This is a genomic window from Streptomyces sp. NPDC057616, assembly GCF_042800575.1.
Lineage (GTDB): Bacteria > Actinomycetota > Actinomycetes > Streptomycetales > Streptomycetaceae > Streptomyces.
Genome location: NZ_JBHVGU010000022.1, coordinates 115,343 through 169,800, shown reverse-complemented (window position 1 = coordinate 169,800; position 54,458 = coordinate 115,343). Strand labels below are relative to the sequence as shown.

Genomic DNA, 54,458 nt, shown 5'->3' with positions numbered 1-54,458 from the left:
CCCCGTCCCCACGGTGCGGCGCGATCAGGTCCCCGTCCAGTCATCCCGTGGACGGCGACCTGGGTCTCAGGTGAGGCCGAGTGCCGGCAGCACGGCGGCCTCCACGAAGCGGACCAGATAGTCGGGGTCGGCGTACTCCCCCTCCAGGACGGGCCGGGCCCGCATGACGCCGAACATCTGCGCCGGCACGTACGGCAGGGCCGGATGGTCGGCGGCGACCTCGCCGCGGTCCACGCCCCGCTGAAGGATCTCCCGCATCGCCCGGATCTCCGGCTCCACCAGCGCCTCGCGCAGCGCCTGCTGAAGGTCCGGGTCCTGGGTGATGGCATGACCGAGCGCCTGGTGGAGCTTGGTGTCCTTGCGCCCCCACAGCGCGGCGACCCGCGCGGCCTGGCGCAGATCCTCGGCCAGCGACCCGGTGTCGATGCCGCCGAAGCGCATCTGCCGGGCGGACCGCAGCGCCGCCGCCACGAACTGGGGCTTCGTCTTCCACTGCCGGTAGAGCGTGGACTTGCTGCAGCGCGTGCTCGCGGCGACGCCCTCCATGGTCACGGCGTCGTAGCCGCACTCACGGATCTGCTCGAGCACCGCGTCGAAGAACTCCTTCTCACGCGCGGGCGTGATCTTGGAGCGGCGCGAGGAGGCGACCGATTCCGGTCCGTCCGCGGCCTGCGACGTCATGTGCTCTTCCCCTCACTCCCGAACCGGGATTATTCCCGGCTTCCAGTGTGTCGTACCTATCGATACGCCACTGTACCGGAACGCCGACGTATCGGTACACTCCCGTATCGGAACGCATTCGTTTCGGCACGCGTGCGTACCGATGAGTTCCGGCCCCGGCCGGGGTCTCACCACGTACAGCAGGCGCACGCAGCAGCAGGCAGGCACGAGCAGCAGCACGAGCAGCAGGCAGACGTACGGCTGGCACAGGCACGACGCACGACGCACGACGCACGACCGTGAAGCAAGGGAGCCGGGGGATGAACGGACGCACTGAGCCTCCAGACCTGGAGGCGGCCGCCATACCGCGGCCGCCTCTCGTCCGAGAGCTCCTGCTCGTCGCGGGACTCTTCCTCGTCTACAAGTTCGGGCGGCAGCTGGCCACCGGCCACACCGGCGAGGCCCTCCACAACGGCCACCGCGTGTGGGACCTCGAACGCGCGCTGCACCTGCCCGGCGAGGGCTCGGTGCAGTCGTTCCTGCTGCACGGCGACGGCGTCGCGCAGATCGCGAACACCTACTACGCGACCGTCCACTTCCCGGCCACCGCGGCCTTCCTGATCTGGCTCTACCTGCGGCGCCCGGCGCACTACGTCTGGGCCCGCCGCGTGCTGGCCACCGTCACCTCGGCGGCCCTGGTGCTGCCCTTCGTCTATCCGCTGGCCCCGCCGCGGATGCTGGCCGGCACCGGCCTGGTCGACACCGCGCACGTCTACGGCCCCTCGGTGTACGGCCCGCCCTCCTCGGACCACCTCTCCAACCAGTTCGCGGCCATGCCCTCGCTGCACTTCGGCTGGGCCCTGATGGTCGCCGTCGGCCTGATCGTGGCGACGCGCTCGCGGTGGCGCTGGCTGTGGCTGCTGCACCCGCTGGTCACGCTGCTGGTGATCGTGGGCACGGCGAACCACTACTGGGTCGACGCCCTCGTCGCGACCGCCATGCTCGGCGTCGCGCTCGCCCTGGTCCACCGGCCGCACCGCACGGTCAGCACCGCCGGGCGCGGCAGCGGGCGGCTCGCGCCGGCCGCCGGGAAGCGCGACGAAAAGGTCCTGGTCGGAGCGGGCCGATGACCGCCGTCCTCGTCGCCGTCGCCCTCTCCCTGGTTTCCGCCGTCGCCTACGCGGCCGCGGCCGTGGCCCAGGAGCGCCTTGCCGCGCGCAGCTCGGAATCCGGCGTGCTGCGGCTGCTGGGCGCGGGTGCCTGGTGGGCGTCGGTCGGGCTCAACGCCTCCGCGGCCCTGCTGCACGTCGTCGCCCTCAAGTACGGTTCGCTGACCGTCGTGCAGCCGCTCGGCGCGCTCACGCTGGTCGCCGCGGTGCCGATGGGGGCGCGGGCGGCCGGGCGGAAGGTGAGCACGGCCGAGTGGCGCGGCACCGCGCTGACGCTGGCCGGGCTGGCCGCGCTGCTGGTCGCCGCGTCCGGTTCGGCGCCGGAGCAGGTGCTGACCCTGACCGAGGCGCTGGCGGTCGCGGGCACCACGGCCGCGCTGATCGGCATGCTGTCGTGGCCGGGAGCCCGGCCGGGACTGCGGCACGCCACCGCGTCCGGGTTCGCCTCGGGCGTGGCCTCGGCGCTCACGCAGACGGTGACCGTGGCGGCGACCGACCGCTCCGGCCCGGCGCTCAGCCTTCAGGTCGTCCTGGTGGCGGTGCTGGTCGCGGCCTTCGCCGCGGGCGGACTTCTGCTGTCGCAGACGGCGTACAAGGGCGGACTCGGCGCTCCGCTGGCGGTGCTGACGCTGTCCAACCCGGTGGCGGCCTCGGTGATCGGCCTCACCCTGCTCGGCCAGGGCCTGCGCGGTGGCGCGGCGGGCGTGCTCCTCGCCCTCGCGGGTGCGGCCGTCGCCTCCAGCGGCGTCGTCCTGCTGACCCGGCTGACCCCCGCTCCGGCCCCGGCGGCACCGGCCCTGTCCGACGAGGAACACCCGGTGGCCGCGGTCCTGGCCGACGAGGAACACCCGGTGGCCGCGGTCCTGGCCCTCAAGCCGGAGACGGCGACGCCGGAACCGGTGCTGGTGCCCCGGCCGACGTCGGACCCGGGCCACCTCACCCCGCTGTGACCGTCGGCGGCCGGCTAGCCCAGGCCGCGTGAATCCTGCTTGAGCGCCGTGTCCACGGTGAGCGCCGTCGCGACGACGAGGCTCAGCAGCGGCTCGGGCAACTGGTAGTGGATCTGCAGGACGTAGTTGTCCGCGGTCGTGAACATCGTCTTGGCAAGGCCCTCCCAGGTCTTGGTGATCCGGGCGACCTCGTTGTCCGCGTGGTCCACGATGGCGAAGTTCCAGGCCCGCCAGTTCTCCGCCTTGACCGCGCCGACCTGGTGGCCGTTCGCGTTCATCGCGAAGTTGATCTTCCCGATCATGTTCTGCTGGACGATCTCGCCGACCGGCGAGCCGTCCGGACGGCTCACCTCCACCCGCGACTTGAAGAACTTCGCGGGCCGGGTCAGCACCAACTGCGGCTGGCCGTAGGCGTCCCGGATCTCCAGCCGGTGCGTCATGAACTGGTCGAGGCTGGAGACGAAGCGCGCCACCTTCTTCAGCGTGCTCTGCCCGACCTCGGTGACCGAGCCGATCTGGTGGCCGTTCTGATCCATGACCGTGTACTCGTTGGTCAGCTCGATCAGCTTGGCCTTCTGGTTCACCACCAGGACCGGCTCGGTGAACAGGCCGCCGCCACCGGGGCCGCCCGCGGCGACCCCGGCCTGCTGCTGCACCTGGCGCTGCACCCGCGGGTCGGGACCCGCGGCCTGCTGCGGCATCTGCGGCACCTGCATCTGCGGCATGTGCGACTGCTGCATGGGCGACTGCGGCTGACCGGCCGGGACCGGCTGCTGGTCGGCATGCGTGTGCTGGGTCCACTGAGCGCCGTCCCAGTAGCGGAGAGTCTGGGGCGCTCCGTGCGGATCCGGGTACCAGCCTGCAGGTGTGTTCGAATGCGTGGTCACCGGGGCACACTACCCCGGCCCCACCGGCACCTCGCCACCCCTCCCGTCCCGGTATTCATCAGCTTTTACCCGGCACGTCACCTCATCGGTCACGCCGTGATGATCGCCGGGTCGCTGACGCCACAACTCCCGTTCTCCACATGTCCGGCGAATCGCCGCAGGAAGTCCGGGTCGGCCTCGGAGGTGACGGTGAGGTCGTACCAGCGCCTGCTCGCCGCGAGGTCCACGGTGTGCCTGACGGTCGCGCCGGGCCGCACCGAGAACGCCTGCGGCCGGACGCCGTAGCCGCCCGCGAGCTTCAGACGGACCGTGCCGGAGCCCTTGTTGGTGAACGTCAACTCGACGTTCTCACCCGTGTGACGGGCGGTGGCCTCGGGTCCGGCGGTCTTGTTCGGGCCCTTGAAGACGCGCAGGAAGCCGTTGGGACCGTGCACGGCGAGGTCGTACGAGCCGTTCGAGTACGCCGAGTTCCAGGTGTCCGCGACCGTCTTGCCGGCCTCGGTGGTGTAGGTCCACGGACCGTCGGTGCGGTTGCCGGAGGTGACCAGGAAGGCGGCGCCCGCCTTCGCCCCCGAGGCGAAGGTGAGCGTGAACTTCCCGCCCGCCGTGTCGGCCGAACCGTCCACGTACGGGGCGTACTTGAGGGGACGCGTCGGGCGCTGGCCGCGCTCCTGCTTGGGCAGGACGCCCTGGGCCGGCGGGGTCGGCACGTAGTCGGGGTGCCGGTTCTTGTCCGGCGGCCGGTAGCCGTCCGTGTCCGGCAGGGCGACCGGCTTGGTGTCCGTACGGGAGAAGTCGAACGCGGCGGTCAGATCGCCGCAGACGGCGCGCCGCCAGGGCGAGATGTTGGGCTCATGGACACCGAAGCGGGCCTCCATGAACCGGATGATCGAGGTGTGGTCGAGCGTCTCGGAGCAGACGTAACCGCCCTTGCTCCAGGGCGAGACGACGAGCATCGGCACCCGCTGGCCGAGGCCGTAGGGGCCGGCCGGGTTGCTGCCGCTGCCCTTGAACAGGTCGAGGGCGGGGTCGACCGTGGACTTGCCCTGCGCGGCCGACTGCGGCGGGTACGGCGGGACCTGGTGGTCGAAGAAGCCGTCGTTCTCGTCGTAGGTGATGAACAGCGCCGTCTTCGCCCACACCTTCGGGTCTGCGGTGAGCGCGTCGAGGACCTGGGAGACGTACCAGGCGCCGTAGTTCGCGGGCCAGTTGGGGTGCTCGGTGAAGGCCTCGGGGGCGACGACCCAGGAGATCTTCGGCAGCTTGCCGCCCTTGACGTCGGCCTTCAGCTGGTCGAAGAAGCCCTCGCCCTTGGTCGCGTCGGTGCCGGTGCGGGCCTTGTCGTAGAGCGGGTCGCCGGGCTTGGCGTTGCGGTACTGGTTGAAGTAGAGCAGCGAGTTGTCGCCGTAGTTGCCGCGGTAGGCGTCGGAGATCCAGCCCCAGCCGCCGGCCGCGTCCAGGCCGTCGCCGACGTCCTGGTAGATCTTCCAGGAGACGCCCGCCTTCTCCAGGCGCTCGGGGTAGGTCGTCCAGCCGTAGCCCGCCTCGTCGTTGCCGAGCACCGGACCGCCGCCCTGGCCGTCGTTGCCCGTGTAACCGGTCCACATGTAGTAGCGGTTGGGGTCGGTCGAGCCGATGAACGAGCAGTGGTATGCGTCGCAGATGGTGAAGGAGTCGGCGAGCGCGTAGTGGAACGGGATGTCCTCACGGGTCAGGTACGCCATCGTCGTGGAGCCCTTGGAGGGCACCCACTTGTCGTACTTGCCCCCGTTGAAGGCGGCATGTCCGTCGTTCCAGCCGTGCGGCAGGTCCTGGATGAACGCCAGGCCCAGGTCGTCGGCGTCGGGATGGAACGGCAGGATCTCCTTGCCGCCCGCGTCCTTCTGGTGCCACACCGACGTGCCGTTCGGCCAGGTCACCGGGCGCGGATCACCGAACCCGCGAACCCCCTTGAGCGAGCCGAAGTAGTGGTCGAAGGAACGGTTCTCCTGCATCAGCACGACGATGTGCTCGACGTCCTCGAGGGACCCCGTGCGACGGTTCGCGGGCAGCGCGGCAGCACGCTCGATGCTGCTGGAGAGCGCGGTGAACGCGGTGGTAGCGCCCGCGAGTTGCAGGAATCGGCGCCGATTGACTTCGGGCATGGTGTGGGTGCCTCTCATCCTGGTGCGGACGGCCGGAACATGACGGAATGCGCGCGCAGCGAGTGTTCCAAGAGCAACAAACGTCAGGGAAGGGCCGGATGGCGCCAATGTGAAAGTCGTCGGTACGAGCGGTGCGGGGCGACGGGAGAGAGCTGCACCGGGTTCGCCTCCTGGGGAGGGGCGGCTGGGGGTGGCGCATTCTTTTCGTTCTCGGCGCCTTCTCCGTCGCGTGGGCCCCCGGCCGCAGCGGCCCGTGGAGAAGGCTTCCGTCAGACGGAAGCCCCCTTGCCCCCCTGCGTCCCCCGTCACGAATCTGAGTTCAACCACGGCACGCGGGGCGAGGACGCCCCGCTCTCAGGGACGGGATCGCCATGCCTCACATGACCGCCTTCGCCAGGAACCAGTGGTACGTCGCCGCCTACAGCCACGAGGTCGGGCGCGAGGAGCTGCTCGGCCGGACGATCCTCGGTGAGCCGCTCGTGTTCTACCGGACGGAGGAGGACGGGACGCCCGTCGCGCTCGCCGACCGCTGTGTGCACCGGCGCTTCCCGCTGCACGAGAAGCCGAGCCGGCTCGACGGTGACAGGATCGTGTGCGGGTACCACGGGTTCACGTACGACACGACCGGTACGTGCGTGTACGTGCCGGGGCAGAAGCGGATACCGCGCACCGCGCGGGTGGCCTCCTATCCCGTCGTCGAGCAGGACTCGCTGGTGTGGGTGTGGATCGGCGACCCGGCGCTCGCCGACGCGCAGACCATTCCGCGCGCCCGCCACCTCGACGCCCCCGGCTGGGTCACCGTGCGCGGCATGGAGCCCATCGACGCCGACTACGGGCTGCTGGTCGACAACCTCCTCGACCTCTCGCACGAGACGTATCTGCACGGCGGCTACATCGGCACCCCCGAGGTGGCCGAGACGCCGATCACGACCGAGGTCGACGAGGGCGCCGGCATCGTGCGGGTCAGCCGGCACATGGACGACGCCGAGTGCCCGCCGTTCTACGCCAGTTCGACCGGCATCCAGGGCCGGATCACCCGCTGGCAGGACATCGAGTACCACGCGCCGTGCCTGTATCTGCTGCACAGCAGGATCGCCCCGGCCGGCGTCGTGCCGGAGGCCGACGGCAGCGACCCGAACGGCTTCCACACCGAGATCACGTACGCCATCACGCCGTCGGGCGACGGCCACGTGTACGACTTCTGGATGGTCTCGCGCGACTGGGCGATCGAGGACGCGGAGGTCACCGAGTTCCTGCGGGGCAACAACCACACCGTGGTCATGCAGGACGTCGACGCGCTCAACCTGCTGCAGCGGACGCTCGGTTCGGAGCGGACCGGCTACCAGGAGCTGAGCATCAACATCGACACCGGCGGCCTGGCCGCGCGCCGTATCCTCGCCCGGCTGGTCGAGGAGGGCGAGAAGCCCGTGGAGAAGGTCCAGTGAGCAACGGCCCCACCGGCGAGATCTACCGCATCGACTGGCTGCCGGGCACCGACGTCCTGCACGGCACCTGTCACTGCGGCGCCGAGCACACCGCCCAGGACCCGGTCGAGATGTGGGAGTGGATGCTCGGCCATCCCGAAGGACACCGGCCGCAGGAGAGCAGCGCGTCATGACCGTGTACGAAGCCGAACTCGTCGTCGAGCGACGGGAGTCCGCGGCCGACGGGGTGCTCGCCCTCACCCTGCGCCATCCGCTCGGCGAGGATCTGCCGCCCTGGGAGCCGGGCGCCCACGTCGACGTCGTGCTCGGGCCGGAGCTGGAACGGCAGTACTCGCTGTGCGGGGACCCCGCGGACCGCTCGGCGTGGCGGATCGCGGTGCTGCGGGAGCCGGACGGCCGAGGCGGATCGGCGCATGTGCACGAGCAGTTGGGCGCGGGCGACAAGGTGCGGGTGCGCGGTCCGCGCAACCACTTCCGGCTGGAGCCAGCACCCCGCTATCGCTTCGTGGCCGGCGGCATCGGCATCACCCCGATCCTGCCGATGCTGGCCGCGGCCGAGGCGGCGGGCGCGGAGTGGACGCTGCTGTACGGCGGCCGCACCCGCAACTCCATGGCTTTCACCGAGGAGTTGGCGTGTTACGGAGACCGGGTGACCGTCTGCCCGCAGGACGAGTCCGGGTTGCTGGACCTGGACCGGGTGCTGGCCGGCCTGCCCGAGGACACCCTGGTGTACTGCTGCGGTCCGGGGCCGCTGCTGGACGCGGTCGAGGCGCGCTGCCCGGCCGGGCGGCTGCGCGTCGAGCGGTTCGCGCCGAAGGAACAACCAGGCGGCGAGAACGCCGAGTTCGAGGTCGAGCTGGCGCAGAGCGGGCGCAGCGTCACCGTCGCGGCGGACGTCTCCGTGCTGGACGCGGTGCGGGCCGCCGGGGTCGAGGTGCTGTTCTCCTGCACCGAGGGCACCTGCGGCACCTGTGAGACCGAGGTGCTCGAAGGCGCCCCGGACCACCGCGACTCGGTGCTCACCGACGCGGAACGGGAGAGCGGGGAGACGATGATGATCTGCGTGTCCCGCTGCCGTGGGAAGCGGCTCGTGCTGGACCTGTGACCTCGAGGTCGGCGTCGATCCGGGCAACCGCCGCGAGCAGGTGCGGCAGCAGGTCCCGGCGGATCGACTCGACGGAGTTGCGGCCGGCCGGGACGGCGATGTTGACGGCCGCGACCACCTCGCCGCCCCGGTCTCGCACCGGGGCGGCCACCGACCGGAGTCCCTCCTCCAGCTCCTGGTCGACGAGGGCGTACCCCTGCCGCCGTACCCGGTGAAGTTCCGCCCGCAAGGCGGCAGTTGACATCACGCTGTGTTCCGTCAGGGGAAGCAGCTCGATGCGGGCGAGCCGGGCGTCGATCTGCTCGTCCGGCAGATGGGCGATGATCATCCGGCCCACCGAGGTCACATGGGCCGGGAACCGGGTGCCCACGGTGATCGCCGCCGACATGATGCGGCGGGTGGGGACCCGCGCCACGTAGACGATGTCGTCGCCGTCGAGCAGGCACAGCGACGACGACTCCCGTACCTGCTCGACGAGTTGCTCGAGGTGCGGCTCGGCGATCTGCGGCAGCGTGACGCTGGAGAGGTAGGAGTAGCCGAGCTCCAGCACGCGTGGGGTGAGCCGGAAGAGCCGGCCGTCCTGGTGGACGTAGCCGAGGTCGGCCAGGGTCAGCAGCAGCCGGCGGGCGGCGGCCCGGGTCAGGCCACAGGCGTCGGCGACCTCGCTCAGGGTGCGCGCGGGATGCTCGGCGTCGAAGGAGCGGATGACGGCGAGGCCGCGTTCGAAGGACTTCCCGAAATGCGGTGCGCGGGCTCCCCCGGGCATGGGCCCACCCCCAAAAAGTGTCAACAATGTTGTCGGCGAACCCATTGACCGGACCCGTTGCGGCTTCTACCTTCCCGCTGGCAGGGCTGCGCACTACTGTGCGCCCTGCGCACGACCTGTCGGAACATCGCTGCACCCGTTCTCTGCACAGGAGGAGTCATGCGCCGTCTGATCGCCGGTCTGACGACCGGCACGTTCCTGCTCGCCGTGACGGCCTGCGGCTCGTCCGGGGGCTCCGGCTCTTCGGGCGGCAGCACCTCGTCCGACGGCACCACGACCATCAAGGTCAGCACGATCCCGATCGTCGACACGGCGCCGCTCTACGTCGGCCAGGCCAAGGGCTTCTACGCCAAGCACGGGCTGAAGCTCACCATCAGCCTGGCGCAGGGCGGCGCGGCCATCGTGCCCGGAGTGGTCAGCGGCCAGTACCAGTTCGGCTTCTCCAACGTCACCTCGCTGCTGATCGCCCAGTCCAACAACGTGCCGGTCAAGGCCGTGGCCGAGGGCGTGAACTCCACCGGCAAGCAGAACGCCGACTTCTGCGGCCTGGTCGTCCCCAAGAGCAGCAAGATCACCTCGGCCAAGGAGCTGGCCGGCAAGAAGGTCGCCGTCAACAACCTCAACAACATCGGCGACACGACGGTGCGCGAATCGGTCCGCAAGGCGGGCGGCGACCCCTCGAAGATCAAGTTCGTCGAGCTGCCCTTCGACCAGATGCCGGCCGCGCTCGACAAGGGCCAGGTCGACGGCGCGTTCATCGTCGAGCCCGCCTTCACCCAGGCCAGGAGCGAGGGCGCGAAGAACGTCGCGTCCCCCTTCGTCGACGCCGCCGACAACCTGACCGTCGCGATGTTCTTCACCTCGCAGCAGTACGCCCAGAAGAACCCCGACGTGATGAAGAGGTTCCAGGAGGCGACCAAGGAGGCCCTGGCCTACTCCGACAAGAACCCGGACGAGGTCCGCAAGATCGTCGGCACGTACACCAAGATTCCCGCGGCGCTGCTGTCCAAGATGACGCTGCCCCGCTGGCCCGAGGAGCCGAACAAGGCCTCGATCGAGACCCTGGCGAAACTCGGCGAGCAGGACGGCCTGTTCAAGACGTCGCCGGACGTCGACAAGCTGATGCCGTGAAGGGACTGAACACCGCACTCGGTGCGGCCGGGCTCGCCGCCTTCCTCGCGCTGGGCGAGGTGGTGCCGCGGGCCGGCCTCGTCAACGAGAGCTACTTCCCGCCGACCAGCCGCATCGCCTCCGCACTTCGCGACGAACTCGCCGACGGAGCGTTCTGGTCGGCGCTCGGCGACACCCTCACCGGCTGGGCGATCGGCCTCGCGATCGCCGTCGGCGCGGGGGTCGTCGCGGGCGTCGTGCTCTCCGTCGTGCCGTATCTGCGCGAGGCGACGGCCTCGACGGTGGAGTTCCTGCGCCCGATCCCCTCGGTCGCCCTGATCCCGCTGGCGGTGCTGCTCTACGGCACCCAACTGCGGTCCGTGCTCCTGCTGGTGGTCTACGCGTCGTTCTGGCAGGTGCTCATCCAGACGCTCTACGGCGTCCAGGACGTCGACCCGGTCGCCGACGAGACGGCGCGGTCGTACGGGCTCGGCACCTGGGCGCGGGTCCGCCATGTGCTGTGGCCGACCGCGCTGCCGTACGTCATGACGGGGGTGCGGCTGGCCGCGGCGGTCGCGCTGATCCTCGCCATCACCGCCGAACTCGTCATCGGGGCGCCGGGGTTGGGCCAGCAGATCGCTGTCGCGCAGAGCTCGCAGGCGGTGCCGGAGATGTACGCGCTGATCGTCGTCACCGGGCTGCTGGGACTGCTCATCAACGTCGGCGCGCGCACGGTCGAGCGGCGGGCGCTGGCCTGGCACCAGTCGGTGCGCGGGGAGGTGGCGGTGTGATCGGGCGCGTGCTGCTGAAGATGCTGCCGGCCGTGGCGCTGCCCGCGGTGCTGATCGCCGTGTGGTGGGCCGCGTCCAGCGGCAGCGTGAACCCCTACTGGCCGCCCTTGCGGACGATCCTGAAGACCTTCCCGGACGTCTGGACCGGCGAGCGGCTGCGCTCCGACGTGCTGCCGAGTCTGCTCAGGCTGCTCGCGGGCTACGCGATCGCGGCCGTCGCCGGCATCGCGCTCGGCACGGTCATCGGCTCCTACCGGCGGGTGCGCGCGTTCTGCGAGCCGGTCCTGGAGTTCCTGCGGGCCATCCCGCCGCCCGTACTGGTCCCGGTCATCATGCTGTTCGCGGGCATCGGCAACTCGATGAAGGTCCTGGTCATCGCCAGCGGCTGCGTCTGGCCGATCCTGCTCAACACGGTGGAGGGCGTGCGCGCCGTCGACTCCGTGATGCTGGAGACCGCCCGCTCCTACGGCATCACCGGCGCCGCGCGGCTGCGCACGCTGGTGCTGCCCTCGGCCGGCCCGCAGATCTTCGCGGGGCTGCGGCAGTCGCTGTCCATCGGCATCATCCTGATGGTCATCAGCGAGATGTTCGCGGCCAGCAACGGCATCGGCTTCACCGTCGTGCAGTTCCAGCGCAGCTTCGCCATCCCCGGCATGTGGACCGGCATCCTCGTCCTCGGCCTGCTCGGCTTCCTGCTCTCCGTCGTCTTCCAGCTGGTCGAACGGCGGGTGCTCGCCTGGTACCACGGCCTGCGGGCCGCCACCCGGCGGTCCTCGTGAACATCGCGAAAGGGCGGTCCATGGACGCGCTGCTCGACGTATCCGGTCTGCGCAAGGCCTACGAGGGCTCGGGCCGCAGCGTGGAGGCGGTGCGCGACCTGACCTTCTCGGTGGAGACCGGTGAACTCGTCTGCGTCGTCGGCCCCTCCGGGTGCGGCAAGACCACGCTGCTGAAGTGCCTGGGTGGACTGCTCACACCGACGGCCGGCCAGGTGCTGCTCGCGGGCAGGCCGGTGACCGGGCCGCCGCCCGGGATGGCCTTCGTCTTCCAGGAGTACGGGCGCAGCCTCTTCCCCTGGATGCGGGTCGCCGAGAACGTCGAACTCCCGCTGAAGCAGAAGCACTTGACCAAGCACCGGCGCAGGGAGCTGGTCAGGGACGCGCTGGACTCGGTCGGCCTCGCGGACGCCGCCGGGGCCTATCCCTGGCAGTTGTCCGGCGGCATGCAGCAGCGTGTGGCCATCGCCCGCGCGCTCGCCTACGAACCCGACGTCCTGCTGATGGACGAGCCGTTCGCGGCGGTCGACGCGCAGACCCGGGCGGACCTGGAGGATCTCGTACGGGGCCTGTGGCGCGAGCGCGGCATCACGATCCTGTTCGTCACCCACGACATCGACGAGGCGGTGTACCTGGGCGAGCGCGTGATCGTCCTGTCCGCCTCCCCCACCGTGGTGCGGGAGCAGCTGAAGGTCGATCTCCCCTCCGACCGCGACCAGTTGCACACCCGCGTGGCCCCACGCTTCGCCGAACTGCGCACCCACGTCTACGAACAGATCCAGTCGGCGAAGCGCGGCCCCGGCCCTATGCCGCTCACGAAGTCAGATACGCCTCCACCTCGCTGAACTGGCCCGCCGGCCAGCCCGTGTTGGCGGTCACCGTCAGTCTCAGGTAGCGCAGGTTCGTGGTTGCCGGGAGGGCGACCGTGGCCGTGTTGCCGGTGGCCGGGTCGAAGCGGTAGCCGGTGGAGCCGGCGACCGTGGAGTAGGCGGACCCGTCGGTGCTGCCGAGCACGGTGACGGTCTGGGTGCGTGCGCCCCAGGCGGACGACGGCGGCAGCTTCAGGACCAGGCGGCGCACGGCCTGGGTGGAGCCGAGGTCGACCGTCAGGGACTGCGGGAAGGCGTTGTTCGCCGACTCCCAGTAGCTGTTGACGTCGCCGTCGACCGCCTTGCCCGGTGTGTAGACGTCCTGCGAGCCCGTCGCGGTGGCCGGGCGGCCCTTGGCGAGGTTGCGGCCCGGGTCAGGGTCCGTGTTGCCCTGACCGGGCTGCGGCCAGGTCGAGCAGTCGCTCCAGGTGCTGCTCCAGCCGGAGTTGCCGCCGCCGTCGTTGACGGCGAACGGGCCGGAGCCCGCGGGATAGGGGCAGTTGTAGATGCCGGCCGCGCCGACCCCGCTGGCCTGGACGTTGCTGAACTTCGCCGAGCCCTGCGTCTCCGCCTGGACGACGACCGTGCCGGTGTTCCTCACCGTCGCCCCGCTGATGTTGACGCCGCTGACCGGGTAGCCGTGGCCGCCGCCGGAGACGAACTCGAAGGCGCTGTAGGGGCTGTCGGTGATCGTCGTGTCGGTGATGTTCACCGTCGCGTTGATCGCGCTGTCGTAGGAGTCGACGCGCAGCGCGCCCATCGGGTGGTTCCAGTTGGGGTTGATCGCGCCGGTGCGCACGAGGGTGTTGCCGGCGACCGTGATCGTGCCGGACAGCGGGGAGAAGGGGTCGAGGAACTTCTGGTTGGAGATGGCGATGCCGCTGCCGAGGGCGTTGGTGTCGGAGACCAGGTTGTTCCTGACGGCGATGTCGGTGCCGCCGTAGATCGCGATGCCGTTGGCGAGGTTCGGCTGCGAGATGGTGTTGTTCTCGAAGCTGCTGTTGCTGTCCGCCCCGTTGAGGGACCACATGGCGAGCGAGTCGTCGCCCTGGTTGCGCAGGAAGTTGTTGCGGACGCGGACCCCGTGCGCGTTGCCGTTGAGGTTGAGGCCGTCGGCGGTGGTGTCGAGGATGCGGTTGTTCTCGACGACCAGGTTGTCGTTGTTGCCCATCAGCCACAGGCCGACCTTCATGTGCTGGATCCACATGCCGGAGACCGAACTGTTCGGCCCGAGCGAGCCGTTGACGAAGTTGTCCGGGTTGGAGTCGACGCGCTCGGTGACCTCGCCGAGTACCGCGAAGTCCTTGATGTGCACGCTCCCGGAGGAGCTGGACTGGTCGATGAAGCGGGAGGTGTGCACCGTCGAGTACCAGCTGCCCGCGCCCTGGAGCGTGACGTTCTGCACGCCGCCGAGCGAGGACGTCAGCCTGTAGTCGCCCGGCGGGATCCACACCACGCCACCCTGGGCCGCGGCGACGGCGTCCCGGAAGGCCTGCGTGGAGTCGCCGTTGCCGCTGGGGTCGGCGCCCTTGGAGATGACCGACACCGACCCGGCGGGCTGCGTGGCGGCTCCGTCGACCTGCTCGAAGTCGGCGACGTCGACGGTGACCTGGGTGCCGGTCGACTCGAAGGCGACCTTGTCGCCCGGCTGGACGCTCTGCCCGAGCAGCATCCGGGCGTTGTCGAAGAAGTGGTGCGTCTTCGCCCCGGCGATCCACCCGGTGTCGATGTAGGAGTACTTGGAGGTCACCGGAAGCGTCTTGGCGAGCTTGGTGCCGTTGACGTACACGTTCAGCGAGCCGGTCTGACCGTCCGGGACGTTGTAGGAGACGTTCACCGCGTTGCTCGCGCGCGGCACGGTGAACTCCACGCGCTGGCCGGAGTTGAGCCGGACGGCCTGTCGTCCGGACGCCTCGGAGGCGACGGTGCCCTGCGTGTAGTCGGGGCCGATCCTGGTGCCGGTGGTGGTGGCGGACTCGGCCTCCACGGAGGAGAAGGGCAGGCTCGCGCCGGCGGCCGCGTGGGCGGCTGGTGCGACGGCGGTGAGCAGTCCGGCGGAGAGGGCGACCACCATCGCTGCTGGCATGCCTCTGACAGTCCTGTGCATGTGCTGATCCCTTCGTGTGGGGGTGTGGGGATAGCGGTACGGGTCGGGAGAGACGTACGAACGTGGTGCGGCTCAGCCTCGCAGCCAGACCGCGGTGTCCTTCGGCAGCCGCCCGTCGGTGTCCAAGGGGCCGCTGGCGAGCAGGAGTTCGGTGTGGGCGGGCAGGCCGGCGGGGGTGTCCGCGAGGTTCACCGCGCAGACGGCGTCGCCGCGGGTGAAGGCCAGCACGCCCTCCGGCGCGGGCAGCCAGGTGAGCGGGCCGGTGCCGAAGACCGGGCGCAGCCGGATGCCCGCGCGGTAGAGGGCGAGCATCGAGCCGGGGTCGGCGGCCTGGAGGTCGGCGGCGTACGCGGACCAGCCGACGGGCTGCGGCAGCCAGGGCTCCTGCCGCGAGCCGAAGCCCGCGTACGGCGCCTCGGCGGTCCACGGCAACGGGACCCGGCAGCCGTCCCGGCCGGGGTCGGTGCCACCGGAGCGCAGGTACATCGGGTCCTCGATGCGCTCGCGCGGGATGTCGGCCTCGGGCAGGCCGAGCTCCTCGCCCTGGTAGACGTAGACGGCGCCGGGCAGGGCAAGGGAGAGCAGGGCGGCGGCGCGGGCGCGCCGGGTGCCGAGCGCGAGGTCGGTCGGGGTGCCGAAGGCCTTGGCCGCGAAGTCGAAGCCGGTGTCGCCGCGGCCGTAGCGGGTGACCGTCCGGGTGACGTCGTGGTTGCACAGCACCCAGGTGGCCGGCGCGCCCACCGGGGCGTGCTCGGCGAGCGTGGTGTCGATCGAGGTGCGCAGTCCCCGTGCGTCCCAAGGGCAGGACAGGAAGGAGAAGTTGAAGGCCGTGTGCAGCTCGTCGGGGCGCAGGTAGCGGGCGAAGCGCTCGGCGTCGGGCAGCCACACCTCGCCGACGAACACGCCGTCGTAGTCGTCGGCGACCGCACGCCAGGAGCGGTAGATGTCGTGCAGTTCGTCGCGGTCGACGAAGGGGTTGGGGTCGCGGCCCTCGACGTAGTCGGGCAGGGCCGGGTCCTTGGCGAGCAGGGCCGCCGAGTCGATGCGGACGCCCGCCACGCCGCGCTCGAACCAGAACCGCAGGATGTCCTCGTGTTCCTGGCGGACGGCCGGGTGGGCCCAGTTGAGGTCGGGCTGCTCGGGTGTGAACAGGTGCAGGTACCACTCCCCGTCGGGCAGCCGGGTCCACACCGGCTCGGTGGAGCCGACGAACTGCGACGGCCATTCGTTGGGCGGGAGTTGGCCGTGGGCGCCGCGGCCGGGCCGGAAGTGGAACAGCTCGCGCTCCGGGCTGCCGGGGCCCGCGGCGAGCGCGGCCCGGAACCAGGGGTGCTGGTCGGAGACATGGTTGGGCACGATGTCGACGATGGTCCGGATGCCCAGTTCGCGCGCCTCGGCGATCAGCTTCTCCGCCTCGGCGAGGGTGCCGAAGGCCGGGTCGATCGCGCGGTAGTCGGCGACGTCGTAGCCGCCGTCCTTCATCGGCGAGAGGTACCAGGGGGTGAACCACAGGGCGTCGACGCCGAGTTCGGCCAGGTACGGCAGTCTGGAGCGGACGCCCGCGAGGTCGCCGGTGCCGTCGCCGTCGCCGTCGGCGAAGCTGCGGACGTACACCTGGTAGATGACGGCGGAGCGCCACCAGTCCCGCACGTCGCTCGGGTCCGTCGAGTCCTTCTGGGCAGGGGTGGGCTGTCCCACTGTGCATGCCTTTCTGTCGAAGGGAGGGCGTCAGCCCTTCGTGCTGCCCGCGCTGATCCCGGCGATGATGTGCCGCTGGAAGATGAGGAACAGCGCGACCATGGGGATGCTGGCGATGACCATGGCGGCGATGAGCACGGTGAGCTGGATGTTCTGCGACAGCTGGACGAGTGCCACGCTGATCGGCTGTTTGTCGGTGTCGGAGAAGACCATCAGCGGCCACAGGAAGTCCTGCCACACGGCGACCAGCGCGAAGATCGACACGACGCCGAGAACCGGCCGCGACATGGGCAGCACGATCGACCAGAGGGTGCGCAGCTTTCCGGCGCCGTCCATCTCGGCGGCCTCCAGCACGTCGCGGGGAAGCTGGTCGAAGAACCGCTTGAGCAGATAGAGGTTGAAGGCGTTGGCGACGGCCGGCAGCCAGATGGCCAGCGGGTCGTTGAGCAGGCTGGTGTGGAGCAAGGGCAGGTCGGCGACGGTCAGGTACTTCGGTACGACGAGTGCCTGCGCCGGGACCATCAGCGTGGCCAGGATGCCGCCGAGGACGACCTTCCCGAAGGCGGGCCTGAGCTTGGACAGGGAGTAGGCCGCGGCCGTGCAGAAGACGATCTGGAACGCCCAGGCGCCGGCCGCCTGGACCACCGTGTTCCACAGGTGCTCCGGCAGCTGCATCAGGTCCCAGGCGTCGGTGTAGCCGCCGAGGTGCCAGCGCTTCGGTACGAGGGTGGGCGGGGTCTGCGCGATCTCGTCCGGCGACTTCAGGGCGCCGGTCACCATCCAGTACACGGGGAAGAGGAAGGCGAGGGCGAAGAGCAGGACGACGCCCGTGAAGACGGTCCAGTAGACGGCCTTGCCGCGCGGCCGGGCGAGGGTCGCCGGCGAGACGAGGGTGCGGATGGCGCTCATGCGTCGTCCTCCCCGGAGCGGGTGAGCCGCAGGTAGACGGCGGCGAAGGCGCCGAGCAGCACCAGGAGCATCACGCTGAGCGCGCAGGCGCCGCCGAAGTCGTTGTAGAGGAAGGCGTACTTGTAGATCAGGTACAGGACGGTGACCGTGGCGTTCTCCGGTCCGCCGCCCGTGATCACGAACGGTTCGGTGAAGACCTGCATCGTCGCGATGACCTGAAGGAGCATCAGCATCAGGATGACGAACCGGGTCTGAGGGATCGTCACGTGCCGGATGCGCTGCAGCAGGTTGGCGCCGTCGAGTTCGGCGGCCTCGTACAGCTCGCCCGGGATGGACTGCAGGGCGGCCAGGTAGATCAGGACGGTGCCGCCCATGTTGGCCCAGGTGGCCACGATCACCAGGGAGACGAGTGCGGTGTCGGCGCCGTTGGACCAGTTCGAGGTCGGCAGGTGCAGAAAGCGCAGCGCCTCGTTGGCGAGGCCGGCCCCGGGGTCGTAGAACCACTTCCACAGCAGGGCGCTGACCACCGGCGGGATCATCACCGGGAGGTAGACCACGACCCTGAAGAAGGCCTTGGCGTGCCGGAGTTCGTTGAGGACGAGGGCCATCACGAAGGGGATCGCGAAACCGATCAGCAGCGCCAGCAGCGTGAAGGTGAAGGTGTTGCGCCAGGCTGCGGTGAACTCCGGGTCGTGCCAGACGCGGGTGAAGTTGGCGGTGCCGACCCACTCGGGCGAGGAACCCGGCGTGTACTTCTGGAAGGCGATCACGACCGCGCGGATCGCCGGGTACCAGGAGAACAGGGCGAAGCAGAGCAGGCCGCCGAGGAGGAAGGCGTAGGCGCGGGCCTGGTCGGCGAGGCGGCGCCGCCTCCGGTCCCCTGCCGGGGGCGGCGCCTGCACCGGGCGTACGGCGACCTTGCCGATCGGTCGCCGCTCGGCCGTCTTGGTCATGCTCAGCCCCGCGCCAGGATGCTGTCGATCTTGCCGGAGGCTTCCTTGAGCAGCTGGTCGATGTTCGCGTCCTTCTTGGTGAGGACCGCGGAGACGGCGCCGTCGAGGACGGAGTAGATCTGCTGCGCGTTCGGCGGCTCGATCTTCATCTGGAGCTGCTGGTTGCCGTCGAGGAAGGACTGGTAGTTCTCCACCGGCACATTGGCGTTGGCCTTCTTGACCTGCTGGTCCTTGGCGTCGGCGGCGCCGGTGAACAGGCGCGGCTCGGGCAGGCCGACGGGTGCGTCCGCCTTCTTGGCGCGGGCGTAGTCGCCGAGGAAGCCCGATCCGGGGGTGAGGAACATGTGGTCGAGCCACTTCAGGCCGGCACGGATCTGGGCGGGCGTGTCGTGCTTGTTGAACATGTAGCCGTCGCCGCCGATGAGCGTGCCCTTGCCGCCGGGCATCGGGGCGAGCGCCAGGTCCTTGTAGTTGCCGCCCTTCTCCTTGACCAGGATCGGGATGTTGTCGGGCGCGGAGAGGTACATGCCGAGCTTGCCCGAACCCATCATCTGCTGCACGTCGTTGATGACGAGGAGCTGCTTGCTGCCCATCGAGTTGTCGCTCCAGCGCATGTCGTGCAGGTTCTGCAGGACGGCGTGGCCCTCGGGGGTGTCGATGGAGGCCTTCTTGCCGTCGGCGCTCACGACGTCGCCGCCCTGGGAGTACATCTCGGCGGTGAAGTGCCAACCGCCCTGGTTCTGGGCGCTGTAGTCGGCGTACCCGACGGTGCCGCCGCCGAGCGCGGCGATCTTCTTGGCGTCGGCGCGGACCTCGTCCCAGGTGGCCGGGGGCTTGTCGGGGTCGAGTCCGGCCTTCTGGAAGAGCTGACGGTTGTAGATCAGGCCCATCGAGTAGCCGGTGCGCGGGACGCCGTAGATCTTCCCGTCGACGGCGTAGATGTCCCGCAGCTGCTTCTGGAGGGTGCTGTAGCTCTTCAACTCCTTGATGTACGGCGTGAGATCGGCCGCCTGGTTGATGTCGACCACGTGCTTGGCGTCGGTGAAGTACGTGTAGAAGACGTCCTCCATCTGGCCACCGGCGAGCTTGGCGTCGAACGTCTTCGGGTCCTGGCAGGGGAACGCGTCGTGCGCGACGACGTCGATGTCCGGGTTCTGCTTCTCGAAGGCGGCGACGTCCTGCTCGAAGAACCCCCGGTCGACCTTGGCGCTCTTGGGCGGCTCGCAGTTGACCGTGATGCGCGTTTTGCCGCTGGAGGAGTCGTCGTCGCTCGATCCGCAGGCGGACGCGGTCAGAGCGAGCGAACAGACGCCGAGTGCGGCGAAGGTACGGCGGAACCCGGTGCTTCTCATCGGTGGACCCCTCTGGGCAGGAGCGGTGGGCGACGCACACTCAAGCACCGCCGACATCTGGACGCAAGATGTCGCGCGCAATTTGAAATTATTCGACAGGCGAGTGGATCTCAGGGACGGGGCGCCTGCGCGGTCGACCCCCTGACCACCAGCTCGGGCTCGAACAGCAGCTCCTCGGCGGCTACGGAACTGCCGTTGATCTGCGCGTTCAGCAGCTCCACGGCCGCCCGGCCCATGGCCTCGATGGGCTGGCGGACGGTGGTCAGCGCGGGCTCGGTGCAGTTCATCAGCGCGGAGTCGTCGTAGCCGACGACCGACACCTGCGCGGGGACGCCGAGTCCCTTGCGGCGCGCGGCCCGGATCACCCCGAGGGCGAGAGGGTCGCTGGCGCAGATGAAGCCGGTGACGCCCCGCTCGATGAGCCGGGAGGCCGCCGCGTGCCCGCCCTCGATGGAGAACATGGCCCGCGCGACGCACTCGTCCGGGAGTTCGCCCATGGCCCGGGCGGCGGCGAGCTTGCGCTCCGAGGGCATGTGGTCCGACGGGCCCAGCACCAGCCCGATCCGCTCGTGCCCGAGGGAGGCCAGGTGCCGCCAGGCCTGTTCCATCGCCACCGCGTCGTCGCAGGAGACGCCGGGGAAGCCGAGGTCGCCGATGGAGGCGTTGACCAGCACGACCGGGATGTTGCGTTCGGCGAGCCGGCGGTAGTGGTCGTGCGGGGCGTCCGCCTGGGCGTACAGCCCGCCCGCGAAGACGACACCGGAGACCTGCTGCTGCAGCAGCAGCTCCACGTAGTCGGCCTCCGAGACACCGCCCTTGGTCTGGGTGCACAGCACGGGGGTCAGGCCGAGCTGGGCCAGGGCGCCGCCGATCACCTCGGCGAACGCCGGGAAGATCGGGTTCTGCAGCTCGGGCAGCACGAGGCCCACGAGCCGGGCGCGCTCCCCGCGCAGCTGTGTGGGCCGTTCGTAGCCGAGGACGTCCAGGGCGGAGAGCACCGCCTGCCGGGTGGACTCGGAGACCCCTGGTTTGCCGTTGAGCACCCGGCTGACCGTGGCCTCGCTGACCCCGACCTTCTTCGCCACCTCAGCAAGTCGTCGCGTCATGAGCGCAAGAATAGCGCAAGAAATGCAAACAGCTTGCGTAATGGCGTCAGTGAGCCGCCCACAGACCGCGGACGTGCCCGAGGTGCCTGGTCATGACCTCGCGCACGCCCTCCGGGTCCCGCGCGAGGAGGGCGTCGAGCAGTTCGAGGTGCTCCTCCGCGGAGGCCTGCAGCCGCCCCGCCTCCACCAGGGCGGTCAGCCCGTACAGCCGCGAACGACGCCGCAGATCCCGTACGACCTCCACGAGGTGGTCGTTGCCCGCCAGCGCCAGCAGGCCCAGATGGAAGTCCAGGTCGGCCTCGATGTACGCGATGAGGTCGCCCTTCGCGGCCGAGTCGACGATCTCCACGGCGAGCGGGCGCAGCGTCTCCAGGTCGGCGGCGGCCGCGGTGGTCGCGAGGCCCACCGTCGTCGGGATCTCGATCAGCGAGCGGATGTGCTTGTACTCGTCGAGCTGCCGGTCGGACACGGCGGTGACCCGGAAGCCCTTGTTCGGGACGATGTCGACCATGCCCTCCTTCACCAGCTCGAGCATCGCCTCGCGCACCGGGGTCGCGGAGACGCCCAGGCGCGGGGCGAGGGCCGGCGCCGAGTAGACCTGGCCCGGGAGGAGTTCGCCGGCGATCAGGGCGGCCCGCAGCACATCCACGACGCGTTCGCGGAAGTTGGGCGTCCGGCCGCCGAGCGGCGGCAGTGCCGGGCGTTTCTGCGGGGCCATGGTGATCGTCCTCCTCGGGTCACCCGACATTATCGAAGCCGCCTACAGCACGAACCCCGCGGGGAAGGGGTCCTCGGGGTCCAGCAGGTACTGGGCGGTCCCCGTGATCCAGGCGCGCCCGGTGAAGCTGGGCAGCACGGCGGGACGGCCCGCCACCTCGGTCGTGCCGAGGAGCCGGCCGGTGAACCGGGTGCCGATGAACGACTCGTTCACGAACTCGGTGTGCAGCGGGAGTTCGCCGCGCGCGTGCAGCTGGGCCATGCGCGCGCTGGTGCCGGTGCCGCACGGCGAGCGGTCGAACCAACCGGGGTGGATCGCCATCGCGTGCTGTGAGTGGCGCGCCGTCGAGCCCGGGGCGAGCAGGTGGACGTGGTGGCAGCCGCGGATGGACGGGTCCTCCGGGTGGACCGGCTCCTCCTCGGCGTTGACGGCGTCCATCAGGGACAGGCCCGCCGAGAGGATGTCGTCCTTGCGGGAGCGGTCGAAGGGCAGGCCGAACTGCTCCAGCGACAGGATGGCGTAGAAATTGCCGCCGTAGGCCAGGTCGTAGGTCACCGAACGCCCGTCGGCCAACGTCGCCTTGCGGTCGAGTGCGACGGCGAACGACGGTACGTTCCGGAGCGTCACCGCCTTGGCCGCGCCGCCCTCCACCGCGACCTCGGCGATCACGAGTCCGGCCGGGGTGTCCAGCCGGATGGTGGTGACCGGTTCGACGACCTCGACCATGCCGGTCTCCACCAGCACCGTCGCGACGCCGATCGTGCCGTGCCCGCACATGGGCAGATAGCCGGAGACCTCGATGTAGACGACGCCCCAGTCGCAGTCGTCCCGGGTCGGCGGCTGGAGGATCGCGCCGCTCATCGCCGAGTGCCCGCGCGGCTCGTTCATCAGCAACTGCTTGATGTCGTCGCGGTGTTCGCGGAAGTACAGCCGCCGCTCGTTCATCGTCGCGCCGGGGATGGTGCCGATCCCGCCGGTGATCACCCGGGTCGGCATGCCCTCGGTGTGCGAGTCGACGGCGTGCAGGACGAGTCTGCTGCGCATGGCCCTACGCCAGTCCGGCCGCGACGGCCTGCTCGGTGGCGGCCCGCACCACGGCCTCCTGCTCCGGCAGCAGCGGCACGCGCGGCGGTCGGCAGCCGCCGCCGTGGCGCCCCACGATGTCCATGGACAACTTGATGGCCTGCACGAACTCCACCTTCGAGTCCCAGCGCAGCAGCGGGTGCAGCTGCTCGTAGAGCTTCCTGGCCGTGCCCAGGTCTCCCCCGACGGCGGCGCGGTACAGCTCGACGCTCGACCTCGGCAGTGCGTTCGGGTAGCCCGCCACCCAGCCCTTCGCACCCGCGATCGCCAGCTCCAGCAGCACGTCGTCGGCGCCGATCAACAGGTCCAGTTCCGGGGCGAGTTCGGCGATGCGGTAGGCGCGCCGGACGTCCCCGGAGAACTCCTTGACGCCCTGGATGTACCCCTCGCCGTGCAGCTCGGCGAGGAGTTCCGGCACGAGGTCGACCTTGGTGTCGATGGGGTTGTTGTACGCCACCACCGGCACGCCCGCCCTCGCGACCTCCGCGTAGTGGGCGAGCACCGAACGCTCGTCGGCACGGTAGGCGTTGGGCGGCAGCAGCATCACGGCCTCGCAGCCGGCGTCGCGGGCCTGCTCGGCCCAGCGGCGGGCCTCCGCGGAGCCGTAGGCGGCGACGCCGGGCATCACGCGCTCCCCGCCGATCGCGCCGACGGCCGTCTCGACGACCCGGGCCCGCTCCTCGGGGGTGAGCACCTGGTACTCCCCCAGCGAGCCGTTGGGCACGACGCCGTCGCAGCCGTTCTCGACGAGCCAGGTGCAGTGTTCGGCGTACCGGCCGTGGTCGACGGAGAGATCGTCGTTCAGCGGGAGCGCGGTGGCGACGAGAACACCGCGCCAGGGACGTCGGTCGGTCATGAGGGCCCTCCATCGGTCGGGTGGGTGTGCTCGCGGTGCGTCGGGCGTGCGTGCTCGCGGGCGAGGACGCCGAGCGGGACAGGACGTGCGAACGGCCTTCTGGACGGGGTGGGTTCGCACCCGGTGAGGCCGGCCACCCCGGGTGCGCAGACGCGGCCCTGGCACCAGCCCATGCCGGCCCGGGTCAGCAGCTTCACCGTGCGCAGGTCGCCCGCACCGAGCTCCCCGGCGGCGCCCCGGATCGCGTCGGCGGTGACCTCCTCGCAGCGGCACACCACGGTGTCGTCGCGGACCTGCTCCGTCCAGTGCGCGGGCGGGGCGTACACGGAGTCGAGCATGGCGGCGAACTCCCGTAGCCGGGCACGGGACTTGGCGGCACGGGCCCACTCACGCGGGTCCGGTTCGCCGCCGCCCAGGCGGGCCGCGGCCGAGCGCCCGGCGATGTGCCCCTCGGCCAGCGCGAGGCCGGAGCCGCCGATACCGGTGGCCTCCCCCGCGGCCCAGACGCCCGGCACGTCGGTGCGCTGTTCGTCGTCGACGTGCACGGCCGGCCCGTCCAGGCGGCAGCCGAGCGTCTCGGCGAGGTCGGTGTGCGCGAGCATGCCGTGGCCGACGGCGAGCGTGTCGCAGGGGATGCGGCGCCCGGTGCCGGGCCTGACCCGCCCGTCGCCGTCCAGGGCGGCGACCGTCACGGCCTCCAGGCGCTCGTCCCCGTGCGCCTCGACGACGGTGTGCCGGGCGAGCGTGCGCACGCGATGCCGGAGCAACCGGGCCACGTATCCGGCGCCTTCGGCGACCTTGCCCGGCTCGGCGGCCAGCGCGCCGGTCCGCCGCAGGAAGGCGCGGGGCGCCGCGGACTCGACGAGCGCCGCGACCCGCATCCCGGCCGCGGCGAGTCCGGCCGCCACCGGCAGCAGCAGCGGCCCGGTGCCGGCGACGACGGCGGTACGGCCGGGCACCACGAGCGCCCCCTTGAGCATGGCCTGCGCCCCGCCCGCGGTGACGACTCCGGGGAGGGTCCAGCCGGGGAAGGGCAGCACCTTCTCGTACCCGCCGGTGGCCAGGAGGACGGCGTCCGCGTCCACGGCCGCCGCGTCCTTGGGCTCGGGGCCGAGGAGGGCGTGCACGGTGAAGCGGCCGGACTCCGGCCCCTCCGGCCGCCGTTCCACGAACCAGACATGATGGTCCGTCAAATGCCGTACGGCACCTGCCTTCATGTGTGCCGCGAGGGCGTCGCGCAGCCGCTCCCACGTCCGCCAGTCGTGGTGCAGCGCCTGCGGCCGGCCCGCGCGCAGCCCGGCGGCCGGCTGCCGGTAGAACTGGCCTCCCGCCTGAGGGGCCGCGTCGATCAGGGTGACCCGGACGCCGTGGGCGGCGGCGGCCACGGTCGCGGCGAGGCCGGCCGGGCCCGCGCCGATCACCGCGAGGTGAGGGGTGGCCAGGGAGCGTTCAGTCATCGTGGCCCGTCCCCTCCTGCGTGCGGATCGCGTCGCCCGGTTGCAGGGTGACCAGGCAGGCCCGCCTGCCCGGGCGGTCGTTGACGGTCACCAGGCAGTCGAAGCAGACGCCGATCCCGCAGAAGACGCCGCGCGGGCGGCCCGCGCCCCGCGTGGTGCGCCATGACGTGATGCCGGCCGTCCAGAGCGCGGCGGCGACCGTCTGGCCGGGCAGCGCCTCGATCTCGCGGCCGTCCAGGGTGACCGTGAAGGCGGGGCCCGGGCGGGCGCCGGCCAGGTCGAGCGGGGAGCTCACGCGGCCTCCTCGGCGAAGCGGTCGGGGCGCAGCGGCGTCAGGTCCAGATCGGGTGTCTTCGCGGTGAGCACCTGCGCGATCAGGTGGCCGGTGCCGGTCGACAGGCCGATGCCGGCTCCCTCGTGGCCGCAGGCGTGGAAGAGGCCGGGGACCCGCGGATCGGGACCGACGGCCGGGAGGTGGTCGGGCAGGTAGGGGCGGAAGCCGAGGTAGGTGCGGATGGCGTGGACGTCGGTCAGGAAGGGGAACAGCCGGGTCGCGTCCGCCGCCAGGGCGCGCAGCGCGGGCAGCGAGAACGACCGGTCGAAGCCGACCCGTTCACGGCTCGCGCCGATCAGGATGGGTCCGGCGGCCGTGCCCTCCACGACCGGCGAGGTCTGCAGCGCGGCCGAGTCGCTGGCCACGTCGGCCACGTAGTCGGCGGCGTACACCTTGTGGTGGACCAGGCGCGGCAGCGGCTCGGTGACGAGGACGAAGCCGCGCCGCGGGAGGACGGGCAGGACCACCCCGGCGAGCGCGGCGACCTCGCCGCCCCAGGTGCCCGCCGCGTTGACGAGCGCCGGGGCGTGGATGTCGCCGTGGTCGGTGCGCACGCCGAGCACCGCGCCGCCGGGGGCGTGCAGGACGCCCGTCACGGTCCGGCCGGTCAGCAGGCGCGCCCCCGAGGCCCGCACCAGATGCGCGGCGGCCAGGGCGGGCATGACCTGGGCGTCCTGCGGATAGTGCACGGCTCCCGGCAGGCCGGGGGCGAGGTGGGGTTCGAGGGCGTACAGGGCGTCGCCGTCGACCGGTTCGGCCGCGACGCCCGCGACGCGCTGCTCGGCGGCGAGGCGCTCCAGCGCGGCCAGCCCGCCCGGTGATGTGGCCACCACGACGCCGCCCTTGGCCTCGTACTCGATGAACTCCCCGTATTCCTGGGCCAGTTCACTCCACAGGCGGTTCGACAGGAGGGCGAGGTCCAGCTCCGGGCCCGGCTCCTTGTCGGAGACCAGCAGGTTGCCCTCCCCGGCGCCGGTCGTGCCGCCGGCCACGGGGCCGCGGTCCATGACGACGACGTCCAGGCCCGAGCGCGCCGCGTACAGGGCGCAGGCGGCGCCTGTCATTCCGGCGCCGACGACCACGACATCGCAGGTCAGGGGATGACTCACGCCAGTACTATGTCACATACCACAAGGGTTGGGAACAGTGCCGCGCGCACCCGGCCCCGGCTAGACCCGGCTCCCGGTCGCCGTGTCCGAGGACAGCCGCTGGGCCACGTAGATCGGCACGACGGAGAGCAGCACCAGGACGGCCGCCACCACGTTCACCACCGGTGCCTGCTGCGGCCTGGTCATGTTGTTGAAGATCCAGATGGGCAGCGTCTCGATGCCGGGCCCCGCCGTGAACGTCGTCACCACGATCTCGTCGAAGGAGAGCGCGAAGGCGAGCAGCCCGCCCGCGAACAGCGCCGAGCGCACCAGCGGGAAGGTGACGTCGGCGAAGGCGCGGAAGGTGTTGGCGCCCAGGTCCATCGCGGCCTCCTCGTAGGAGCCCGCGGTACGGCGCAGCCGGGCCACGACGTTGTTGAAGACGACGACGATGCAGAAGGTGGCGTGGCCGACGATCACGGTGAACAGGCCCAGGCCCACACCGAGGGGTTCGAGCACCGTGCTGAAGGCCGAGTTGAGGGCGATGCCCGTGACGATGCCGGGCAGGGCGATCGGCAGCACGACCACGAAGGAGATGGTGCCGCGGCCGAAGAACCGGTGCCGGGCGACGGCGAAGGCGATCAGCGTGCCGAGCACCAGGGCGATGGCGGTGGCCCCGAGCCCGGCCTTGACCGAGACCCACAGCGCCTCACGGGCACCGGCGTTGCGCCAGGCGACCTCCCACCAGTGGAACGTGAACCCGGGCGGCGGCCAGCTCGCGCTGCGGTCCGGGCTCAGCGAGTTGACGAGGACGAGCAGCAGCGGGACGTAGATCACGGCGAAGCCGAGCGCGGCGGCGACGCGGAGCGCGATGCGGGCGGATCGGGAGAGTGTCATGGGACATAGCACCTGGCTTCGGACGGCATGGCACCCCGCCTCACAGACTGCTCAGTGCGCCGGTACGGCGCATGGCCAGCAGGTAGATCACGATGACCACCACCGGCACGGTGCCGAGCGCGGCCGCCATGGGCAGGTTGAGCTCGATGTTGGAGTAGACGACGTTGCCGATGAGCTGGGTCTTGCCGCCGACGATCTGCACGGTGATGTAGTCGCCGAGGCTCAGCGAGAAGGTGAAGATCGACCCGGCGGCCACGGACGGCAGCACCATCGGCAGCACCACCGAGCGGAAGGTGCGCCAGCTCCGCGCGCCCAGATCGGCCGACGCGTCGAGGAGGTTGGCGGGCAGCTGCTCCAGCGCGGTGTGGATCGGCAGGATCATGTAGGGCAGCCAGAGGTACGTCAGGGTCAGCACCGTGGCCGGAAGGCCGTACCCGGGTCCCGCCGCCCCGAAGGGCTTCAGCATCCAGTCGGCGAGCCCGCCCTCGGACAGGATCAGCCGCCAGGCGTACACCTTGACCAGGTAACTGGCCCACAGCGGCGTGAGGATGGCGACCACCAACAGCGGCCGCCACCTCGGCCGGGCGACGCGAGCGGTGTAGAAGGCGAGCGGGAAGGCGATCAGTGCGCACACCACGGTGACCGCGAGGGCCACGCCCACGCTGCGCAGGATCACCTGCCGGTAGACGGGCGTGGTCAGCAGCTGGTGGAAGTTGTCGGTCGACCAGACCTTCACCACCTGCGAGGTGAAGGAGTTGGTCGTCCAGAAGGCGGAGACGAACAGGACGGCGAGCGACCCGAGGTAGAGCACGGCCAGCCACAGCAGCGGCGCGGTCAGCAGCAGGGTCAGCCGGAGCCGGGGGCGGCGGTGCAGCGCCCCGGCGAGGCGCCGGACGGTGCCCCGCCTGGCGCCCGCCTCGATGGCGGTCATACGGTCAGCCCTTGATCTCGGTCCAGGCCTGGACCCACTTGGCGTACGGCACGCACTTCACGTCGGTCCGGCCGTCCAGGCACTGCTCGATGGGGGTGTTCCAGAAGGCGATGTTCTTCCAGTAGTTCTCGTCGGCCGCGTGGTAGACGGTGCAGAAGTTCTTGTCGCTGGTCAGCCGGCACGCCTCGGCGTTGGCCGGTGCCTCGCCGAAGTATTCGGCGACCTGGGCGTTGACCTTCGGCGAGACGATCCAGTCCAGCCACTTGTAGGCGCAGTTGGGGTGTTTGGCCTTGGCCGAGACCATCCAGGTGTCGGACCAGCCGGTCGAACCCTCCTTGGGCACGAATGCCTTGACTTTGGCGCCCTCGTCGGTGGTGAGGTTCGCGATGACCTGCCAGGTGGTGCCGACCACGGAGTCGCCGCTCTTGAAGGCGGAGACCTCCTTGAGGTAGTCGCTCCAGTACTCGCCGACGTTCGCGTTCTGCTTCTTCAGCAGGGCCACGGCCGCGTCGAACTGCTTCTGGTCCAGCGCGTAGGGGTCCTTGATCTTCAACTCGGGCTTGGTGTCCTTGAGATACAGCGCGGCGTCCGCGATGTAGATCGGGGAGTCGTACGCGGTGACATGGCCCTTGTGCTGGGCGGCGTCGTCGAAGACGGCCGCCCAGGAGGTGGGCGCGGGCGTGACCTTCTGGGTGTTGTACATCAGCAGGTTTGCGCCGCGGCCGTGCGGGATGCCGTACATCTGGCCCTTGACCGAGTTCCAGCTGCCGTTCTTCAACCCGGCGAAGATGTCCTTGTAGTTGGGCACGAGCTTGGTGTTGACGGGGGCCGCGTCGCCGGAGGCGATCAGGCGCAGCGAGGCGTCGCCGGAGGCGGAGACGGCGTCGTACTCGCCGGTCTTCATGAGCTTGACCATCTCGTCGGAGCTGGCCGCGACCTTGGAGTTGACCTGGCAGCCGGTCTGCTTCTCGAAGTCGGTGACCCAGTCGACCTTGGGGTCGTTGGAGCCGTCCTCGACATAGCCCGCCCAGGCGATCAGGTTGACCTTGCCCTCGGTCTTGCCGAGTTTCGTGGGCGCCTTGAGATCAGGGGGGTTGAGCCCGGTGGAGGAGGAGCCGCCACCGGAGTCGGAGGAGCCGCACGCGCCGGCGGCGAGGAGCATGGCGGCGGCGCAGGCCGCGACCTTGAGGGTTCGGGTGAGACGCACGTCGTTCTCCCTGCGGTGTGGGGGCTTCGGCGGCCGGGACCGGGGCTTCAGCGGGTGTCGGGCACCTGGACGGTGTGGCGGCGATGCCATTGCAGACGCACGCGCGTGCCGCGGTAGGCGGCGACGTCCTCGGCGGAGGTCTCCAGGTTCTGCTGGAGCGCGGTGAGGCGGCCGCCGGCGTCGAGATCGACCAGGAAGCGGGTGCTGTCCCCGAGGTAGACGACCTCGGCGACGGTGCCGGTGGCGGTGGTGTGGTCCGGCTGGTCGGCCTCCGCGGACTCCTTGAGGACGCGGATCTTCTCGGGCCGGATGCTGTAGACGCCGATGTCGCCGACGACACGCTGGGCGGCCTCGCCGTCGATCAGGTTCGAGGTGCCGACGAAGGAGGCGACGAACGGCGTGGCGGGGCGTTCGTAGATCTCGGCGGGGGTGCCGACCTGCTGGATGCGTCCCTGGTCGAAGACCGCGATGCGGTCGCTCATCGTCAGGGCTTCCTGCTGGTCGTGGGTGACGAAGACGAAGGTGATGCCCACCTCGCGCTGGATCTCCTTGAGTTCGACCTGCATCTGCTCGCGCAGCTTGAGGTCGAGGGCGCCCAGCGGTTCGTCCAGGAGCAGCACGCGGGGGCGGCCGACCAGGGCGCGGGCGAGGGCGACGCGCTGGCGCTGGCCGCCGGAGAGCTGGGCGGGGCGGCGCGCGCCGTAGCCCTCGAGGCGGACCTCGGCGAGGGCCTTGCGGGCGCGGACCAGGCGTTCGGCCTTGGGCACCTTGCGGATCTTCAGGGCGTAGGCGACGTTCTGCTCAACGGTCATGTGCGGGAACAGGGCGTAGTCCTGGAACACCGTGTGCACGTCCCGTTCGAACGGGGCGAGGCCCGTCACCTCCTGGCCGGCGAGTTCGATGCGGCCGGCGGTCGGGGTCTCGAAGCCGGCGATCAGACGCAGGACGGTGGTCTTTCCGGAGCCCGAGGGACCGAGCATGGAGAAGAACTCCCCGTCCCTGATCTCCAGTTCGATGCCGGCCACGGCGGTCGTCTCCCCGAACGACTTCCGCAGATCGTGCAGCCGGATCGCCACTCCCTCCATGCACGGGAACCTTTCTGGCGCTCTCTTACGTTGCACGGAAAGATATGAAGTCATAGTTCAAAGCTCAAGTCCCCCTTAAGGTAAAGCTTGAGTCAACGCACAAGGTGGTGCCCGTGAAGCAGCAGCAGATGAACGGCGGCGCCCGCAGGGCCGTCTTCACCCCGGTGGACAACCGGGCGCGCGTCGACGCCGTCGTCCGCCGGATCGGCGACGCCATCGAGCTCGGCCTGCTCGCCGAAGGGGAGCAGCTGCCCGGCGAGAGCGAACTGGCCGGGCAGCTCGGCGTGTCCACCGTGACCCTGCGGGAGGCGCTGATGGCCCTTCGCCAGCAGGGCCTGGTCACCACCCGAAGGGGCCGCGGCGGCGGCTCCTTCGTCTCGCTGCCCGAGACCCCCGGCGAGGAGCGGCTCAGGGCCCGGCTGCGCGGCTGGAGCACCGAGGAGCTGCGCGATCTCGGCGACCACTGGGCCGCCCTGTCGGGCACCGCCGCCCGGCTCGCCGCCGAGCGCACCGAACCCGACGACCTCGTACAACTGCGGCGCACCGCAGAGGAGTTGACCCAGGCGGCGGACACCGCGGCGCGCAGCCGGGTCTACGGCCGCTTCCATGTGGAGCTGGCGGCCGCGGCGCAGTCGGCGCGGCTGACCCGGGAACAGGTCGCGCTGCAGACCGAGATCGGCGCCGTGCTCTGTCTTGTGCTCGGGGACGACGAATATCGTGAAGAGGTGGCAGACCGTCACCGGTCCGTAATCTCGGCGGTGCAGGATGGGGCCCACGAAACGGCCAGGGAACTGGCCGAGCGGTGCGTCCAGGAGTCCACGGCGCGGCTCGTCGCGCTGCGCCTGACGCTGTAGGCCGTGCCGCGCCCGGTCCCCGTTCGCTGGAGGGTGCGCATGAGCCTCGCGACGGCAGCAGCCGGCACGGCTCCGGAGAAGGCGGTCGCGGCCGGCGTCCGTTCGGCGCTGGAGAGCGTGTTCGACGCCGTGGCCGCCACCCGCGCGGACACCGCACGGCTGCTGGACCGGGTGGCCGCCGAGGGCCGCCGCCCCGCGACCGTGGACCTCGCCGCCCTCCGCCCGGGCCTCCATCTGCGCCTGGCCCGCCACGAGTTGGTCTCCGGCGTCGGGTTCGTCGCCGCCCCGGGACTGCTGGCCGACGTACCGGCCTGGCTGGAGTGGTGGCAGAGCGACTCCGAGGGCGGCGTACGGCCGCTGCTGCTCGACCTCGACCCCGAGCAGTCGGCGTACGCGGACTACACGCACTGGGACTGGTTCACCATCCCGCGCGACACCGGCGAGCGCGCGGTGGCCGGACCCTACGTCGACTACCTCTGCTCCGACGAGTACAGCCTCACGCTGTCCGCGCCGGTGCAGATGGCGGGCCGCTTCGCCGGGGTGGCCGCGGCGGACGTGTACCTACGGCACTTCGAGGCGGCCGTGATGCCGATGCTGCGCGGGCTGCCGGGACCGGCCCATCTGGTGAACGCGCGCGGCCGGGTGACCGCCTCCGCCGACCCCGCCCATCTCGCCGGATCCCTCACCAAGGGACCGGACTTCGCCGCCGTACTGGACCGGGCGCGGCCTCAGCGGTTCCGGGACCTGCGACTGGTCCCCTGCCGGGACATCCCGCTCGTGCTCGTGATCGCGCGGGGCTGAGCGGGGTGCGGGTGATCAGGCCCCCTGGGCCGGCACCACCGTCAGATGCGCCGCCGTGTGCCGCGTCCGGCGGGTGCGGGGCCGCTCGCGGCGGGCCTCCCGCAGCACCAGCGTGATCCTGGTGTACCCCATGTCCTGCAGTGTTCGCGGCGTCTCGTCCACCACACGGCAGTCGGTGGCGCCCCAGCGCGGATCGGGGTGCTTCAGGGTGCGCACCGCGCCGTCGTGCGCCACGGCCTGCTCGCCGACTGCGCGGATCCAGTGCGGCAGGCCCTGCCGGTAGGCGGCCTCCATGATCGGGTCCTGGGCGATGTCGCGGCGGATGGACTGCAGTCCGTGGTCGTGGCCGTAGCGCTCCACGGCGGCCGCGAAGTGCGCCAGCATCGGCAGGCACCAGCTCGACTCGTGCTCGCCGAGGACCGTGGCCGCGTCGGGGTGGAAGAGCACGAACCTGAGGAAGTTGTCGGCCGGCATGGCCGTCGGGTGCGGGCCCACCTCACGGAAAAGTGACGCGAAAGCGTTGTTGGAGAGGACGACGTCCCAACGGTGGTCGAGGACGACGGACGGAAAGGGAACGGCCTCCAGGAGGACGGCGTAGTCCTCCAGATACGCCTGGGCGTCGAGACTCTCGGGGACGGGCCGCGGCGCCGACCGCTGCCCACCTGCCTGATATGCCATCGGGAGGTCACCCCTCTTGCCTCTGCGGCCTTCACGCGGCGCCTTGATCCTGCGGTCCCGAGGCGGATCGTGTCAACTATCGTGGCATTTCGTGCTGGTTGACGGCTGAAATTGGCCACAGTTGTGGCGACGTCTGGATGTGAGTTCGAACTACCCGGTAATCTCCGTCGAGTTCACGGCAACCGCTTGTGAGAAGCCTGTGAGATACGTAGGAGATCTGTCGGTGACGGAAGGCTTCGAGGGTCCGGGCACCACGGCGGCGAGCGCTGCGCTGCCGGCCGTCGTCGCCCGCGTCACCGCGCTCGCCGACCGGCTCGGCGTCGCCCACGCGGAGGTCTTCGACACCGGCCGCCTGTCCGCCGCCTCGGGGGTGCCCGAGCCCGTGGTCAGAGCCCTGCTCAACGGCCGTCCGGCGGGCGAACCCGATGTGCAGGAGCGGTTCCTGCAACGTCTGGACCTGCTGCGCCGCACCCGGCTCAAGCCCAACGGGCGCAAGTACACCCAGCAGGAGATCGCCGACGGCGCGGGCATGTCGCGCCAGCAGGCGGGCGCTCTCATCAACGGCGACCGGCGCCCCACCATGGAGCACTGCGACGCCATCCAGCGCTTCTTCCGGGTGCATGCCGGCTTCCTCACGGCCGAGGACCCCGAGGCCCTCACCGGCGCGCTGCAGAGCACGGAGCAGGAGCTGCTGCACAAGCTCGCCGAGCGGGAGGAGGCCGCGGCCGCCGACGACCCGCTGGAGCGGCTGCTCCAGGACCACGGCGTCCGCGGGATCGCCTGGCGGGCCGCGCAACTCCCCACCGACCAGCACCGCGACAAGGTCGCGGAGTGGCTGGACATGCTCCTGGAGAGCGTCAAACGGCCCGAGTCGTGAGCCGGGGGAGAGCCGTGGGCATCGGAAAAGACATGCGCCGCCTGTGCCAGGAACTGGTCGGGGAACTCACCCTCACCGCGCCCGCCCGGCCCGACGAGCTCTACGGCGCCCTGTGCGCGGCGATGAGCAGGCGCCGCGGGCGGCCGGTCCACTTCCGTACGGCCGCCTTTCCGGCCGGGACCGCGAGCGGCCTGTGGCTCGACATGACCGACCAGGACCTGGTGGTGATCGAGGAACGGACCGCGCCGGACCACCAGTTGGTGATCCTCGGCCACGAGCTGTGGCACATGACGGCCGGGCACCGCGGCCGTCACGTCGAGGGCGCAAGGGTCGCGGCCCGGCTGCTCAGCGACGACGCCGACCTGCGCGCCACCGTCCGCGCGGTGGCCGCCCGCAGCCGCTTCGACCTCGCCGACGAGCAGGAGGCCGAGAGCTTCGGCCTGCTGCTCGGTAGCAGGTGCCGCACCTGGCTGGCGGGTTCGGGGCAGCGCGCGCCGGTGCAGCGCGATCATCTGGCGGGGCGGATCGAGGCGTCGCTGGGGTATCTCGGGCCACAGGGCTGAGCGGCCTCAACTCCCGTCGCCACGGCTCCGGTCGCGCCCCGGACAGCACTGCCGTCCCGCGTACCCCTCACGTCGCGCTGCGCTCGCTCGCCTCTTTCAGCTCGCACTCCACCTGGCGGTTGCGGGCCGTGTCCGGGCGCCCGGCGACGGTGCCGGGGCGCCCGCGCACGAGCAGCTCGCGCCAGCGCTCCCGGCTCCAGTCGGCCACGGCCGTGCTCGCCGTGAAGTCCTCGACCAGCGCGACGAACCGCGCGGGGTCGCTGTGGAACGGGAAGTGGCCCGCCTGCTCGAAGATCTCCAGCCGGCTGCCCGGCATCGCCTCGTGGGCCCTGTACGCGTGCCGCACCGGCACCACGCTGTCGCGGTCGCCCCACAGCAGCATGGTCGGCATGCCCTGGGTCAGATAGCACCGGTCGAGCATGGTGACGACCTGGCCGCGCCAGTCGACGACCGCGCGCAGGGTGCGGATGAAGGCGTTGCGCGAGGTCTCGTCCGGCAGCGCGTCGACGAGCGTGAGCAGTTCGGGTGCGTCCTGGCCGATGTCGGTGTCCAGCAGCCGCATCAGGCCCACCGCGAGGCCCACCTGGAGTCGCATGCCCGGCAGCCGCAGCGCGGACAGCAGCAGATGGGCGCCGGGCACGGAGACCAGCCGCAGCACGGGATTGACCTCGCGGCCGACGCCGCCCGCGCTGACCAGGATGACCCGCTCGGTGCGCTCGGGGAACTGGTAGGCGAACTGCATGGCCACGCCCCCGCCCAGCGAGTGGCCGACCAGCGTCGCCGACTCGATGCCGAGCGTGGTGAGCAGGTCCCGTACGCCGTTCGCGTACGCGGCGACCGAGTAGTCGGCACGCGGCTTGTCCGAGGCGCCGTGGCCGAGCAGGTCGGGGGCGATCACGGTGTGCGTGCGCGCCAGGTCCGGGATCAGCTCCGCCCAGGTGGCCGAGGAGTCGCCGATGCCGTGGATGAGGACCAGCGCCGGGCCCTCGCCGGCCATGCGGAAGGCACGCCGGTAGCCGTGCACCACGCGGTACTTGAGCTCCAGTTCCCCGTCCCCCACCGGGCGCAGCCGTACGGAGCGCACCGGGCTCCGTCCCGGGACGTCGACCATGCACTCGCCTCCCCGTTCCGTGGCCGCACGGCAGCGGCCGTATCCCCTGTTCTCCAGCGTAGAACCGCTTTTCCACAAGGGATTTCGCGGACGTTTCGCCGCCGCTACACGGCCGGCCGGTCCGGCGGGGTGCCGCCGCTCGGGCGACGCCGTGAGCAGGGCGGGAACCCCATTGTCAGTGGTGGCAGGCAAGCTGGAGTTGCGCCCCTTCGTGCGGGCGCGCCGAGACGACGCCGACAGGGGAGAGCCGACGATGCCCACCGCCGTACTGACCGACCGCGAGCGGACCGCCGTGCAGGCCTATCTGCGCCTGTTGCACACCGTACGAGCCGCCTTCGACGGCCCTCCTGGCGATCCTCGACCACCCGTAGTGCCCCCCGCCGTGCTGGAGGAGGCCGAACAGGCCTTGTCGGCCGCGGGCCTGACGGGGAACGAGGAGGAGTTCTTCCGCCTGCTGCAGACCTGGTGCCCCGAGCCGTGACGGCCGCCCGAAGAGGCGTCAGGAGGCGTGCGGGACAGTGATCGCGGTCGCCGCCAGCCCCCGCTGGACGGTCCACCGGCCCTCGAAGTGACCGAGGTGCCGGCCGCCGACCAGCGGGCCGGGGACCAGGAGTTCGGCGCGGAAGCCGCCGTGCAGCGGCGCGCCCGCGTCGACCGACAGCTCGATGTCGGCCTCCGTGAAGTCCAGCCAGCGGCCCGTCAGCGGGAACCACGCCTTGTAGACGGACTCCTTGGCGCTGAACAGCAGCCGGTCCCAGTGGACCTCGGGATGCCGCCCCGTCAGCCGGCGCAGCCGCTCCGTCTCGGTGGGCAGGGACACGGCGTCCAGGACGCCCTCCGGGAGCGGCTGGTGGGGTTCGGCGTCGATGCCGAGGGAGGCCAGGTCGGCGGCGCGGACCAGGGCGGCGGCGCAGTAGCCGTCGCAGTGGGTCATGCTGCCGACGAGCCCGGGCGGCCAGGCCGGCGCTCCGCGCTCGCCGGGCAGCAGCGGCTGCGGCGGCACGCCGAGCTTGTCCATGGCGCGCCGCGCGCAGGCCCGGACGAGGGCGAACTCACGGCGGCGCTTGGGCACCGCCCGCGCCACGACCGCGGCCTCCTCGGGGTACAGCGGCGCGTACTCGCTGCCGTCGTCGCCGTGCACCTCCACGGCCACCACCTCGTGCGGCAGCAGCTCCTCGATCACCCGACGCCCACCTCCTTCGGCAGCACGCGGCGCAGTCGCCCCGGCGGTTCGGGCCGCTTGCGCCACTCGCGCGGGTAGCCGACCGAGACCTCCTCGAAGCGGACGCCCTCGTGGAAGGTGGTCCGCGGGATGTGCAGGTGCCCGTAGACCATCGTCTCCACGCGGAAGCGGCGGTGCCAGTCGGCGGTCAGGTCGGTGCCGCACCACATGGCGAACTCGGGGTACCACAGGACGTCGCAGGGGTGGCGGTCCAGCGGGTAGTGGTTGACGAGCACGGTGGGCAGGTCGGCGGGGATCTCGGCGAGCCTGCGCTCGGTCTCGGCGACCCGCGCCCGGCACCAGGCCTCGCGGCTCGGGTAGGGGTCGGGGTGCAGCAGGTACTCGTCGGTGCACACGATGCCGGTCCCGTGCGCGTACTCCAGGCCCTGCGCCGCGGTGGTGCAGCCGGGCGGCAGGAACGAGTAGTCGTAGAGGAGGAAGAGCGGGGCGACGGCGACGGGGCCGTCGGGCCCCTCCCAGACGGGGTAGGTGTCCTCGGGGGTGAGGACGCCCAGTTCGCGGCACATCTCGACGAGGTGCTCGTAGCGGGCGACGCCACGCAGGGTGACGGGGTCCTTGGGGTGGGTCCACAACTCGTGGTTGCCCGGCACCCAGACCACCCGGGCGAAGCGGCTCGCGAGGGTCTTCAGGGCCCAGCGGATGTCGGAGGCGATCTCCGAGACGTCGCCGGCGACCAGCAGCCAGTCCTCGTCCGACTCGGGGCGCATCTCCTCGACCAGGGCGCGGTTCTCGGTGTATCCGATGTGCAGGTCGCTGATGGCCAGCAGCTGTCCGCCACCCCCGGCCGTCGACGTCACCTCGCGTCCTCCTCCACCCACCGAGCGCACTCACGGACGGCACCACGAGAACACATGGCACGGCCTGCCGACAAGGCGGCCCGTCGGGTGCGAGGTCTCCAGGAATCCGTAACACGGACGTTGCACGCGCACCCCTTCCGAGGCCGTATGATCGCCCCGACACCACCGCCTCGAACTCCTCTCAGACAGGGGCGGTTTGGTGACCCTCCAAACACCCCTGCCCGGGCACGGGCCGCTCCGCCCTGCCCGCACACCGTAAAGGCGGCCTGCATGGTCTCTCGCGTACGCGTCTGGCTCAACCGCACGTACGCGGAGAACGTCTTCTTCATGGATCAGCTGCGCCGAAATCCCAGCGATCGCGCGGTGGAGATCCATGCGACGCACGGGGACGCGGACTCCCCCGTGCTGGCCGCCGCCGACACCGCCGAGCTGGAGCCGGAGGGGCTGTCCCCCGCCGCGTACGTGGAGTTCGCGCTGGCCCAGTGCCGGCGGCGCGGCATCGACGTGTTCGTGCCCCGGCTGCACCAGTCGGCGGTCGTGGCGCACCGCGTTGAGTTCGAGGCCGTGGGCACGGCGCTGCTGGCGCCGCCGCCGGAGGCCGTGGCCGTCTTCGAGGACAAGATCGTCGCCTACGAGGCCGTGCAGGCCATCGGGGCTCCGGTGCCGCCGTGGTGGCGGGTCCGCTCGGCGGAGGAACTCGTCGCCGCCGTGGAGGAGTTGGAGGCGGACGGACACACGGCGTGCTTCAAGCCCGCCTCCGGCGCGGGCGGGGTCGGCTTCCGCATGATCACCCGCTCGCCCTTCTCGATGGTGCACCTCAGCGGCTTCCCCAGCCCGTATGTGCCGCTCGACCTGGTGGTCGAGGCGCTGCGGCAGGCCGACGAGCCCGTCGACTGGCTGGTGATGCCGCGCCTGGAGCAGCCGGAGGTGTCGGTGGACTGCCTCACCGGCCCCGACAACAGGGTCCGGCTGGCCGTGGGCCGCACCAAGAACGGCCGCCGGCGCGGCTTCACGCTCCACGAGCAGTGGCTGGAGCCGGCGCGGCGGATCGCGGAGGGCTTCGGGCTGCACCATCTCTCCAACATCCAGTTCCGCATGTACGGCGACCGGCCGGTCCTGATGGACGTCAACACGCGTCCGGCCGGGGGGCTGCACCAGCTCTCCCTGTGCGGAGTCAACGCCCCATGGGCGGCGGTGCAGTTGGCCCTCGGCGAGGACCCGGGCGAGATCACGCCGCCGTTCCTCGGCCAGGACTACACGGTGGTGTCGGGGCCGCGCCCGCTGCGCCCGGTGACGCTGCCGCAGCAGCGCAGCCAGGAGCCGGAGCCCCTGCTGCCGGCGGTGCCCGCCCCGGCGGGGGAACCGGCCGAGGCCGCCCCGGCGGACACCGGCGCGCGGGCCATCACCCCGGCCTGACGCCCGTACACCCAACCGGTCTGGACCAATCATGGCGCAGCACCTTGACACCATGATTGGTCCATACCAACTTGGTTGCGCACCTTCCTGCACTCCCGAACACCCCCATTTCCCCAGGGAGATCGCATGCGCAACACTTTCGGGCGTCACAGACGCCGGTTCTTCGCACTGCTCGGCTCGGCCGCCCTCGCGCTCGCGGGAGCCATCGCCCTGCCCGGCACGGCCCAGGCGGCCAACATCCTGTCCAATCCCGGCTTCGAGTCGGGCGGCCTCTCCCCGTGGACCTGCTCCGGCAACCTCGGCTCCGTCGTCTCCTCCCCCGTGCACGGCGGCTCCAAGGCCCTGCAGGGCGCGGTGAGTTCCAGCGACAACGCGCAGTGCTCCCAGACCGTGTCGGTCCAGCCGAACACGACCTACTCGCTCAGCGGCTGGGTGCGCGGCTCCTACGTCTACCTCGGCGTCGACGGCGGCGCCTCCACCTGGACCACGTCGCCCTCGGCGTACAGCCAGCTCACCGTCTCCTTCACCACCGGCGCCTCGCAGACCAGCGCGAAGATCTACGTGCACGGCTGGTACGCGCAGGGCACGTACTGGGCGGACGACATCAGCCTGGACGGCCCCGGCGGGGGCGGCGGCGGTGACACCCAGGCGCCTACCGCGCCCACCGGGCTGACCTCCACCGGCAAGACCTCCTCCAGCGTGTCGCTGAAGTGGAACGCCTCCACGGACAACACGGGGGTGACCGCGTACGACATCTACAGCGGCTCCAACCAGGTGCTCAGCGTCTCCGGCACGAGCGCCACGGTCGGCGGGCTCGCGTCGAGCACGGCCTACACCTTCACCGTCAAGGCGCGGGACGCGGCCGGCAACACCTCCGGCGCCTCCAACTCCGTGAGCGTGACCACGGACGCGGGCGGGGGCGGCGGCACCGGCTTCAAGCAGGCTGCGCCCTATCTCTACGAGGGCTGGGGCGACCCGCCGAGCCCGTCGACGGTGATGAGCGCGACCGGCGTCAAGTGGTTCACGATGGCCTTCGTGCTCGACTCCGGCGGCTGCAACCCGGCCTGGGACGGCAGCCGGCCGCTGACCGGTGGCGCCGACCAGAGCGCGATCAACGCCATCCGCTCCGCAGGCGGCGACATCGTGCCGTCCTTCGGTGGCTGGCAGGGCAGCAAGCTCGGCGCCAACTGCTCCTCCGCGAGCGCGCTCGCGGGCGCCCTGCAGAAGGTGATCGACGCCTACTCGCTCAAGGCGATCGACATGGACATCGAGAACACCGACGAGTTCGAGAACGAGGCCGTCCAGGCCAAGATCCTCACCGCGCTGAAGACGGTCAAGGCCAACAACCCCGGCCTGAAGACCATCGTCACCTTCGGCACGTCGACCACCGGCCCGACGTACTACGGCAACCGGCTCATCGAGCAGGCCCAGTCGCTGAACGCCGGCATCGACGTCTTCACCATCATGCCGTTCGACTTCGGCGGCGGCTCGGACATGTACGGCAACACCGTGAACGCGGCGGAGGGCCTGAAGGCCAAGCTGAAGTCGACCTTCGGCTGGGACGACGCCACGGCGTACTCCCACATCGGCATCTCCGGCATGAACGGCCTGTCCGACCAGCAGGAGACCACCACCCCGGCGATCTGGACCCAGATCCGGGACTGGGCGAACAGCCATCACATCGCCCGGCTCGCCTTCTGGTCCGTCAACCGTGACCGGCCCTGCCCGGGCGGCGGCGTGGTGAGCAACTGCTCCGGCATCAGCCAGAACAACTGGCAGTTCACCTCGATCACGGCCGGGTTCACCGGCTGAGTCCGGCGCGCCGGCCCACCGGCCGGCGCCCACGCTCAACGGCGTGGGGGTGCCCCGACCGGGTACCCCCACGCCTTCGCCAACTCCGCCAGCCTCGGCGGCAGTTCGGCCGACTCCTCGGCCGGCCGGGCGGGCTGGACACGGCCCGACCTGATGGTGCTCGACCAGTCGCCGAGCTGCGGGCGGAAGGTGCCGTGGTCCTTCGCGCCGTAGTCCAGCATGCCGCCCTCCCACTCGACGCCGAGGTAGGCGCACAGGCCGCGCGTGGTCCGCTCCGGTTCGGCGGTGAGGTCCTCGTACGTCACCACGTGCGCGTCGAGGGCGTGCCGCGCCGCCTCCAGCTTCTCGCCGTATTCGAGGACCTCGGCGCGGATGGCCTCGTGGTCCGGATCCGCGCGGCGTTCGGTCAGGGAGGCGATGACCGCTCCCGGGTGGCGCAGCAGCAGGATGTAGCGGGCGTCGGGCCAACATCGGTGCAGACGCGGCCAGATGAGGGTGTTGGGCGGGGTCTTGTCGACGATGACGTCCTTGCCGCTGCGGGTCAGCTCCAGATGCAGCACCCGGTCCCACAGCAGATGCTCCAACTCGTCCTTGTCGAGCTGGAGTTCCTGCATGGCGTCGGCGGTGAACCCGCGCGAGAGATGGACGTGCACCGTGCGCAGATGCATCTCGTGCGGGGCGCGGATCCGGCTGTGGCTGTTCAGCAGGACGCGCAGCAGGGTCGAGCCGGAGCGCACCGAGGACAGGACGAAGACCGGCGACTCCACCAGGCGCGGGGCGGGCGGCGCGGTGTACGTCGGCTCGGGGCCGCGCGGGGACGGCACGGCGTCGAGGACGCGGCGCGGCGGACTCACCGCCTGGGCCACGAGCCTCCCGCGGCGCCTGAGACCCTTGCGTATCGCGGACATACGGCGGTCACTCACGTTGACACCTTCCTCTTACCCTTGGGGCCGCATCCCAGGGGGCACAGGCGAACCGCAGGTGTCGCGCAGGGGAACGGAACAGGTCACGGGCGCCGCCGAAGCGCCCGTGACCTGGTGGCTTACCGCTCTCTTAATTTTCGATGGAAATCACGATCGTCCCGCGCCCCGGTACAGCTCCAGTTCCCCGTCCAGCTCGACGGCGAGCACGGTGGCGTACGGATCGAGGTCGGCCTGGGCCGGCGGGTCGATCCACAGCACGCCGACCGCCTCGTGCAGCCCACCGACGACCTCGTGGGAGAGCTCGGTGCCGGTGCCCAGCACGGTGACCCGGCGCACCCCCGTCGCGAGGCCGCGGACGCCGATCTCGGCACGCGGGGCGTCGAACAGGACGAGGTAGAGCGTGCGCCGGTCGGCCGACAGGGTGCTGGGCCCGTAGTGGTGCCCGGCCGGCAGCCCGCGCACCGTCCCGTACACCGCGTCCGCGTGCCGGCGGATCCACTCCCCCAGCCCCTCCAGGCGCTCGGCCTGCGGCTCGGGGATGGTGCCGTCCTCCCTCGGGCCGACGTCCAGCAGCAGGTTGCCGCCCCCACCGATGGTCTCGGTGAAGTAGCGGATCAGCTGGGCCAGCGACTTGTGGTGGTGGTCGTGATGCTGGAAGCCCCATGAGTCGTTGATCGTCAGGCACAGCTCCCAGGGGCCGTCCGGAGGCACGATCGGGGCTCCCTGCTCGGGGGTGGCGTAGTCGCCCTCGCCGAGCATGCGCGCGTTGAAGACCACGTCCGGCACGTACGAGCGGACCAGCGCCGCGAGTTCGGGGATGCGCCACTGCTCCTCGCTGCGCTCCCACTCGCCGTCGAACCACATCAGGTCCGGCCGGTAGCGGTGGGCCAACTCCCCCACCTGGCCGTCCCGGTAGGCGATGAACCGCTCCCAGGCCGCCAGGTCCTCGTCCTCGGCCGCGCACTCCGAGTAGGGGTTGTCCTCCAGCTCCGGCGGACGGCCCGGCTTGCGGGTGGAGGCGTAGTCGGGGTGGTTCCAGTCGGAGTGGGAGTAGTAGAGGCCGACCTTGAGCCCCTTCTCCCGCAGGGCCTCGGCGTACGGGCCGAGGTGGTCCTTGCCGAGGTTGAGGTCGCCGTACCGCGTGTCCCACAGGGCCACGCCGTCGTGGTGACGGCTCGTCAGCACCGCGTACCGGGCACCGGCGCGGGCGAACAGGTCCGCCCACCCGCGCGGGTCGTAGGCGGCGCCCGTGAAGCGCTCCAGCTGGGACATGTACCGCTCGTGGGGCACGATGCCGTCGTAGAACGACCAGGACTCCTGGACGCCGTCGACGGCGTAGATGCCCCAGTGCACGAAGATCCCCAGCTTGGCGTCGGTGAACCAGGGTTGCATCGCCATCGGTCAGCCCCTGCGCAGCCGCAGCGTCAGGATCTGGAACGGCCGCAGCGTGACGGGGACGCCGCCGTCGACGACCTCCGCGTCCTCGAGCGGGCGCTCCAGCAGGTCCGTCACCCGGGCGCCGGCCAGCGGGAAGCCGGTGCGCAGCACGCCCTGGCCACGGCCGCCGCGGGACTCGTAGAGCCGCACCACGACATCGCCCGAGGCGTCGTCGGCGAGCTTCACGGCCTCCACGGTCACGCCCTCACCGTCCACCGAGACCACCGGCTCCGGCGCGCCCGCCGCATCCGCCACCCGCAGCGGCAGGTTGAGCGCGTAGCCCTCGGCCACGGCGTCCTCGATGCTCGCGCCCGGCAGCAGGGAGTACACGAAGCGGTGGCGGCCCTGGTCGGCCTCCGGGTCCGGCACGCGCGGGGCGCGGACCAGGCTGAGGCTGACCCGCGTCGTGGTCCCACCGTCGTCGCGGACCGTGCGGGTCACGTCGTGGCCGCAGGTCGAGTCGTTGATGATCGCGACCCCGTAGCCGGGTTCGGCCACGTGCACCCAGCGGTGGCCGGAGACCTCGAAACGGGCCGCCTCCCAGCTGGTGTTGGTGTGCGTGGGCCGCTGGACGTGCCCGAACTGGATCTCCGCGGAGGAGTGCGGCGCCCGGACGTCCACCGGGAAGCCCGCCTTGAGGATCTTCTCGGCCTCGTGCCAGTCGATGTCCGTCTCGAAGTCGACACGGGGGCTGCCGGCCCGCAGCGTGATCGTCTGGGTGATCCTGGACCCCTTGCCGAAGGCGCGCTCGACCCGGATCGAGCCGACCAGCGGGTCCGCCTCGGTCACGGTGACCGCCTCAGGCTGGAGCAGGTCGGTGTAGCGGTTCCGGTAGTGCTTGTCGATGTCCCAGGCGTCCCAGTAGTTGGGCAGGTCGGTGTGCAGGCGCAGCAAGTTGCCCCGGTCGGCGAGGACTTCGCGGTTGGCCCGGAGGTCGAAGACGGAGGACAGGGTGCCGTCCTCGGCCACCTCGACCCGGACCAGGCCGTTGTCGAGGACGCGGCCCTCGACGGTCACCGGCCGCGGCGGCTCGGCGGCGGTGAGCGGGGCGCTGCCGCTCGCGGGCACGTGCACGTACGCGGGCTCACCCGCGGAGGTGCGGACCACCTCGGCGCGGGCGTAAGGGCTGGTGTTGAACACGCGGGGGCCGCCGCCGCCCAGCGCGGCGATCGCCTCGGCCGTCAGCGCCTCCAACTCCCCTGCCACGCGCGCGTATTCGGCCTCCGCCTCGCGGTGCACCCAGGCGATCGAGGACCCCGGCAGGATGTCGTGGAACTGGTGCAGCAGCACCGTCTTCCACAGCCGGTCCAGCCTCTCGTACGGGTAGGTGTAGCCGGGAGCGTGCAGCGCGGCGGTCGTCGCCCACAACTCGGCCTCGCGCAGCAGGTGTTCGCTGCGGCGGTTGCCCTGCTTGGTGCGGGCCTGGGTGGTGTAGGTGGCGCGGTGCAGCTCCAGGTAGAGCTCGCCGTTCCAGACCGGGGCGTCCGGGTACTCCTCGCGGGCCTTGGCGAAGAAGGTGTCGGGGTGCTCGACGACGACCTTGGGCGAGCCCTCCAGGTCGGCGAGCCGGCGCGCCCGCTCCATGATCTCGCGGGTGGGGCCGCCGCCGCCGTCGCCCCAGCCGAACGGGGCGAGCGAGCGCGTCCCCGCGCCCTTCTCCGCGTAGTTGCGCACCGCGCGGTCCATCTCCTCGCCGCTGAAGCGGGCGTTGTAGGTGTCGACCGGCGGGAAGTGGGTGAAGATGCGGGTGCCGTCGATGCCCTCCCACCAGAAGGTGTGGTGGGGGAAGGTGTTGGTCTGGTTCCAGGAGATCTTCTGGGTGAGGAACCAGTCGTTGCCGGCGAGCTTGGCGAGCTGCGGGTAGGCGGCGTTGTAGCCGAAGGAGTCCGGCAGCCACACGCCCTTGGTCTCGATGCCGAAGTGCTCGATGAAGAACCGCTTGCCGTGGACCAGCTGGCGGGCGATCGCCTCGCCGCCGGGCAGGTTGCCGTCGGACTCCACCCACATGCCGCCGACCGGCGCCCACTGGCCCTTGGCGACGGACTTCTTGATCCGCTCCCACACCTGCGGGTAGTTGTCGCGCACCCACTCGTACTGCTGGGCCTGCGAGCAGGCGAAGATGAACTCCTCGTACTCGTCGGCGAGCGCGGTGACGTTGGAGAAGGTGCGGGACGTCTTGCGCTTGGTCTCGCGGATGGGCCACAGCCACGCGGAGTCGATGTGCGCGTGCCCGACGCCGGAGACGGTGTGCGCGCTGGCGTGCGCGGGCCTGGCCAGGACCGGCGCGAGCACCGCGCGGACGGCGGCCGCGCTGCCGGCGACGTCGTCCAGGTCCAGGGCGTCCATGGCGCGGTCCAGGGCGTGCAGGATCTCGTGGCGGCGCGGCTCGTGCTCGCCGAGGTGGACCATGAGCTCGCGCAGCACCTGGAGGTCCAGGTCGAGGTGGAAGACCTCCTCGTCGAGGACGGCGAGGTCGGCGCGCCGGAAGGTGTAGAGCGGCTTGTCGCCGGCGGTGAGCACGTCGCCCAGGGGCGTGGGCGCGGCGAAGTCGCCCGCCAGGATGTCGGGGTTGGAGGCGGCCTCGACCAGGTAGTCGATCTCCTCTCCGCCCGCCGCCGGGTTCGCGATCGGAACGTACTGGTTGAGCGGGTTGACCGCCTTCAGCGGCGTCCCGTCCGCGAGGTGGACCAGCGCCTCGGCCTGGTTGCCCGGCCAGTCGCCGACGAAGCCGAGGTCGATGACCGTCTCGACGCGCCGGCCGGCCCACTCGGCGGGCACTTGCCCCCGCATGCGGAACCAGGTGGTGCCCCAGGGCGGGCCCCAGGGGGTGTCCATCGCGAAGGGCTCGTAGGAGGCGGCCGCGGCCTCCTCGAACGGGACCGGCTCGCCCGGCGCCTGCCAGGCCTCGACCGTCAGGGGAACGGTGACCGCGTAGAGCGCGGGCTTGATGCGCTGGTTGTGGAGGCGCTCGGCGCGCTCCTCGATCCGGCGGCGTTCGTCGTGCATGAGAGGTCTCCAGAGAGGGCGGCGGGGCGGCGAGCGCGCAGGGGAAAGCGCTTTCCGCCCGGAGCTTACTTCAGGTAGGAAAGGCCCGGGTGGACGTTCGTGTAGCCCTCGACCAGCCGTCGGGCCACATTCACGGAGTCGACGAGCGGATGCAGCGCGAACGCCTTCACCGCCGTCGCCCGGGAGCCGGACCCGGCGGCGGCCAGCACCTCGCGCTCGACCGCCTTGACCGCGCAGACCAGGCCGGTGGCGTGGTCGGGCAGCGGGGCGACGGTGACCGGGTGGGCGCCGTTGGCGTCGACCAGGCACGGGACCTCGATGACGGCCTCGGTGTCGAGCACCGACAGGGTCCCGCGGTTGCGGACGTTGAGGATCAGCGTGGTGCGCTCGTCGCGGGCGATGGCCCGCATCAGGGCGAGGGCGACCTTCTCGTAGCCGCCGGAGAGGTCGTCGGCGTCGCGTTCACCGGCGCCCGCGCTCTCCCGGTTCTCGGCCATGTACGTCGCCTCGCGCTCGGCCCGGGTGCGGTCCCAGGCGGCGAGCGCACCGGCGCCGGGGTCGCGCATCTCCTCGTAGAAGCGGGCCTGCTGGTCGCGCAGGAAGGCGCCGCGGGTCTTCTCGGCCTGCTGGTAGGCGCGCACGGCCTCGCGGTTGAAGTAGTAGTAGTGCAGGTACTCGTTGGGGATCGCGCCGAGGGACTGCAGCCAGTCGACGCCGAAGAGCTTGCCCTCCTCGAAGGAGCCGAGCAGGTCGGGGTCGGCGAGCAGCCGCGGGAGCTCGTCGCGGCCGGCGATGTGCAGGCCGCGCACCCAGCCGAGGTGGTTGAGGCCGACGTAGTCGATCCACGCCTCCTGCGGGTTGCCGCCGAGGACGCGGGCGATCCGGCGGCCGAGTCCGACCGGGGAGTCGCAGATGCCGATGACGCGGTCGCCGAGGTGGCGGGACATCGCCTCGGTGACCAGGCCGGCCGGGTTGGTGAAGTTGATGACCCAGGCCTCGGGTGCGAGTCGGGCCACGCGCCGGGCGATGTCGACGGCGACCGGGACGGTGCGCAGTCCGTAGGCGATGCCGCCCGCGCCGACGGTCTCCTGACCGAGGACGCCCTCCGCGAGGGCCACGCGCTCGTCCTGCGCCCTGCCCTCCAGGCCGCCGACGCGGATCGCGGAGAAGACGAAGTCGGCGCCGCGCAGGGCTGCGTCGAGGTCGGTCGTGACGGTCACCGTGGGGGCGTCGGCACGGCCCGCCGCCTGCTCGGCCAGGACCCGGGCGACCGCGCCCAGCCGGCCGGCGTCCAGGTCGTGCAGCACCACCTCGGTGACCCGCCCCTCGGCGTGGTCGGTCAGCAGCGCGCCGTACACCAGCGGCACCCGGAACCCGCCGCCGCCCAGAATCGTCAGCTTCACCCTTGCACCTTTCCTGCCAGGACCACCTCGACGCCCGCCTCCTCCAGGGAGGAGCGGGTCGCCGGGTCGACCTGCGCGTTCGTCACCACCGCGTCCAGGTCCTCGGGACCGCAGACCTTCGCCATCCCCGTACCCGGGAACTTCGCCGTGTCCGCGAGCAGCACGACCTTGTCGCTCGCCTTGATCATGGCGCGCTTGACCGGCACCTCGACGACCGTCGTGTCCATCACCTGCCCACCCGGACGCACTCCACTGGTGCCCAGGAAGAGCCAGTCCGCGTGCAGCTGGCGCAGATTGTCCTCGGTGAGGAAGCCGACCAGGGAGCGGTACTCGCGGCGCACCATGCCGCCGAGCAGCACCAGCTCGATGCCCTCGTCGTCGGCGAGCTCCTCGTAGACCACCAGGTTGCTGGTGATCACGGTGAGGCGGCGGCCGTGCAGCTGGCGGGCCAGCCGGTAGGCGGTGGTGCCGATGTCGAGCAGTACCGACTGGCCGTCGGCGACCATCGCCGCGGCGCGCGCGGCTATCGCGTCCTTCTCGGCCACGCGCACCTCGGCGACCTCGGCGAAGGGCTGGTCGCCCTCCTCCACGACGGCGCCGCCGTGCACGCGGGTCAGCAGCCCGTCCTCCTCCAGCTTGACCAGGTCGCGCCTGATCGTGGCGGGACTCACGTCCAGCTTCTCGGAGAGGTCGGTCACGGACGCGGGGCCGCCGGAGCGCAGGGCCCGCAGGATGAGTTGATGTCGTCGTTCAGCCAGCACGCCGTGAACACTACTCGTCATCTTCAATCATTTCTATGCTCACTTCTGCTTGGGTATTGACCAATCTCGCGGAGCGGCGCACGATTCCCGTCATCGAAATTGACGTGTTTTGACGAGAGGCTGCGCGTGGACGACGACAGGCCCGAGGTGCTGCTGACCGGGCTGCTCTTCTACGACCTCGTCCTCACGGGGCTCGGGAAGCCGCCGGCGCCGGGCGAGGAGATCTGGACGGCCGGCATGGGCTGCGGCCCCGGCGGCATCGCGAACCTCGCGGTGGCCGCCTCCCGCTTCGGCCTGCGCACCTCGCTGGCCACGGTCTTCGGCGACGACTTCTACGGCACGTACTGCCGCGACGTCATCGGCGGCCAGGAAGGCGTCGACCTCTCGCTCTCCCGCACCGCGGACGGCTGGCCCACCCCCGTCACCGTCTCGCTGGCCGCCGGGCACGACCGGGCCCTGGTCACGCACGGCCAGGAGCCCCCGTACTCCCAGGACGCGCTGGTGGGCGACCCGCCCGAGGCGCGCACCGCCCTCGTCCACCTCGAGACCGAACCGCGCGCCTGGCTCGCCAAGGCCGCCGCGAACGGCACGCAGATCTACGCCGACGTCGGCTGGGACCCCACCCAGGAGTGGTCCCCGGACCTGCTGGACCAGCTCGCCCTGTGCCACGCATTCCTCCCCAACGAGACCGAGGCGATGGCCTACACCCGCACCGGCAGCGCGGTCGCGGCCCTCGGCACGCTCTCCGAGCTGGTGCCGGTCGCCGTGGTGACCCGGGGCCGGGACGGCGCCGTCGCCGTCGACCAGACCACCGGCGAGTACGCCGAGGTGCCGGCGCTGGACGTGGACGTCCTGGACGCCACCGGCGCCGGCGACGTGTTCGGTGCGAGCTTCGTGGCGGCCTCCCTCGGCGGCTGGCCGCTGGAGGAGCGGCTGCGCTTCGCCGTGCTCGCGGCGGGACTGTCCGTCCGCCACCACGGCGGCGCCCTGGCCGCCCCCGGCTGGTACGGCGTCGACCGCTGGTGGCGCTCCCTGACCGACTCCGGGCTGCGGCGCGCGTACGGCTTCCTCGCGGACCGGATCCCCGCGGACGTCGGCCCGCCGGTCCGGTACGCCCCCGTCACGCCGCCCGTGCGGCCGTGGTGACCTCCCATGCCCCCCTCATGACGCCCCTCTCATGCGAAGTCCAGAAAAGATCCGAAAGGCGGTGGGAGCTGTGCGGCTCTCACGAAGAGGCCTGCTGCGCGCGGGCCTGGCCGGTACGGCCGCCACGGCCCTCGGCGGCCTGACGTCCGGCTGTGCCGTACCGGCCGGCTCGACCGGCCGGAACATGGTCCTGTGGTACTGGGACGGCGGCCTCGGCGACACGGTCCTGAAGAAGGCCAAGGCCCGTTACGACTCCACGGTGGACCTCAAGGCCATCAAGATCGGCGGCTACTACCGGTCCAAGCTGATCACCACGCTCACCGGCCGCGCCCACGTCCCCGACATCGCGGGCCTCAAGGGCGAGGACATGGCGTCCTATCTGCCCGACGCCGACCAGTTCGTGGACCTGCGCACGCTCGGCGCGCAGAAGTACGAGTCCCAGTACCTGCCGTGGAAGTGGCAGCAGGGCATCGCCGACGACGGCACCATGGTCGGCTTCCCCATCGACTGCGGCCCGGTGGCGCACTTCTACCAGTACGAGGTGTTCCGGAAGGCGGGGCTGCCCTACGAACCCGCCGACGTCTCGGCGGAGTTGAACACCTGGGAGAAGTTCTTCGCGGCCGGCGAGCGGCTGAGGAAGCGGATCCGCGGGACCTCGCTGCTCACCGACGTCAACAGCGTCTTCGAGAACATCGTGCAGCAGGGCAGCAGGCGCTACGTCGACAAGGACCGCCACTTCATCGGCGACCAGGAGCATGTGCGCCACGCCTGGCGGCTCGCCGTGGAGGCGAAGCGGCGCGGCATCGTCTCCGACCTCGTCACCGGCACTCCCGACCAGATCTCCGCGGTGGACACCGGCAAGCTCCCCAGCCAGCTCGGCGCCTCCTGGGCGACGTACGACATCAAGAACGGCAACCCGAAGACCAAGGGCAAGTGGCGGATCGCCGACATGCCGGTGCGGCCGTCCAACAACGGCGGCTCGTTCCTGTCGATCACCAAGGCGTGCCGGGAGCCCGAGCGGGCCTTCGAGATCATCGCGTGGATGCTCAACGCGGCCAACCAGGCCTCGGGTTACGTCGACGCGGGCCTGTTCCCCTCCACGCCCGCCTCCTACGGCCTGAAGCAACTGCGCGAACCCGACCCGTTCTTCGGTGGCCAGGTGACCACGGACGTGTTCGGGCCGGCCGCGCAGAAGATCGTGGTCGCCTACAACAGCCCGTACGACGTGGCGCTCGGGCAGCCCATCAAGGACGAGATCAAGAACGTCGGCGTCCTCGGCAAGGACCCGGACAAGGCCTGGAGTGACGCCATGAGCAAGTGCCGGCGCATCGCGAAGCACCTGGGGGTGAGCTACTGATGGCCACCGCCCTGGAGAAGCCTCCCGTCATCGCGGCGCGGACCTCGACCGCCGGACCCCGCTCGGGATTGCGCAAGTACTGGCACCTGTATGCCGCGATCTCCCCCTTCTACCTCCTCTTCCTCGCCTTCGGCCTGGTCCCCGTCGGCTTCTCGCTCTATCTCTCCTTCCACCGCTGGGACGGCCTCGGCCCCATGGAGTGGGCCGGCCTGTCGCAGTACCAGTACCTGCTGAGCGACAGCGACTTCTGGAGCTCGATCGGCAACACGCTGCTGATCTGGGCGCTGGCCACCTTCCCCATGATCTTCCTGGCGATGGTCACGGCCGTGATGCTCAACTCGGCGGTCCGCTTCAAGAACGGCTACCGCTTCGCCTACTTCCTGCCCAACGTCACCTCGGTCGTCGCGATCGCCATCGTCTTCGGCTCGGTCTTCTCCACCAACTTCGGCCTGGTGAACGCCCTGTTGCAGGCGGTGGGCCTGGACCAGGTGGCCTGGCTGAACACGCCCTGGGGCATCAAGGTCGCCATCGCGACGCTGATGACGTGGCAGTGGACCGGCTACAACGCGATCATCTTCCTGGCCGGCCTGCAGACCATCCCGAGCGAGCTCTACGAGGCGGCACGGGTGGACGGCGCGAACCCCGTGCAGACCTTCTTCCGGATCACGCTGCCGATGCTGCGGCCGACGCTGCTGTTCGTGCTCGTGGTCTCGACGGTGACCGGCCTGCAGAGCTTCACCGAGGCGCAGGTGCTGCTGCAGAACACCTCCAACGACTCCACGTTCTCCGGAGGTCCGGGCCACGCGGGCCGCACGATGGTCCTCTACTTCTTCCAGCAGACCTTCGACAACAACGACTTCGGCTACGGCGCCGCCGTGGCGTGGGGGATCTTCCTCGTCGTCGTCATCTTCTCGATCATCAACTGGCGGCTGGTGCAGCGCCGGGGCGAAGACTAGGAGGCCGGAACGCCATGGCATCCCTCCAGCACACCAGGCGCCCCCGCGGCATCAAGGGAACCCGCGGCCGGGGCATCGCGCTGCACGCCGTCCTCATCGCCGGACTGCTGCTGTCGGCCTTCCCGTTCTACTGGGCCGTCATCATGTCGACCCACACCTCCAGCGAGATCTTCTCCTACCCGCCCAAGCTGCTGCCCGGCTCGCACTTCCTGCAGAACCTGCGCAGCCTCTTCGACAACATCGACTTCTTCGGCTCGATGCTCAACTCGCTGCTGGTGGCCTCGGCGGTGACCTTCCTGGTCCTGTTCTTCGACTCGCTGGCCGCGTTCGTCTTCGCCAAGTTCGACTTCCCGGGCCGCAGGGCGCTGTTCGTCCTGCTGATGGCGATCTTCATGGTGCCGACGCAGATGGCGATCATCCCGCAGTTCGTGATGATGGCGAAGATCGGCTGGATCGGCTCCATGACGGCGCTGATCGTGCCCGCGGCTGCCAACGCCTTCGGCATCTTCTGGATGCGCCAGTACATGAGGAGCGCCATCCACGACGAACTGCTGGACGCCTCACGGATCGACGGGGCGAACTTCCTGCGCCAGTACTGGCACGTGGCCCTCCCGGTGGTCCGGCCGGGCCTGGCCTTCCTCGGCATCTTCACCTTCATGGGCCAGTGGAACGACTACGCCTGGCCCCTGGTCGCCCTCACCAACCCCGACAACGTCACCCTCCAGGTCGCGCTGTCTCAGCTCAACGGCGTCCACGGCACCACCGACTACGGAATGGTCATGACGGGCGCGCTGCTGGCCCTCGTCCCCCTGCTGATCGTCTTCGCGATCGGCGCCAAGCAGATCATCGGCGACCTCGGCAAGGGAGCCATCCGTTGACCGACCCGCTGCTCGCGCTCCGTCCCTGGGAGGCACCCGAGGTGACCTCCTGGGGGCGGCTCGCGGCGAACGCCGTCGACCGGCGCTCCGGAGCCCTCTCCCTGGACGGCGACTGGCGCTTCCAGCTGCTGCCCGCTCCCGACGCACCGGTCGGCGGTGTGTGGTCCACGGTGTACGTCCCCGGCGCCTGGACCCTCCAGGACACGGACGACCTGCCGCAGTACACCAACGTCCGCATGCCGTTCGCCGAGTTCCCGCCCGGCTCCCCCGCAGCCAACCCGACGGGGGTCCACGAGCGCGAGGTGGACGTGCCCGCCGACTGGTCCGGGCGCCGGATGGTGCTCCAGGTCGGCGCCGCCGAGAGCGTGCTCCTCGTGCACGTCGACGGGCGGCCCGTCGGCATCTCCAAGGACTCCCACCTGGCCGCCGAGTTCGACCTCACCGGCGTCGTACGCGCCGGTGAGCGGTTCGTGCTGCGGCTGACCGTGGTGAAGTGGTCGGACGCCTCGCACATCGAGGACCAGGACCACTGGTGGCACGGGGGCATCACGCGGTCGGTGCTGCTGTACGCGACCGACCCCCTGCACCTGGCCGACGTCACCGTGCGCGCCGGGTACGACGGCGCCCTGTGCGTCGACTGCCGCGTGCGCGACGCGCGGGGCGCGCTGCCGGGCGGGTGGCACGTAAGCGCCGACCTGGACGGCCGGCCGCTCGCCCAGGACCGGGAGTTCGACCGCCTGAACGCCGAGGACGAGAGGGTCTCCGACTTCCTCGGCGAGGCCCGCATCCGGGCCACCGTGCCCGAGGTGCGCACCTGGAACGCGGAGACGCCCGAGCTGTACGACCTCACCGTCCGCCTGCACCGCCCGGACGGCACCGTCGCCGACACCTCCCGCCACCGCGTCGGCTTCCGCGACGTCGAGATCGCCGGCCGGGACCTGCTGGTCAACGGCGAGCGCGTGTTCGTCCGCGGCGTCAACCGACACGACTTCCACCCGCTGACCGGCCGCACGGTCTCCCCCGACGACCTGCGCGCGGACCTGACCCTCCTCAAGCGCTTCGGCTTCAACGCGGTCCGCACCTCGCACTACCCGGCCGACCCGGCCCTCTACGACCTCGCCGACGAACTCGGCCTCTACGTCGTCGACGAGGCGGACGTCGAGTCCCACGACCACGCCCACGAGATCGCCGACGACCCGCGCTATCTGAACGCCTTCGTGGACCGCGTCTCACGGATGGTGCTGCGGGACAGGAACCATCCCTCGGTCATCGTCTGGTCGCTGGGCAACGAGTCCGACTACGGCGCGAACCACGACGCGGCGGCGGGCTGGGTGCGCCGCCACGACCCGTCCCGGCCGATCCAGTACGAGGGCGCCGCCAAGCTGGACTGGGCTGCGACCGACGACGCCTCCGACATCGCCTGCCCCATGTACGCGCCGATCGAGGACTGCGTGGCGCACGCCCTCTCGGGCCACCAGACCAGGCCCCTCATCCAGTGCGAGTACAGCCACGCGATGGGCAACAGCAACGGCACCCTGGCGGACCATTGGGCGGCCATCGAGTCCACGCCGGGTCTTCAGGGCGGGTTCATCTGGGAGTTCTGGGACCACGGAATCCTGCAACGCGTGAGCGACGGCAGACCTGCCGGGCGCGCGGGCGCCGGGCTGTACGACAACGGTGTCACCGCACCCGGCCACCGCTGGGCCTACGGCGGCGACTTCGGCGAGACGATCCACGACGGCGCGTTCGTCGCCGACGGCGTCGTCTTCCCCGACCGCACCCCGAAGCCCGCGCTGTACGAGCACCGGGAGATCGCGGCGCCCGTACGCATCGAGTGCTACCGGCACGAGGGCATCGTGCTCGGCAACCACCAGCACTTCCGCGGCCTGGAGTGGCTGGCCGGCACCTGGGAGCTGTCCCTGGCCGACGGCCGCACGCTGACCGCACCGGCCGAACTGCCCGCGCTGCGACCGGGCGAGACGGCCG

Annotated in this window: 50 protein-coding genes (1 of these 50 cut by a window edge); 21 read left to right on the top strand and 29 right to left on the bottom strand. The window is 71.1% G+C overall.

From position 1 onward, the window contains the following. Window positions 1-66: 66 nt before the first annotated feature. Complete coding sequence (locus ACFU97_RS27070; protein WP_384261322.1) at window positions 67-681, bottom strand: TetR/AcrR family transcriptional regulator; 615 nt, start codon at window positions 679-681, stop codon at window positions 67-69. A gap of 299 nt (window positions 682-980) precedes the next feature. Between ACFU97_RS27070 and ACFU97_RS27065 the strand changes: the two genes are divergently transcribed. Both ACFU97_RS27065 and ACFU97_RS27060 read left to right on the top strand, forming a co-directional pair. Next, entirely contained in the window at window positions 981-1,790 is an 810-nt protein-coding gene (locus ACFU97_RS27065; RefSeq protein WP_384261319.1) for a phosphatase PAP2 family protein, read from the top strand. Further along, a complete protein-coding gene (locus tag ACFU97_RS27060; protein WP_384261317.1) occupies window positions 1,787-2,779 on the top strand; it encodes a hypothetical protein in 993 nt (330 codons plus the stop codon). The genes ACFU97_RS27065 and ACFU97_RS27060 overlap by 4 nt, the downstream gene beginning before the upstream one ends. Before the next feature lie 14 nt (window positions 2,780-2,793). Here ACFU97_RS27060 and ACFU97_RS27055 read toward each other — a convergent pair whose 3' ends face one another. Beyond that, window positions 2,794-3,666, bottom strand: a complete 873-nt coding sequence (locus ACFU97_RS27055) for a phospholipid scramblase-related protein (RefSeq protein ID WP_384261314.1) — start codon at window positions 3,664-3,666, stop codon at window positions 2,794-2,796. Window positions 3,667-3,755: 89 nt separating this feature from the next. Beyond that, window positions 3,756-5,810: a phosphocholine-specific phospholipase C gene (locus ACFU97_RS27050; protein WP_384261311.1), complete on the bottom strand. Its 2,055-nt coding sequence runs from the start codon at window positions 5,808-5,810 to the stop codon at window positions 3,756-3,758. Between the two features lie 371 nt (window positions 5,811-6,181). Between ACFU97_RS27050 and ACFU97_RS27045 the strand changes: the two genes are divergently transcribed. The 3 genes from ACFU97_RS27045 to ACFU97_RS27035 are packed head-to-tail and all read left to right on the top strand — an operon-like array spanning window position 6,182 to window position 8,360. Further along, window positions 6,182-7,255: a Rieske 2Fe-2S domain-containing protein gene (locus tag ACFU97_RS27045; protein WP_384261308.1), complete on the top strand. Its 1,074-nt coding sequence runs from the start codon at window positions 6,182-6,184 to the stop codon at window positions 7,253-7,255. After that, window positions 7,252-7,428, top strand: coding sequence for a hypothetical protein (locus tag ACFU97_RS27040; RefSeq protein ID WP_384261306.1), 177 nt, complete (start codon window positions 7,252-7,254; stop codon window positions 7,426-7,428). The genes ACFU97_RS27045 and ACFU97_RS27040 overlap by 4 nt, the downstream gene beginning before the upstream one ends. Continuing rightward, a complete protein-coding gene (locus ACFU97_RS27035) occupies window positions 7,425-8,360 on the top strand; it encodes a PDR/VanB family oxidoreductase (RefSeq protein ID WP_384261304.1) in 936 nt (311 codons plus the stop codon). The genes ACFU97_RS27040 and ACFU97_RS27035 overlap by 4 nt, the downstream gene beginning before the upstream one ends. Here the strand turns inward: ACFU97_RS27035 and ACFU97_RS27030 are convergent. After that, on the bottom strand, window positions 8,275-9,126 hold the full coding sequence (locus tag ACFU97_RS27030; protein WP_384261301.1) for an IclR family transcriptional regulator C-terminal domain-containing protein: 852 nt from the start codon (window positions 9,124-9,126) through the stop codon (window positions 8,275-8,277). The two genes, ACFU97_RS27035 and ACFU97_RS27030, sit on opposite strands and share 86 nt — an antisense overlap. A 159-nt stretch (window positions 9,127-9,285) precedes the next feature. Here ACFU97_RS27030 and ACFU97_RS27025 point away from each other — a divergent pair, with 159 nt between their 5' ends. The 4 genes from ACFU97_RS27025 to ACFU97_RS27010 are packed head-to-tail and all read left to right on the top strand — an operon-like array spanning window position 9,286 to window position 12,648. Continuing rightward, a complete protein-coding gene (locus ACFU97_RS27025) occupies window positions 9,286-10,257 on the top strand; it encodes an ABC transporter substrate-binding protein (RefSeq protein ID WP_384261298.1) in 972 nt (323 codons plus the stop codon). Further along, a complete protein-coding gene (locus ACFU97_RS27020; protein WP_384261295.1) occupies window positions 10,254-11,027 on the top strand; it encodes an ABC transporter permease in 774 nt (257 codons plus the stop codon). Before ACFU97_RS27025 ends, ACFU97_RS27020 begins: the two co-directional genes overlap by 4 nt. 20 nt (window positions 11,028-11,047) lie before the next feature. Then, window positions 11,048-11,806, top strand: coding sequence for an ABC transporter permease (locus ACFU97_RS27015; protein ID WP_384261338.1), 759 nt, complete (start codon window positions 11,048-11,050; stop codon window positions 11,804-11,806). Window positions 11,807-11,826: 20 nt separating this feature from the next. Continuing rightward, window positions 11,827-12,648, top strand: coding sequence for an ABC transporter ATP-binding protein (locus tag ACFU97_RS27010; RefSeq protein ID WP_384261292.1), 822 nt, complete (start codon window positions 11,827-11,829; stop codon window positions 12,646-12,648). On the opposite strand, the gene ACFU97_RS27005 is transcribed toward ACFU97_RS27010, so the two are convergent. The 16 genes from ACFU97_RS27005 to ACFU97_RS26930 all read right to left on the bottom strand — a co-directional run bounded on the left by ACFU97_RS27005 (window position 12,617) and on the right by ACFU97_RS26930 (window position 30,453). Continuing rightward, a complete protein-coding gene (locus ACFU97_RS27005) occupies window positions 12,617-14,758 on the bottom strand; it encodes a discoidin domain-containing protein (protein WP_384261289.1) in 2,142 nt (713 codons plus the stop codon). The genes ACFU97_RS27010 and ACFU97_RS27005 overlap by 32 nt on opposite strands. A 93-nt stretch (window positions 14,759-14,851) precedes the next feature. Next, window positions 14,852-16,477, bottom strand: coding sequence for a glycoside hydrolase family 13 protein (locus ACFU97_RS27000; RefSeq protein ID WP_384261286.1), 1,626 nt, complete (start codon window positions 16,475-16,477; stop codon window positions 14,852-14,854). A 30-nt stretch (window positions 16,478-16,507) separates the two neighbouring features. Beyond that, window positions 16,508-17,386, bottom strand: coding sequence for a carbohydrate ABC transporter permease (locus ACFU97_RS26995; protein WP_384261283.1), 879 nt, complete (start codon window positions 17,384-17,386; stop codon window positions 16,508-16,510). Continuing rightward, window positions 17,383-18,339 (bottom strand): carbohydrate ABC transporter permease, encoded by a 957-nt coding sequence (locus tag ACFU97_RS26990; protein ID WP_384261280.1) that lies wholly within the window; start codon window positions 18,337-18,339, stop codon window positions 17,383-17,385. The genes ACFU97_RS26995 and ACFU97_RS26990 overlap by 4 nt, the downstream gene beginning before the upstream one ends. 2 nt (window positions 18,340-18,341) lie before the next feature. Next, window positions 18,342-19,691 (bottom strand): ABC transporter substrate-binding protein, encoded by a 1,350-nt coding sequence (locus ACFU97_RS26985; RefSeq protein ID WP_384261277.1) that lies wholly within the window; start codon window positions 19,689-19,691, stop codon window positions 18,342-18,344. A 110-nt stretch (window positions 19,692-19,801) separates the two neighbouring features. Beyond that, on the bottom strand, window positions 19,802-20,797 hold the full coding sequence (locus ACFU97_RS26980; protein ID WP_384261274.1) for a LacI family DNA-binding transcriptional regulator: 996 nt from the start codon (window positions 20,795-20,797) through the stop codon (window positions 19,802-19,804). Between the two features lie 46 nt (window positions 20,798-20,843). Next, on the bottom strand, window positions 20,844-21,515 hold the full coding sequence (locus ACFU97_RS26975) for a GntR family transcriptional regulator (protein WP_384261272.1): 672 nt from the start codon (window positions 21,513-21,515) through the stop codon (window positions 20,844-20,846). Window positions 21,516-21,557: 42 nt separating this feature from the next. After that, window positions 21,558-22,559: a proline racemase family protein gene (locus tag ACFU97_RS26970; RefSeq protein ID WP_384261269.1), complete on the bottom strand. Its 1,002-nt coding sequence runs from the start codon at window positions 22,557-22,559 to the stop codon at window positions 21,558-21,560. A 4-nt stretch (window positions 22,560-22,563) separates the two neighbouring features. Continuing rightward, entirely contained in the window at window positions 22,564-23,454 is an 891-nt protein-coding gene (locus tag ACFU97_RS26965) for a dihydrodipicolinate synthase family protein (RefSeq protein WP_384261266.1), read from the bottom strand. Beyond that, window positions 23,451-24,911, bottom strand: coding sequence for an NAD(P)/FAD-dependent oxidoreductase (locus tag ACFU97_RS26960; protein ID WP_384261263.1), 1,461 nt, complete (start codon window positions 24,909-24,911; stop codon window positions 23,451-23,453). Before ACFU97_RS26960 ends, ACFU97_RS26965 begins: the two co-directional genes overlap by 4 nt. Continuing rightward, the gene (locus tag ACFU97_RS26955) at window positions 24,904-25,206 is read right to left on the bottom strand and encodes a (2Fe-2S)-binding protein (protein WP_384261260.1); all 303 of its coding nucleotides are present in this window, start codon (window positions 25,204-25,206) and stop codon (window positions 24,904-24,906) included. Before ACFU97_RS26955 ends, ACFU97_RS26960 begins: the two co-directional genes overlap by 8 nt. After that, window positions 25,203-26,354: an NAD(P)/FAD-dependent oxidoreductase gene (locus ACFU97_RS26950; protein ID WP_384261257.1), complete on the bottom strand. Its 1,152-nt coding sequence runs from the start codon at window positions 26,352-26,354 to the stop codon at window positions 25,203-25,205. Before ACFU97_RS26950 ends, ACFU97_RS26955 begins: the two co-directional genes overlap by 4 nt. A gap of 60 nt (window positions 26,355-26,414) precedes the next feature. Continuing rightward, on the bottom strand, window positions 26,415-27,230 hold the full coding sequence (locus tag ACFU97_RS26945; protein ID WP_384261254.1) for an ABC transporter permease: 816 nt from the start codon (window positions 27,228-27,230) through the stop codon (window positions 26,415-26,417). Window positions 27,231-27,270: 40 nt separating this feature from the next. Continuing rightward, entirely contained in the window at window positions 27,271-28,161 is an 891-nt protein-coding gene (locus ACFU97_RS26940) for an ABC transporter permease (RefSeq protein ID WP_384261251.1), read from the bottom strand. A gap of 4 nt (window positions 28,162-28,165) precedes the next feature. Further along, complete coding sequence (locus tag ACFU97_RS26935; protein ID WP_384261249.1) at window positions 28,166-29,368, bottom strand: ABC transporter substrate-binding protein; 1,203 nt, start codon at window positions 29,366-29,368, stop codon at window positions 28,166-28,168. Between the two features lie 47 nt (window positions 29,369-29,415). Continuing rightward, the gene (locus ACFU97_RS26930; protein ID WP_384261247.1) at window positions 29,416-30,453 is read right to left on the bottom strand and encodes an ABC transporter ATP-binding protein; all 1,038 of its coding nucleotides are present in this window, start codon (window positions 30,451-30,453) and stop codon (window positions 29,416-29,418) included. Window positions 30,454-30,581: 128 nt separating this feature from the next. On the opposite strand from ACFU97_RS26930, the gene ACFU97_RS26925 reads away from it, so the two are divergent. Further along, window positions 30,582-31,307: a FadR/GntR family transcriptional regulator gene (locus ACFU97_RS26925; RefSeq protein WP_384261335.1), complete on the top strand. Its 726-nt coding sequence runs from the start codon at window positions 30,582-30,584 to the stop codon at window positions 31,305-31,307. 39 nt (window positions 31,308-31,346) lie between these two features. Further along, window positions 31,347-32,108, top strand: coding sequence for a cache domain-containing protein (locus ACFU97_RS26920; protein WP_384261244.1), 762 nt, complete (start codon window positions 31,347-31,349; stop codon window positions 32,106-32,108). 15 nt (window positions 32,109-32,123) lie between these two features. On the opposite strand, the gene ACFU97_RS26915 is transcribed toward ACFU97_RS26920, so the two are convergent. Further along, complete coding sequence (locus ACFU97_RS26915; protein ID WP_384261242.1) at window positions 32,124-32,786, bottom strand: hypothetical protein; 663 nt, start codon at window positions 32,784-32,786, stop codon at window positions 32,124-32,126. A gap of 223 nt (window positions 32,787-33,009) precedes the next feature. Between ACFU97_RS26915 and ACFU97_RS26910 the strand changes: the two genes are divergently transcribed. After that, window positions 33,010-33,663, top strand: coding sequence for a helix-turn-helix domain-containing protein (locus tag ACFU97_RS26910; RefSeq protein ID WP_384261239.1), 654 nt, complete (start codon window positions 33,010-33,012; stop codon window positions 33,661-33,663). 14 nt (window positions 33,664-33,677) lie between these two features. Then, window positions 33,678-34,226: a toxin-antitoxin system, toxin component gene (locus tag ACFU97_RS26905; protein ID WP_384261237.1), complete on the top strand. Its 549-nt coding sequence runs from the start codon at window positions 33,678-33,680 to the stop codon at window positions 34,224-34,226. A 67-nt stretch (window positions 34,227-34,293) separates the two neighbouring features. Here ACFU97_RS26905 and ACFU97_RS26900 read toward each other — a convergent pair whose 3' ends face one another. Beyond that, window positions 34,294-35,337 (bottom strand): alpha/beta fold hydrolase, encoded by a 1,044-nt coding sequence (locus ACFU97_RS26900; protein WP_384261234.1) that lies wholly within the window; start codon window positions 35,335-35,337, stop codon window positions 34,294-34,296. A gap of 253 nt (window positions 35,338-35,590) precedes the next feature. Between ACFU97_RS26900 and ACFU97_RS26895 the strand changes: the two genes are divergently transcribed. After that, window positions 35,591-35,818 carry a hypothetical protein gene (locus tag ACFU97_RS26895; RefSeq protein WP_384261232.1) on the top strand — a complete coding sequence of 76 codons (228 nt, stop codon included), beginning with the start codon at window positions 35,591-35,593 and terminating at the stop codon, window positions 35,816-35,818. A gap of 18 nt (window positions 35,819-35,836) precedes the next feature. Here the strand turns inward: ACFU97_RS26895 and ACFU97_RS26890 are convergent, their stop codons facing one another. Together ACFU97_RS26890 and ACFU97_RS26885 are read right to left on the bottom strand one after the other, a co-directional pair. After that, on the bottom strand, window positions 35,837-36,520 hold the full coding sequence (locus tag ACFU97_RS26890; RefSeq protein ID WP_384261230.1) for a 4'-phosphopantetheinyl transferase: 684 nt from the start codon (window positions 36,518-36,520) through the stop codon (window positions 35,837-35,839). Continuing rightward, entirely contained in the window at window positions 36,517-37,377 is an 861-nt protein-coding gene (locus ACFU97_RS26885; protein ID WP_384261227.1) for a metallophosphoesterase family protein, read from the bottom strand. Before ACFU97_RS26885 ends, ACFU97_RS26890 begins: the two co-directional genes overlap by 4 nt. A gap of 270 nt (window positions 37,378-37,647) precedes the next feature. On the opposite strand from ACFU97_RS26885, the gene ACFU97_RS26880 reads away from it, so the two are divergent. Continuing rightward, complete coding sequence (locus ACFU97_RS26880; protein ID WP_384261225.1) at window positions 37,648-38,793, top strand: ATP-grasp domain-containing protein; 1,146 nt, start codon at window positions 37,648-37,650, stop codon at window positions 38,791-38,793. A 126-nt stretch (window positions 38,794-38,919) separates the two neighbouring features. Next, window positions 38,920-40,605, top strand: a complete 1,686-nt coding sequence (locus ACFU97_RS26875) for a carbohydrate binding domain-containing protein (protein ID WP_384261223.1) — start codon at window positions 38,920-38,922, stop codon at window positions 40,603-40,605. Between the two features lie 35 nt (window positions 40,606-40,640). Here the strand turns inward: ACFU97_RS26875 and ACFU97_RS26870 are convergent, their stop codons facing one another. From ACFU97_RS26870 to ACFU97_RS26850, 5 genes are all read right to left on the bottom strand, one after another. Next, a complete protein-coding gene (locus ACFU97_RS26870) occupies window positions 40,641-41,513 on the bottom strand; it encodes a sulfotransferase family protein (RefSeq protein WP_384261333.1) in 873 nt (290 codons plus the stop codon). Between the two features lie 162 nt (window positions 41,514-41,675). After that, window positions 41,676-42,926, bottom strand: coding sequence for an alpha-L-fucosidase (locus tag ACFU97_RS26865; RefSeq protein ID WP_384261222.1), 1,251 nt, complete (start codon window positions 42,924-42,926; stop codon window positions 41,676-41,678). 3 nt (window positions 42,927-42,929) lie between these two features. Beyond that, on the bottom strand, window positions 42,930-45,971 hold the full coding sequence (locus ACFU97_RS26860; RefSeq protein ID WP_384261219.1) for an alpha-mannosidase: 3,042 nt from the start codon (window positions 45,969-45,971) through the stop codon (window positions 42,930-42,932). A gap of 65 nt (window positions 45,972-46,036) precedes the next feature. Continuing rightward, entirely contained in the window at window positions 46,037-47,374 is a 1,338-nt protein-coding gene (locus ACFU97_RS26855; RefSeq protein WP_384261217.1) for a 6-phospho-beta-glucosidase, read from the bottom strand. Next, complete coding sequence (locus tag ACFU97_RS26850; RefSeq protein ID WP_384261214.1) at window positions 47,371-48,135, bottom strand: DeoR/GlpR family DNA-binding transcription regulator; 765 nt, start codon at window positions 48,133-48,135, stop codon at window positions 47,371-47,373. Before ACFU97_RS26850 ends, ACFU97_RS26855 begins: the two co-directional genes overlap by 4 nt. A gap of 126 nt (window positions 48,136-48,261) precedes the next feature. On the opposite strand from ACFU97_RS26850, the gene ACFU97_RS26845 reads away from it, so the two are divergent. The 5 genes from ACFU97_RS26845 to ACFU97_RS26825 form a co-directional block, all read left to right on the top strand. Then, the gene (locus ACFU97_RS26845; RefSeq protein WP_384261212.1) at window positions 48,262-49,281 is read left to right on the top strand and encodes a carbohydrate kinase family protein; all 1,020 of its coding nucleotides are present in this window, start codon (window positions 48,262-48,264) and stop codon (window positions 49,279-49,281) included. A gap of 70 nt (window positions 49,282-49,351) precedes the next feature. Further along, the gene (locus ACFU97_RS26840; protein ID WP_384261210.1) at window positions 49,352-50,638 is read left to right on the top strand and encodes an ABC transporter substrate-binding protein; all 1,287 of its coding nucleotides are present in this window, start codon (window positions 49,352-49,354) and stop codon (window positions 50,636-50,638) included. Next, window positions 50,638-51,594 (top strand): carbohydrate ABC transporter permease, encoded by a 957-nt coding sequence (locus tag ACFU97_RS26835; RefSeq protein ID WP_384261207.1) that lies wholly within the window; start codon window positions 50,638-50,640, stop codon window positions 51,592-51,594. The genes ACFU97_RS26840 and ACFU97_RS26835 overlap by 1 nt, the downstream gene beginning before the upstream one ends. Window positions 51,595-51,608: 14 nt before the next feature. Then, on the top strand, window positions 51,609-52,472 hold the full coding sequence (locus tag ACFU97_RS26830; protein ID WP_384261205.1) for a carbohydrate ABC transporter permease: 864 nt from the start codon (window positions 51,609-51,611) through the stop codon (window positions 52,470-52,472). Further along, window positions 52,469-54,458 carry the 5' portion of a glycoside hydrolase family 2 TIM barrel-domain containing protein gene (locus ACFU97_RS26825; RefSeq protein WP_384261202.1) on the top strand. 929 nt of this gene lie beyond the right edge of the window, so 1,990 of the gene's 2,919 nt are visible here — the first part of the coding sequence; it begins with the start codon at window positions 52,469-52,471; the stop codon falls past the right edge of the window. Before ACFU97_RS26830 ends, ACFU97_RS26825 begins: the two co-directional genes overlap by 4 nt.

Bases quoted from the DNA above. Each gene is read 5' to 3' on its own strand.
- ACFU97_RS27060 (WP_384261317.1), top strand. From the start codon at position 1,787: ATGACCGCCGTCCTCGTCGCCGTCGCCCTCTCCCTGGTTTCCGCCGTC.
- ACFU97_RS26920 (WP_384261244.1), top strand. From the start codon at position 31,347: ATGAGCCTCGCGACGGCAGCAGCCGGCACGGCTCCGGAGAAGGCGGTC.
- ACFU97_RS26865 (WP_384261222.1), bottom strand. From the start codon at position 42,926: ATGGCGATGCAACCCTGGTTCACCGACGCCAAGCTGGGGATCTTCGTG.
- ACFU97_RS27050 (WP_384261311.1), bottom strand. From the start codon at position 5,810: ATGCCCGAAGTCAATCGGCGCCGATTCCTGCAACTCGCGGGCGCTACC.
- ACFU97_RS26880 (WP_384261225.1), top strand. From the start codon at position 37,648: ATGGTCTCTCGCGTACGCGTCTGGCTCAACCGCACGTACGCGGAGAAC.
- ACFU97_RS27030 (WP_384261301.1), bottom strand. From the start codon at position 9,126: ATGCCCGGGGGAGCCCGCGCACCGCATTTCGGGAAGTCCTTCGAACGC.
- ACFU97_RS26870 (WP_384261333.1), bottom strand. From the start codon at position 41,513: ATGTCCGCGATACGCAAGGGTCTCAGGCGCCGCGGGAGGCTCGTGGCC.
- ACFU97_RS27025 (WP_384261298.1), top strand. From the start codon at position 9,286: ATGCGCCGTCTGATCGCCGGTCTGACGACCGGCACGTTCCTGCTCGCC.
- ACFU97_RS26915 (WP_384261242.1), bottom strand. From the start codon at position 32,786: ATGGCATATCAGGCAGGTGGGCAGCGGTCGGCGCCGCGGCCCGTCCCC.
- ACFU97_RS27005 (WP_384261289.1), bottom strand. From the start codon at position 14,758: ATGCCAGCAGCGATGGTGGTCGCCCTCTCCGCCGGACTGCTCACCGCC.
- ACFU97_RS26875 (WP_384261223.1), top strand. From the start codon at position 38,920: ATGCGCAACACTTTCGGGCGTCACAGACGCCGGTTCTTCGCACTGCTC.
- ACFU97_RS26860 (WP_384261219.1), bottom strand. From the start codon at position 45,971: ATGCACGACGAACGCCGCCGGATCGAGGAGCGCGCCGAGCGCCTCCAC.
- ACFU97_RS27045 (WP_384261308.1), top strand. From the start codon at position 6,182: ATGCCTCACATGACCGCCTTCGCCAGGAACCAGTGGTACGTCGCCGCC.
- ACFU97_RS26925 (WP_384261335.1), top strand. From the start codon at position 30,582: ATGAACGGCGGCGCCCGCAGGGCCGTCTTCACCCCGGTGGACAACCGG.
- ACFU97_RS26945 (WP_384261254.1), bottom strand. From the start codon at position 27,230: ATGACACTCTCCCGATCCGCCCGCATCGCGCTCCGCGTCGCCGCCGCG.
- ACFU97_RS26895 (WP_384261232.1), top strand. From the start codon at position 35,591: ATGCCCACCGCCGTACTGACCGACCGCGAGCGGACCGCCGTGCAGGCC.
- ACFU97_RS26990 (WP_384261280.1), bottom strand. From the start codon at position 18,339: ATGACCAAGACGGCCGAGCGGCGACCGATCGGCAAGGTCGCCGTACGC.
- ACFU97_RS26830 (WP_384261205.1), top strand. From the start codon at position 51,609: ATGGCATCCCTCCAGCACACCAGGCGCCCCCGCGGCATCAAGGGAACC.
- ACFU97_RS26985 (WP_384261277.1), bottom strand. From the start codon at position 19,691: ATGAGAAGCACCGGGTTCCGCCGTACCTTCGCCGCACTCGGCGTCTGT.
- ACFU97_RS26940 (WP_384261251.1), bottom strand. From the start codon at position 28,161: ATGACCGCCATCGAGGCGGGCGCCAGGCGGGGCACCGTCCGGCGCCTC.
- ACFU97_RS26960 (WP_384261263.1), bottom strand. From the start codon at position 24,911: ATGACTGAACGCTCCCTGGCCACCCCTCACCTCGCGGTGATCGGCGCG.
- ACFU97_RS26995 (WP_384261283.1), bottom strand. From the start codon at position 17,386: ATGAGCGCCATCCGCACCCTCGTCTCGCCGGCGACCCTCGCCCGGCCG.
- ACFU97_RS27070 (WP_384261322.1), bottom strand. From the start codon at position 681: ATGACGTCGCAGGCCGCGGACGGACCGGAATCGGTCGCCTCCTCGCGC.
- ACFU97_RS27010 (WP_384261292.1), top strand. From the start codon at position 11,827: ATGGACGCGCTGCTCGACGTATCCGGTCTGCGCAAGGCCTACGAGGGC.
- ACFU97_RS26900 (WP_384261234.1), bottom strand. From the start codon at position 35,337: ATGGTCGACGTCCCGGGACGGAGCCCGGTGCGCTCCGTACGGCTGCGC.
- ACFU97_RS26980 (WP_384261274.1), bottom strand. From the start codon at position 20,797: ATGACGCGACGACTTGCTGAGGTGGCGAAGAAGGTCGGGGTCAGCGAG.
- ACFU97_RS27065 (WP_384261319.1), top strand. From the start codon at position 981: ATGAACGGACGCACTGAGCCTCCAGACCTGGAGGCGGCCGCCATACCG.
- ACFU97_RS26965 (WP_384261266.1), bottom strand. From the start codon at position 23,454: ATGACCGACCGACGTCCCTGGCGCGGTGTTCTCGTCGCCACCGCGCTC.
- ACFU97_RS26970 (WP_384261269.1), bottom strand. From the start codon at position 22,559: ATGCGCAGCAGACTCGTCCTGCACGCCGTCGACTCGCACACCGAGGGC.
- ACFU97_RS27035 (WP_384261304.1), top strand. From the start codon at position 7,425: ATGACCGTGTACGAAGCCGAACTCGTCGTCGAGCGACGGGAGTCCGCG.
- ACFU97_RS26835 (WP_384261207.1), top strand. From the start codon at position 50,638: ATGGCCACCGCCCTGGAGAAGCCTCCCGTCATCGCGGCGCGGACCTCG.
- ACFU97_RS26975 (WP_384261272.1), bottom strand. From the start codon at position 21,515: ATGGCCCCGCAGAAACGCCCGGCACTGCCGCCGCTCGGCGGCCGGACG.
- ACFU97_RS26930 (WP_384261247.1), bottom strand. From the start codon at position 30,453: ATGGAGGGAGTGGCGATCCGGCTGCACGATCTGCGGAAGTCGTTCGGG.
- ACFU97_RS27015 (WP_384261338.1), top strand. From the start codon at position 11,048: ATGCTGCCGGCCGTGGCGCTGCCCGCGGTGCTGATCGCCGTGTGGTGG.